Raw genomic sequence first — 57254 nt, 5'->3', positions numbered from 1 at the left:
AGGCCGGCGTTGCGCTGGCCCGGCGGCAGTGAGTTGATCCCCGAGCGCACCTGCTCGCAGACCCGGGCTGCGGTAAACGTGCCCAGGCAAAGCATGGCTGCAATGAACTGCTGCGCGAACGGGTTCATCTGCTTGATCGCCTCGCCACCGGGCAACAGCTCGGGCATGACGAAATACCAGATAAACAACTGCACCAGCAGCGGGATATTACGGAAGATCTCTACGTAGGTGGCGGCCAGGCCGGACAGCCACTTGTTGGGCACCGTGCGCAGTACGCCGAGTACGGAGCCGATGACGAGGGCGATGATCCACGACGAGAGCCCGAGTGCAATGGTGACCTTCAGGCCGGAAATCATCCAGTCCAGGTAGGTCTCGTTCTGGGCCGCTTGTTCGAGGAATACACCCCAATGCCAGCTGTAGTTCATGATGTGTCCTCAAAAAGAAACGGAAGGACATGCCTTCCGTTTCACACAACCGGAATCCCAGTATCAGTCGAGCGCCTTGTCGTTCGGCGTCTTGAACAGTGCCTTCATGTCTTCCGACAGCGGGAAGTCCAGGTTCAGGCCCTTGGGCGGGACCGGCTGCTGGAACCACTTGGTGTACAGCGTGTTGATCGAGCCATCCTTCATCATGCCCGTGATCACGGTGTCCGACAGCTTCTTGAACTGCGCATCGTCCTTGCGGATCATGCAGCCATAGGACTCGCGCGATTGCGGCTTGCCCACCACGATCCAGTCGGCCGGGTTCTTGGCCTTGGCGCGTTCGCCATACAGCAGTGCATCGTCCATCATGAAGGCAACGGCGCGGCCCGATTCCAGCGTCAGGAACGACTGGCCATGGTCCTTGGTGCTGATGATGTTCATGCCCAGCTTCTGGTCATCGTTCATCTTGCGCAGCAGGCGTTCCGAGGTGGTGCCGGCGGTCGTCACCACGTTCTTGCCCTTGAGGTCGGCCCAGTCCTTGATGCCGCCATCCTTCTTCACCATGATGCGGGTGCCGATGATGAAGATGCTGGTGGTAAACGATGCCTGCTTCTGGCGCTCGAGGTTGTTGGTGGTCGAGCCGCACTCGATGTCGATGGTGCCGTTCTGCAGCAGGGTGATGCGGTTCTGCGAGGTGATCGGGATTTCCTTGACCTGCAGGTTCGGCAGCTTCAGCTGGTCCTTGATCGCTTCCACGATCTTGACATTGATGTCGTAGGAATAACCGACCTGGCGCACGCCGCCGAGGTTGTAGTTGAACGGAATCGACGACTCACGAACGCCAAGCGTAATCACACCGGTGTCTTTGATCTTCTGCAGCGTGCCCGTCAGTTGCTCGGCAGCTTGCGCGGTACCGCACAGCACGCCAGCAGCAATCATCAGGGAAGCCAACTTGGCAACATTCATAACATCTCCTTGACCATGAAGAGAAAGGCGGGACTCTAACAAAAAACCACCCGCCGACGAAATAGTATTGCGCAGGCAAGCACTCAAGACAACGGGTTTTTCCCCTAACAGCGCCATCTAAGGCATGGTTTGCAAGGCAAACGAGGCATGCCTCCACTGCCGTAAAGCCGTTGCGCTAACGCGTCGGGCCGGCCTTGCGGCAACGCCTCGCCAGCCCGGGAGCCCCCTGGCGTGCGCTGGGCGGCGAGCGCATACGACAACGCGGCTGCCGGGAAGCCCGGCAGCCGCGTTACCAATCCTGGATAGGCTTGTTGCGCCGCAGCATCGCCAGGTAGCGACGCTGCGGCGCCAAGCCGCGTCAGGCATCAGGGATAGAGACCGCGCATTTCGCGCGCCTGAAGAATCCGCGTGCACGCCACGATGAAAGCGGCCGTGCGCAAGGTAACCTTGTTGTCCTGAGCGACCTGCCAGATCGCCCGGAATGCCTCTTGCATGATTCGTACCAGGCGCTGGTTGATTTCCTCTTCGGTCCAGAAGAAGCTGGAAAAGTCCTGTACCCATTCGAAATAGGAGACCGTAACGCCGCCGGCATTGGCGATGACGTCGGGCGCCACCAGGATATTGCGCTCGCGCAGGATGTCGTCGGCCTCGGGCGTGGTCGGGCCGTTCGCACCTTCGATGACCATGCGTGCCTTGATGTGGGGCGCGTTCTGGGCTGTGATCTGGCCTTCCAGCGCGGCCGGGATCAGGATTTCGCAATCCACCTGCCAGAATTGCTCGGCGGAGATGGTCTCGCCCTGGAAACCTTCGATGGTGCCGCTGTGCGAGGCATATTCCATCATGGCGGGCACGTCCAGGCCAGCCGGGTTGTACAGCGCGGTGCGGTGGTCCTGCACCGCCACCACCTTGGCGCCTGCCTCATGGAACAGCTTGGCGGCCACGGCGCCGACATTGCCGAAGCCCTGCACGGCAATGCGTGCGCCCTTGATCTCAAGGCCGAGGTTGCGCGCCGCCTCGGAACCCACCACGAACACGCCGCGGCCGGTTGCCTCGCGGCGACCCAGCGAGCCGCCCAGCGAGATCGGCTTGCCGGTCACCACGCCGGTGGCGGTGCTGCCGGAATTCATCGAGTAGGTGTCCATCATCCATGCCATCACCTGTTCATTGGTGTTGACGTCGGGCGCCGGGATGTCCTTGTTGGGCCCGATGATGAAGTTGATTTCGCTGGTATAGCGGCGCGTGACGCGCTCCAGCTCCGAGCGCGAGAGCGTGCGCGGATCGACGCGGATACCGCCCTTGGCGCCGCCGTACGGCACATTGACCGCGGCGTTCTTGACCGACATCCAGGCCGACAGGGCCATCACTTCCGACAGGGTCACATCCTGGTGGAAGCGCACGCCGCCCTTGCCCGGGCCGCGCGACATGTTGTGCTGCACGCGATAGCCTTCGAAGTGGGCAATGGTGCCGTTATCCATCTCGATCGGCACGTCCACCACCAGCGCGCGCTTGGGGCGCTTCAGGGTCTCGACCCAGCGGGCCAGCGAGCCCAGGTAAGGCGTGACACGATCGACCTGCTGCAGGTAGATGCCCCAGGGCCCGAGCGCATCGGCGTTCAGGTACGAAGGCAAGGTGTGGTTCTTGACGGCAGGATTGGACGGCGCTGCGGAAGACATCGTTTGGTTCCGGTGTGAAGGTGCCGCCAGCTTAGGGGAGGCGGCCCCGCCGAAGCCAATGCCGTTTGATTATCCCGTTATGCATGCTTTGCATAACCTTTGACCAAGGCCCCATGCTGCCCTGTGCCAGCCTTACCTGCTCTGTGGCGGTGTGCCCGGCGCACCCGCTGCACGCCTTCAGGGTTTCGGCTGTGCGGGCAAGGCCTGCGCTGCCAGCGAAGACCACACGCGCTCCACCAGCTGGCGCTTGTTGCGAACCTGCGCGCTGCGCCGCTCGTTGACGTGTTCACCCGGCTTCTCCCGGTAAAGCCGGATTTCCATGTCGATCGACAACGGCGCGCCGCGCGCGGCCTCCGCGCGCACCAGCCGGTGCTGGAGCAGTTCCTCGCGCACCGCGCTCTCCGGCAGAAAGGCCATGCCATGCCCGGACAGCGCCATCACCTTGAGCGCCTCGGCCATATCGGTCTCGTAGCATTTGTCGAGCTTGAGCGCGTCGGTGGTCTCAGACAGCAGCATGTCGACCATGCGGCCAAGGAAGGCATTGGGTGTATAGCTGAGGAAGGGCACCGGTTTCTTGTCCGTGCCCGGCAGCCGGTACAGAGGCTTGCCGGTGGCGTCCGGCACGCTGTATGGCGACAGCCGCTCGGTGCCCAGCACCATCATGTCGTAGTGCGCGGGATCGAGCTGGATGGCCTGGCGCGCATGGTGGTAGACCATCACTAAATCGCAGCCGCCATCGACCAGCGCCAGCACGGCGTCATGCACGTTGAGTGCACGCAGCCGGCACGGCAGCGTGCCGATCTCGCGCTCCACCGCCTTGAGCCATTCGGGGAAGAACGTCAGCGACAGCGTGTGCGGCACCGCGAATTCCAGCACCTGGGCATTGGCCGAACGCTGCCCCCGCATCAGCGCGCGGGTCTCGCTGACCTGCGCCAGCATGGCCAGGGCCTGTTCGTAGAACACCTTGCCCGCCGGCGTCAGGCTGGTGGGATAGCTGGAGCGGTCGATCAGCTCCGTGCCCACCCAGGACTCCAGCGACTGGATCCGGCGCGAGAACGCGGGCTGCGTCACATGACGCTGCTCGGCCGAGCGCGAGAAGCTGTGCGTCTCGGCCAGGCTGACGAAGTCTTCAAGCCACTTGATTTCCATGAGGCGGCATTATCCACCGGCTGCCCGCCGTTTCGCCACCGCCAGGAACAATATTCTATTTATTTGATTTTTATTAGAATGTGATTACACTCACTCCCAGATTTGCACGACAAGACGCACGTGCTTGCTACGGGACGGACGCTATGATGGTCGCAAACCAACAAGGAGCCCTTCATGGCCACCCAACAAGCCGCCGTTACCGATATTGCCAGCCACGCACGCAGCGCTGGCGTGCTTGGCACCCTCGACACGGCCGACGGCCAGCCGGATCTCTTTGCCCCGCTGTCCGACGGCATGTCGTCCGCCTTTGCCGCCAGTGCGCGCATGGTGGCGCAAGGCATCGAAGCCAGCCTGCCGGACGCCGCCACGCTGCTGGCGCTGCTGCCGGAATCGCTGCGCGAAGGCTCGGCTGAGGGCTATGTGCGCCACCTGGTGCACGCCGATCCGCTGGCGCGCTTCTCCGCCATGCTGATCGTCTGGCGGCCGGGACAGCACAGCCCGGTGCACGGACACCAGACCTGGTGCGCCTACCGGGTGCTGCGCGGCACGCTGCATGAGCGCCACTACCGCTGGGACGCGCAAGCGCGGCAGGCGCATCCGTGCGGCGAGATCACGCGCACGGTGGGCGATACCTTCAGCGTGCCGGCTGGGCTGCGCCATATCCATGCGCTCGGCAACGACAGCGACGCGGTGGCCGTGTCGCTGCATATTTATGGGGTGGACCAGGAACACATCTGCAGCGGTGTGAACCTGCTGGTGGACGCGGCCTGAGTCTTGCGGGCGGCCAGGCACCCGAACGACGCTGCGCGCCAACAGGATTTGCCATGGACCGATACGACCGCCAGATACTTGCCGCTCTCCAGGAAGACGCCACCGTGCCGGTGGCCGAGCTGGGCGAGCGGGTGGGCCTCACCTCCACGCCGTGCTGGCGGCGCGTGCAGAAGCTCGAGGAAAGCGGCGTGATACGCAAGCGGGTGGCGCTGCTGGACCCTGCGCTGCTGAATGTGGGCGTGACGGTATTCGTCTCGGTCCGCACCAGCCAGCACAGCGTCAAATGGCTCAAGACCTTTCATGACCTGGTCGCCTCGATCCCCGAGGTGACTGAGTTCTATCGGATGGCCGGGGATACCGATTACCTGCTGCGCGTGGTGGTGCCGGATATCGCGGCCTATGACCGGGTCTACAAGAAGCTGATTCAGGGGGCTGAGCTGGCGGATGTTAGTTCTAGTTTTGCTATGGAGCAGATCAAGTACACGACGGCTTTGCCTTTGGATTATGCGTGATTGGGGTTGGTTGCTGTTTCATTGAGCGGCGATGGTTTTTGCACCCACGGTGCCGTACGACATCGCCCTAGCGTGGTTGGTTTTCTTTGAACGGCGATGGCGTTTGCACCCAAGGGCCATACGACATCCCCCTGCGGGGGCTGCCGGTCACTCTTCTTTGCGTCGGCAAAGAAGACTAACGAGAAGAAAGCCGACCCTGCCGGGCGCAGAGCAATCAGGCTTATGTGGGGCGGTGGTTGCGTCGTACGGCCCGGAGTGTTGGCTGGCCTTTGCCTTACCGGCTTGAAGGACATCATAACCGCATGACCCAATGGTCACGTGGTGGTGCCCCTGATCGCTTTGCTCGGTGAGCGTTCGACCATCTGCCGTTACCGGCGCGGACCATCACGACACATCGCCCATCAATGGTTTCGTGGTGGGGCGGGCGCGGTGGTCAGAGCCTTGGGCATATCAAGCCGGTGCCACCGCGCCCACGACGGAACCGGTGCGCTTGCAACTTCGTGGCCGGCCACTGCGCGAGCGACAGACGGCTTGAAGCAAGTGATGTCTGCTATCGGGGGCCGCACCACGAATCCCGGAGGCTGGCAGATTCGTGGCCGGTCAAGCCGGTACCGGCAGATGCCCGCCAACACTCCGGGCCGTACGACGCAACCACCGGGGCCGAACAGCCTTATTGCTCTGCTCCCGGCAGGGTCGGCTTTCTTCTCGTTAGTCTTCTTTGCCGACGCAAAGAAGAGTGACCGGCAGCCCCCGCAGGGGGATGTCGTATGGCCCTTGGGCCCAAAAACCGTCACCGCTCAAAGAAACAGCCAAAGACGCAAGCCCCCCTTCATCCCCCCCGCCCCCCCTCCCCCCCTTCACCCCCGATGCGCCCACCCCGTCATCCGCCTCTCCACCACAGCAAAAAACTCATACATCACCATCGCCATCACAGCAATCACCACCAGCCCGGCAAACGCCAGCGGCATCTTCATCGCCGATCCGGCGGACACCAGCAAATAGCCGATGCCTTCATTGGCAGCACTCATCTCGGACACGGTAGTGCCGACGAAAGCCAGCGTGATCGCCACCTTGAGCGAAGCAAAGAAGTAAGGCATCGACCGCGGCAGCCCGACCTTGAGCAACACATCGGTGCGCTTTGCACCAAGTACGCGCAGCACATCCTCCAGTTCCGGCTCCAAGGTGGCCAGCCCCGTGGCGATATTGACCATGATCGGGAAGAACGAGATCAGGAAGGCGGTCAGGATCGCCGGGCCGGCACCCAGGCCGAACCACACCACCAGGATCGGCACGAAGGCTGCCTTCGGCAACGCATTGAACGCCGTCATCAGCGGATACCCGGCGGCGTACGCCAGCTTGGACGAGCCCATCAGCAAACCCAGCACCACGCCCACGATGATGGCGAGGCCAAAGCCGACCATGGTGGTCCAGAAGGTACGCCAGGCGTGGCCGGCAATCACATCCCAGTATTCGAACAGCGACGTGACGATCGCGCTGGGGCTGGGAAGGATGAAGTCCGACACATTGAACATAAGGCACGCGCCCTGCCACAGCAGCAGGAACGTGCCCAGCAACAGCCATGGCGCCACGCGCTGCACGCGGCGTTGCTGAGCCGCGTTCATCGAGGAAGAAAAAGTGCTCATGGTCAGTGCTGCCGTACGTGGCCGATCTTCTCGCGCAGCGAATGCACGAGGTCGGCAAAGGGTTCGGTATAGGTCAGGTCGAGGTCGCGCGGACGCGGCAGGTCGATCTCCTTGCGCGTGAGGATGCGCCCCGGGCGCTGGCTCATCACGTAGACCGTGTCGGCCAGGAACACGGCCTCGCGCAGGTCGTGGGTGACCAGGATCACGTTGAAGCGCTGGGCCTGCCACAGGTCGCGCAGCACGCACCACAGCTCCTCGCGGGTAAAGGCGTCGAGCGCGCCGAAGGGCTCGTCGAGCAGCAGCATGCGCGGCTCGTGGATCAGTGCGCGGCAGATCGAGGCACGCTGCTGCATGCCGCCGGAGAGCTGCCACGGGTACTTGTCCTCGTAGCCGGCCAGGCCCACGGTGCGCAGCAGCTCGCGTGCGCGCGCCGTGTACTCATCCCGCTTCTGGCGCAGCGTGGAGCGGTAGGGCTCGACGATCTCCAGCGGCAGCATGACGTTCTGCAACGTGGTGCGCCAGGGCAGCAGCGTCGGCGCCTGGAAGGCCATGCCAACCATCTTGAGCGGGCCGGCGACCTTCTCGCCGGCGATCTTGACCACGCCGCGCGTGGCCGGCTTTAGCCCGGTCGCCAGCTTCATGAAGGTGGACTTGCCGCAGCCGGAAGGTCCGACGATGGCGATGAACTCGCCCGGCTCGACCTGCAGCGAGATGTCCTCGATGGCGAACTCACCCTGGCGGGCAAGCTCGTCGTTATAGGCGAGCCAGACCCGGTTGAACTCGACGAAGGGTTGCGCCGCCGGCTCGCCCGGCAGGTCAGGAGGCAGTGCGGCCCCCGTGCGCAGGAAGGTAGTGCCCACCGTCATCGCAGCACATCCAGTTCGGCTGCGGACGGCAGGTAGGCATCGGTCCACAGGTTGTCGGGGTTGATGCGGCCCTTGGTGCCGAAGGCGTCAGCCACTTGCGAAGCCATCAGCGACAAGCGCGGCTTGTTGACGCGGCCAAAGCCCTCGGCGCGCGCGTCGGGCGACTTGACCACGCTGTCCAGCGCCATCTTCAGGCGCTTGGTCTCGAGCTTCTCGTCGATGATGCCGTCACGCGCCTTGACCGCCTTGATGCCCTCTTCCGGCTTGGCGATCACGTCCTTGGCCGATTTGGCGAAGGCGCGCAGGAAGGCCTTGACGGCCTCCGGGTTCTTCTTGAGGAAGTCCTCCGAGGCGATCACGGCGTTGCCGTACAGCTTCACGCCGTATTGCGGGTACGGCAGCACCACGATGTCCTCGTCCTTCACGCCACGCGCATTCAGGTTGAGGATGGAGGTGAACGAGAAGCCCGTGATGGCGTCGAGGTCGCCGCGCGTGAGCATGGTCTCGCGCAGGGTCGGGTCCATCGCCTGCCAGTTGAAGCTCGATGCCTGCAGGCCGTTGGCCTTGGCGAAGATCGGGAAGGCGCGGCGGCCGGCGTCGAATACCGGTGCGCCGAGCTTCTTGCCGGCCAGGTCGTGCGGGGTCTTGATGCCGGACTTCTTCAGCGCGAGCACGGCGGCTGGGGTGTTGTTGTAGACCATCATCACGGCCACCGGCTTGTTCTTGGCATCCGGGTTGTTGCCGTAGAACTCCATCACCGAGGCCAGGTCGGCAAAGCCCATGTCGTAGGTGCCGGAGGCCACGCGGTTGACCACGTTGCCCGATCCGTTGCCGGCGTCGATCGACACGTCGAGCTTCTCGGCCTTGTAGTAGCCCTTCTGCTCGCCCAGCAGGAACAGCGCCGACGGGCCTTCGAAGCGCCAGTCGAGCTGGAAACGGACCTTGGTCTGGGCGTGCGCCTCGCCGGCAAATTGTGTCGACAGCACCAGGGCGGTGCCCAGCGCCATGCCAAGCTGCAGCCAGCGGCGGCGCGCGGTGGATGCGGCAGCGCCGGACGCGGTGTGGGCGGGCTGGGCGCCGGCGTGAGCGGCAGTGGCCTCGAACGGGGTGGCGGCACGGAATAGCGGCATTGAACTCTCTCCAGTTAGTCGTCTTCCTGGATAGTTCGTCTGCAAGGCGCATGCCATGCAAACACGCACCACGATGGGGCTGATACGCCACCTATTGTCGAACCAAATTCGTGCAACCGGATGTTTCGGGACGATTTGCCGCAATAGATTGTCAACAATCCATTGCGGCCCTGGCGATTGCCGTGTCAGGCGTCCTGGGTTGCGTCGCCGGCTTCGATGGCCAGCGCGGCATCCTCCACGGGGGCCTCGCTCTGTGCCGCGCTGCGCGCCTGGATGTGCCACATCTCGGCGTAGCGGCCGTCGAGCCGCATCAGTTCGGCATGGGTGCCGCGCTCGATGATGCGGCCGCGGTCCATCACCAGGATCTGGTCGGCATGCACCACCGTAGAGAGCCGGTGCGCGATCAGCAGCGTGGTGCGGTTCTGCGCCAGGCGCATCAGCTCGGCCTGGATGGCCTGCTCGGTACGGGAATCCAGCGCCGAGGTGGCTTCATCGAAGACCAGGATCGGCGGGTTCTTCAGCAGCGTGCGGGCAATGGCGACGCGTTGCTTCTCCCCGCCCGACAGCTTGAGGCCGCGCTCGCCCACCGGCGTGTCGTAGCCCTGCGGCAGCTCGCGGATAAAGCCGTCGATCTGAGCCGCGCGCGCGGCCTCGATGACTTCGTCGCGGCTGGCGTCGGGGCGGCCGTAGGCGATGTTGTAGTAGATGCTGTCGTTGAACAGCACGGTGTCCTGCGGCACGATGCCGATGGCGCGGCGCAGGCTGTCCTGCGTGATCGTACGGATATCCTGGCCGTCGATCTCGATGCCGCCGCTGCTCACGTCATAGAAGCGGAACAACAGCCGCGCCAGCGTGGACTTGCCCGAGCCGCTGTGGCCTACCACCGCGGTAGTAGTGCCGGCGGCGATGGCGAAGTCCACCTCGTCCAGGATCACGCGATTGCTCTCGTAGCCAAAGCCGACATGGTTGAAACGCACCGCCGCGCCCTGCACGCGCAAGGCCGCTGCGTCCGGCGCATCGGCCACTTCGCGGTTGGTGCCCAGCAGCACGAACATGCGGTCCATGTCGGTGGTGGCCTGCTTGATCTCGCGGTAGATCACGCCGAGGAAGTTCAGCGGAATGTACAGCTGGATCATCAGCGTATTGACCAGCACCAGGTCGCCCAGCGTGAGCTTGCCCGCCGCCACGCCCACCGTGGCGCGCCACAGGATCAGGATCAGGCCGGTGGCGATGATGGCCTGCTGGCCGAAGTTGAGGAACGACAGCGAATTTTGCGAGCGGATCGCCGCAGTGCGGTACTTGCGCAGGTTCTCGTCATAGCGGCCGGCCTCGTACTCCTCGTTGCCGAAGTACTTGACGGTCTCGAAGTTGAGCAGGGAATCGATCGCCTTCTGGTTGGCGCGCGAATCCAGCTCGTTCATCTTGCGCCGGAAGTGCGTGCGCCACTCGGTCACCACGATGGTGAACACGATGTAGCTCACCAGCGCGCAGCCCGTGATGGCAGCGAACCAGATGTCGTAGTGCAGGATGAAGAAGCCCATCACCAGCCCCATCTCGACCAGGGTCGGCAGGATGCTGTAGAGCGAGTAGGAGATCAGCGACTGGATGCCGCGCGTGCCGCGCTCGATGTCGCGGCTCATGCCGCCGGTCTGGCGGTCCAGGTGAAAGCGCAGCGACAGCGCGTGCAGGTGGCGAAACACCTGCAGCGCGATCTCGCGCACCGCGCTCTGCGTGACCTTGGAGAACAGGATCTCGCGCAACTCGGTAAACAGCGTGCCGGACAAGCGCAGTATCCCGTAGGCGACGATCAGCCCCACCGGCACCACCAGCAGCGCGCTCGCGCTGCCGGCGGGAACATTCATGTTGTCCACCAGCTTCTTCATCAGGACCGGCACGCCCAGGTTGGCCACCTTGGCCGCCACCAGGCACACCAGCGCCAGGATCACTCGCCACTTGTAATGCCAGACGTAGGGCAACAGGTTGCGCACGGTCTGCCAATCGCTGCGGGGAACGTTGGATTTGCCGAAGAGGGAGGAAGGCTGGGCGGGGGACGGCTCGGCCGACGTAGAGTAGCGTCGCATACGTTAGAATTCGGGCGAATATGCGATTGTGGCAGAGATCGACATAATTAGCCGGCGCCACGCCGCTTATCCCCGTCACGGAACCGCCTCGACGCCCGGACCGCACGCCGGCAAGGTCACTCCGGCATGCGCACCGGCGCGCCAGCACCCCACCGCAGCCCTTGCTACCCCGCCCCAACCCTATCCAGCCTCATCAAGCAGCCATCATGAATCAACCCAACGTCCTCCCCTGCCTGCCCCCTGGCAAGAATCCCGCACTGCGCGTGGTCCCCATGCCGGCGGATGCCAATGTGCATGGCGACGTCTTCGGAGGCTGGATCATGGCCCAGGTGGACATCGCCGGCTCGATTCCGGCGGTAGAGCGTGCCCAAGGCCGCGTGGCCACCGTGGCGGTGAACTCCTTCCTGTTCAAGCATCCGGTCTTTGTCGGCGACCTGGTGAGTTTCTACGCCGATATCGAGAAGACGGGCCGCACCTCGATCACCGTATCGGTGGAGGTCTATGCGCAACGCATGCGCCACAGCAACGAGATCGTCAAGGTGACCGAAGCCACCCTGACCTATGTGGCGACGGACGATACAAGGCAACCGCGGGTGTTGCCAGCGATATAAGCAGCCGCCTGAAGCCGGCTCCCCTGTCAGGCATTCCTGGCGGGGCACCGGCGCGAGGAAAATCGGAAATTTCCGCAAGCACATGCAGCCGTTTCTGATTGCTCCACCTCGCCCCACAACCTTAAATGCTAATGATTATCATTTTCATTTAAGGAGAATTGCATGCGTTCGTACATCAGGTCTGCCGCGCTGCCGCCACGGCGCCCTCTCGCTTCCGTCGTCCTGGCCGCGGCCTGCGCCACACCAGTCCTGGCAGACGATCTGCAACGGCAAGGCAAACCCATCGAACTGGCGCCAGTCACGGTTACGGGAACGCAAGCACCCAGCTCCAAGGTTGAAGCCTCCGGCTCGGCCAAATACGCGGCACCGCTGCTCGATACGCCCCAGACCATCACGGTGGTACCACAGCATGTGCTGGAGGAGCAGAACGCCTTGAGCTTGCGGCAGGCGCTTTCCAACGTTTCGGGCATCACCTTCAACGCCGGCGAGGGCGGCGGCGGCTCCGGCGACAGCATCAATATCCGCGGCTTCAGCGCCAACGCGAACATGCAGATCGACGGCTTGCGCGACAGCGGGCAGAACAACCGCTCCGACCTCTTCAATCTCGAAGCGGTCGAGGTGATCAAGGGACCGAATTCGGTCTTCGGCGGCGCCGGCACCACCGGTGGCAGCATCAACATGATCAGCAAGCAACCCAAGGCGGACAGGTTCACGCACGTCGGCGGCGGGCTCGGCACGGCCAGCTTCCACCGCCTGACCCTGGATACCAACCAGCCGCTGCCGTGGGACGGGCACGCAGCGGTCGTCCGCCTGAACCTGATGGCGCACGGCAACGACGTGCCGGGGCGCGACGCTCTTGAACGCCGCCGCTGGGGCATCGCGCCGTCGATCACCTTCGGCATGCAATCGCCGACGCGCCTGACGCTGAGCTATTTCCACCAGCGCGACGACAACCTGCCCGACTACGGCGTGCCAGCGTTGAACGGCCAGCGGCTCGCCGGCGTCAGCCGGCACGGCTACTTCGGTTGGCGCAACGTGGACCGGGAGAACATCACCACCGACGCGGCCACCGTCAAGTTCGAACACGAGTTCAACGACAACCTCAAGCTACAGAACCTGACCCGCTATTCGCACCTGCACCGCGACACCGTGATCTCGGCCTCGCACGTGAACCAAAGGGGGCTACCGCTAGGCCGCTACCTGCCGGCGGGACCGCAGGGCTATGGCCGCGACTCGGCCACCGAGCTGTGGATCAACCAGACCAACCTGACCAGCCGCTTCGACACCTTGGGGTTGGGGCACATCCTGGTCAGTGGCTTCGAGATCTCACGCGAGACCTACGACCGGACCACCTATTCCTACAATCTCTCCAAATACTATCCCGCCAACGGTTTCGATCTCTCCAGCCCGCCAGGCTACTGGAGCGCGCCCACCGACCGGCGCGACAGCGCGCGCAACAAGACATGGCTTGACGTCAAGGCGCTGTACGCGCTTGACACCATCGCCCTGGGCAAGCACTGGGACCTGAACCTCGGCCTGCGCTACGACTGGATAGATGGCAGCGCCGAGAGCACGCCGCTGGGCAAGGCGACCGACCGCGCGGACAGCACTACCAACCAGCTCAGCAGCCGGGCGGGCCTGGTGTTCAAGCCCACGGACAATGGCAGGATCTATTTCGCCTACGGCACCTCCTTCAACCCGTCTGCCGAGTTCCTGGTCAGCACCGGCTCGGGCGTGAACAAAGCCACGGGGGGACTGGCGCCCGAGAAAAACAAGACCTATGAGCTCGGCAGCAAATGGGAGTTCATGGCGCGGCGCCTGGGGCTGAACGCGGCGCTGTTCCAGGTCGACAAGGACAACACGCGCGAACGCCTCTCCGATGGCAGCTATGCGCTGGCCGGCGAGCAGCGCGTGCGCGGCGTCGAGCTGGGCGCGGCTGGCAAGGTGACGCCGAACTGGGACGTTTTCGCCAACTACACTTACCTGAACAGCAAGACACTCAAGTCACTGTCGCTGCCCGAGCGCGAAGGCAAGGCGCTGGCCAACACTCCGGCGCACTCCTTCAGCCTGTGGACCACCTACCAGCTGCCCGCGGGCTGGACGCTGGGCTACGGCGCGCGCTTCATCGGCAGGCGCAACGTGACGTCGGTGGGGGACGGCACGCTTGGTGCCTACCTGGTGCACAACGCCATGCTCGGCTATGCGCCAAGCAAGAACCTCAAGTTCCAGCTCAACGTCGACAACCTGTTCAACAAGGCCTATGTGGAGCGGGTGCGCCAGACGCTGGGCAGCGCATCGCGCTCGTCCGCGATCGAGTACGGCGATGGCCGCTCCGCGGTGCTGTCGGCCGTCTACTCCTTCTAACGCCACGCGCCGGGGTCAGCCAAATGATGATTCACATACCCGGCGTGCTGACGCCGGAACAGGTGCGGGAAAGCGTAAGCCTGCTGACGCAGGCCGACTGGGCCGACGGCAAGGCGACCGCGGGATTCCAGTCCTCGCTCGCCAAGGACAACCTGCAATTGCCGCACGACTCCCCGCAGGGCAAGCACATCGCCGCGATGATCGAGCAGGCCTTGCGGCGCCATCCGCTGTTCTTCTCGGCGGCGCTGCCGGCCAGGATCTACCCCAAGCTGTTCAACGCCTATGCGGGCGGGCAATCGTTCGGCACCCATGTCGACAATGCCATCCGCTACCTTCCCGACGGCTCGGACAGCATCCGCACGGATATCTCGGCCACGCTCTTCCTGTGCGAGCCCGACGACTACGACGGCGGCGAACTGATCATCGAGGACACCTATGGGACGCACGAGGTCAAGCTACCCGCCGGCGACATGATCCTGTATCCGGCTTCCAGCCTGCACCGTGTCAGCCCGGTGACCCGGGGCACGCGGCTTTGCGCGTTCTTCTGGATCCAGAGCCTGCTGCGGGACGCCCGCCAGCGCGCCCTCCTGTTCGACCTGGATACCGCTATCCAGGAAATCGGGCATGCGCTTGGCCATGGACACGCCACCGTGGTGCGCCTCACCGGCGTCTACCACAACCTGCTGCGCGAATGGGCGACGCCCTGACCTTGGCCTCGCCTCGATGTCGCGCAAATGGCGGCAGCGGCGGGGGCGGCCCATCCGCCGTATCGGCCAGGGATGCCCGCAGGCTCAGCTGAAGCGCGAGAAGTCCGGGCGGCGCTTCTCGAAGAACGCCTTGAACGCCTCCTTGGCTTCCGGCGCCTGCAGCATGCGCCGGAACACTTCTCCCTCCTCCGCCATCCTGGCCTGCACGGCCGCCTTATCGCCGCCCTTCATCAGGCGCTTGGTTTCCCTGAGCGACGAAGCCGGCAGCGCTGCCAGCTTGCGCGCCTGCTGCAGCACGAACTCATTGAGCTCCGCCACCGGCAGCACGCGCGTGGCCAGGCCGATCTGTAGCGCTTCCTGCGCGCTGAAGGCCTCACCCAACATCAGTTTCTCGGCAGCGCGCTGGTGACCCAGCAGGCGCGGCAACAGCATGCTCGATGCCGCCTCCGGGCACAGGCCCAGTTGCACGAACGGCAGCGACAGCTTGGCCGTCTCGGAAACGTAGACCAGGTCGCAATGCAGCAGCATGGTGGTGCCCACGCCCACCGCCGGGCCGCTCACCGCCGCCACCAGCGGCTTGCTGGCCTGGCTGATCTGCTGCAGGAACTGGAATACCGGTGCCGGCTGGTCACCCTCGCCCGCGGTGGGCGGACGCTGCATGAAGTCTTCCAGGTCATTGCCCGCGGTAAATACTTCCGGCTTGCCGCGGATCACGATCACGCGCACGGCGGGATCGGCATCGGCGGCGCGCAGCGCATCGGCCATGGCCTGGTACATCGCCGCCGTGATGGCGTTCTTCTTGTCGAGGCGATCGAACTCGAGGGTCAGGATGCCTTGCTCGATGGTGGTCAGGATGCTCATGAAATCGTGTTCTCCTCACTGCTTGGTTGACTTGTCCGCCATGCCGAAACACGTTCACTCGAACGCCGGCGGATTCTCGCAAAGATAGCTCATCCCGAACGCCTTTGCGCCGACGTTGAGCGCCACCGTCAGGCTCATCGGCGCCAGCATCAGCTCCACGTCATGCTGCTGCGCGGTGCGCGCGAGCGACTGATAGGCTGGCAACACTTGAATCGCCCCGGGTGGCCCGGCATAGCTCAGCGCTACCGCCGGGCTCAGCAAGCGGCCGCTGCGGATGCACTGCTGCGCATGCGCCATCACGCGGCGCATGCCTTCGTCCGCGCCGCGCGCCTTGGCCACCGGCTCGGTCTGGCCGCGATGCATATGCACGACGGGGCGGATATTGAACGCGCTGCCGAGCATGTAGCGGCCCCAGGTGATGCTGTTCTCGCCCTTGTGCCTGGCCCGCGTGTACATGTAGAGCAACTCGTCGGGCACCAGGAACATATGCGCGGCATCGCGCAGGCGTGTCTCCACGGCCTGCACCACCGTTTGCGCGCTGGCGCCGCCGCCCAGCAGGCGCGCCGCCTCGCGCACGATCAGCGCCTGGCCCGGGCCGATCGCGCCGGTATCGATCACCGTCAGCTCGAACAAACCCGTGCGCCCCGCATCCTTGCGTGCCTTGAAGCTCTTGGCCACGGTGCCAACCACGGCGCCCGAGGCGTGCGCATACAGTTTGCTGCGGCTGCTGGCGATGGTGAGCAGCAGCGCGCGGTCGCATGAGGTCACCACATGCTTGAGCAGGTGGTCTTCGATCTCGCGCTCTAGCAAGGGGATGGATTCGGCGTAGTGGTCCTGCTTGCCGACCAGATACTGCTCGTAAAGCGACGGCAAGGCCGGCTCGTCGCGCACGTCGGCCACAAAGCGGTCGCCCGCGCGAATGCGGAACGGCACCGTGCGCACGCCAAGTTCGGCCATCAGCGCGCGCGGCATGTCACACGCGGCGTCGGCCAGGATGAGTGTCTCCTGCATCTTGTTGTTTCCTCCCGGTCAGGTGAGCCGCGTCGAGGCGGCAGCTGTCTCCTTGTTATGGCACTGCTTTCTTCACCTGATAGAGAGTCGGGGAGATGGATCACGCTGCGCACGCTGCCGTGCGCGATCCATCTCCCCAGTGGCGCGTTCAAACGCGCTCGAAGATACCTGCCGCGCCCATGCCCGTGCCGACACACATGGTGACCATGCCGTACTTCAGGTTGTGACGGCGCAGCGCGTGCACCACGGTGGCCGAACGGATCGCGCCGGTGGCGCCCAGCGGGTGGCCCAGTGCAATCGCGCCGCCCATCTGGTTGACCTTGGCCGGGTCCAACTGCAGGTCGCGCATCACCGCCAGCGACTGCGCGGCGAAGGCTTCGTTCAGCTCGATCCAGTCCATCTGGTCCTGCGTGAGGCCGGCTGCCTTGAGCGCCGCGGGAATCGCTTCCTTGGGGCCGATGCCCATGATCTCGGGCGGCACGCCGCGCACCGCGAACGACACGAAGCGCGCCAGCGGCACCAGGTTGAACTGCTTGAGGATCTTTTCCGAAACCAGGATCAGCGCGCCAGCGCCATCCGAAGTCTGCGAGCTGTTGCCGGCGGTGACGCTACCCTTGTTGGCAAACACCGGGCGCAGCTTGCCCAGGCCTTCGACCGAGGTCTCCGGACGAGGGCCTTCGTCCAGCGAGATGGTGCGTGTCTTCACGTCGACCTGGCCGCTGGCCAGGTTGGGGAATTTCTCGACGATCTCGATCGGGGTGATTTCGTCCTTGAAGTCGCCGGCCTGCTGGGCACGGATCGCCTTCTGGTGCGAAGCGAGCGAGAAAGCATCCTGGTCTTCGCGGCTGACCTGCCATTTCTGCGCGACCTTCTCGGCGGTCAGGCCCATGCCGTAGGCGATGCCGATGTTCTCGTCGCGCTCGAAGATCGCCGGCGACATCGACGGCGAATTGCCCATCATCGGCACCATGCTCATCGATTCCACGCCGGCGGCGATCATCACGTCGGACTCGCCCACGCGGATGCGGTCGGCGGCCATCGCCACGGCCGACAGGCCGGAGGCGCAGAAGCGGTTGACGGTGATGCCGCCCACGGTGTTCGGCAGGCCCGACAGCAGCGCACCGATGCGCGCGACGTTCAGGCCCTGCTGCGCCTCGGGGATGGCGCAGCCAACGATGGCGTCTTCGATCAGCCTGGGATCGAGGTTAGGCACCTGCGCCACGGCCGCGCGCAGGATGGTGGCCAGCAGGTCGTCCGGGCGGGTGTTCTTGAACGCGCCCTTGGGAGCCTTGCCGATCGGCGTGCGGGTCGCGGCAACGATGTATGCGTCTTGCAGTTGTTTCATGATGTCGGTTCCTCGCTTGCCTTAGTTGCGCACCGGCTTGCCGGTCTGCAGCATGCCCATGATGCGTTCCTGGGTCTTGCCCGTGCCGAGCAGGTCGACAAAGGCCTTGCGTTCCAGCGCCAGCAGCCATTCCTCGCTGACCAGCGAGCCGGCTTCCACGTCGCCGCCGCACACCGCCTCGGCAATGCGGCTGGCAATCAGGAAGTCGTGCGCGGAGATGAAGCCGCCGTCGCGCATATTGGCCAGCGACGCCTTGATGGTGGCAATGCCGGAGCGGCCCGCCACCGGCACCAGCGTGCCCGGTACCGGGGCGCGGTAGCCAGCGTTGGACAGCGCGCGCACTTCGTTCTGCGCCACGTAGAGCAGCTCGTGCACGTTGAACACGATGGTGTCCGACGGCTGCAGGTAGCCCATCTTCTGCGCGTCCAGCGCCGAGGAGGAGACCTTGGCCATGGCCGCTGCCTGGAAGCGGTTGGTGAGGAACTGCAGGTAGTTGGTGCTACCGGCGGCTTGCGCAGCACGTGCGGCAGCCAGCGCAGCCTCCTTCAGGCCGCCACCGGCCGGCACCAGGCCCACGCCCACTTCCACCAGGCCGATATAGGTTTCCAGCGCGGCCACGCGCTTGGCCGAATGCAGCATCAGCTCGCAGCCGCCGCCCAGCGCGATGCCGGACGCCGCCGACACCACCGGCACGGCGGAATACTTCACCCGCATCATGCCGTCCTGGAATTTCTTGACGAAGGGCTCGATGCCCTTGGCGCCGCCCATCATGAAGGCCGGCATCGCGGCTTCCAGGTTGGCGCCCGCGGAGAACGGGCCGCCCGGCGCGCCCAGTTGCAGCGACGTCGGCTGCCACACCACCAGGCCCTTGTACTCGGCTTCGGCCAAGTCGATGGCGCGCGTCAGGCCATCGATCACGTCCGGGCCGATGGTGTTCATCTTGCTCTTGAACGAAACCACCAGCACATCGTCCTGGCCCTCGCTCACCCAGATGCGTACCGCATCGTTTTCTTCCACGGTGCGGCCAGCCTTGCGCGGATCCGTTGCGGCGGTGCCCTTGACCGCGGCGCGGAACACCTGGCGCTCGTACACCGGCAACGCATTGCGCTGCACGAAGGCTTGCGCGGCGGGCGACCACGAACCCCGCGCGCCATGCACGCCCTGGTTGTCAGCGACGGGGCCTTCGAACACCCACGACGGCAGCGCCGCGCTGGACAAGCCCTTGCCCGCGTCGATGTCTTCCTTCACCCACTCGGCTACCTGCTTCCAGCCGGCCGATTGCCAGTCCTCGAAGGGGCCGGAGTTCCAGCCGAAGCCCCAGCGGATCGCCAGGTCGATATCGGCGGCGGAGCCGGCGATCTGCTCCAGGTAGACGCCGATGTAGTGGAACACGTCGCGGAACACGGCCCACAAGAACTGCGCCTGCGGGTTGCTGGATTCGCGCAGCAGCTTGATGCGCTCGGCCGGTTCCTTCTTCAGCATGCGCACCACGATCTCGTCGGCCTTCTTGCCCGAGTCGACATATTGGCCCGTCTTGGGGTCCAGCACCTTGATGGTCTTGCCTTCCTTCTTGTAGAAGCCAGCGCCGGTCTTCTGGCCCAATGCGCCCGCATCCACCAGCCCCTTGAGCACGGCGGGCGTCCTGTACACCGGCGCAAACGGATCGTCCAGCAGGGTGTCCTGCATGGTCTTGATCACGTGGGCCATGGTGTCCAGGCCCACCACGTCGGCAGTGCGGAAGGTGGCGGACTTGGCGCGGCCCAGCTTGGCGCCGGTCAGGTCGTCGACCACGTCGAAGGGGATGCCGTACTTCTCAGCCTCGGCGAACACCGCCAGGATCGAGAAGATGCCAACGCGGTTGGCAATGAAGTTCGGTGTGTCCTTGGCGCGCACCACGCCCTTGCCGAGCGTGGAGGTCAGGAAGGTTTCCAGGCGGTCCAGGATCGCGGGCTGCGTGGTCGCGGTCGGGATCAGCTCCACCAGGTGCATGTAGCGCGGCGGGTTGAAGAAGTGCACGCCGCAGAAGCGCGACTTCAGATCCGCGTCGAAACCATCGGACAGCGCGGTGATCGACAGGCCCGAGGTATTGGTAGCGAAGATGGTGTGCGATGCCAGGTGTGGCGCGACCTTCTTGTACAGGTCGTGCTTCCAGTCCATGCGCTCGGCGATGGCCTCGATCACCACGTCGCACTCCTTGAGCAGCGCGAGGTCGTCCTCGTAGTTGGCGGGCTGGATCAGGCCGGCTTCGTCCTTGATGCCGAGCGGCGCCGGCGAGAGTTTCTTCAGGTTCTCGATGGCGCGCAGCGAGATGCCGTTCTTGGGGCCTTCCTTGGCCGGAAGGTCGAACAGCACCACGGGCACGCGGGCATTGACGAGATGGGCGGCGATCTGCGCCCCCATGACGCCGGCACCCAGCACGGCGACCCTCTTGACGATGAAATTGGACATGCGCGCTCCTAGGAAAGTGAGCGTTGAGATGAGGTGGGCTGGCTGCGCGTGGCGCCGGCGTTGATGCTGGTGGTGACGCTGGTGGTGACGCTGGTGGTGACGCTGGTGTTGCCGCTGGTGTGCTCCCCTCTCCCGCTTGCGGGAGGGGTCGGGGGAGAGGGTGGGCGGTCGATCAAGCGGTATCGCTCGTTGAACCGCCGGCCCTCTCCCCCGTCCCCTCTTCCATTTCATGGGAGAGGGGAGCACACCATTGGCATCGACACCGTCAGAGCCAGTAGCCTGCGCCCGCGCTAAGACAACCGCATGAATTCAGGATAAACAATCCGATCAGAACAGATCCGCGTCCAGCGCCATCAGCGTGGCCGAACCAGCGCGTGCCATGCGGATCTGCGATGCCGTCTCCGGCAGCAGCTTGGCAAAGTAGAAGCGTGCGGTCGCCAGCTTGGTGGTGTAGAACTTGTCGCCGCTGGCTTGCTTCTCCAGCGCGATCTTGGCCATGCGGGCCCAGAAGTACGAGAACACCAGGTGGCCCACCACGCGCAGGTAAGGCACGGCAGCAGCGCCGACTTCGTCGGGGTTGCCCATGGCCTTCATGCCGATTTCCATGGTGAGCTTCTGCACCTTGTCGCCCAGGTCGGCCAGCGGGTTGACGAACTCCTGCATGGCTTCGTTGGTGCCTTCTTCCTCGACGAACGCCTGCACGATCTTGCCGAAGGCCTTCATCTTGGCGCCCATGTCGCCCAGGATCTTGCGGCCCAGCAGGTCCAGCGCCTGGATGGTGTTGGTGCCTTCGTAGATCATGTTGATGCGCGCGTCGCGCACATACTGCTCCATGCCCCACTCGGCGATGTAGCCGTGGCCGCCGAACACCTGCATGCCTTCGTTGGTGGCGGTGAACGCGTTATCGGTCAGGAAGGCCTTGATCACGGGCGTGAGCAACGCAACCAGGTCGCCCGCTTCCTTGCGCACGGACTCGTCCGGGTGCGACAGTTCGCGGTCGATCTGCAGCGCGGTCCAGTAGCTGAACGCGCGGCCGCCTTCGGCAAAGGCCTTCTGCGTCAGCAGCATGCGGCGCACATCCGGGTGCACGATGATCGGGTCGGCCGGCTTGTCCGGAGCCTTGGGACCGGTCAGCGCGCGCATCTGCAGGCGGTCCTTGGCATACGCCAGCGAGTTCTGGTAGGCCACTTCGGTCAGCCCGAGGCCCTGCATGCCCACGCCCAGGCGGGCGGCGTTCATCATCACGAACATGGCGTTCAGGCCCTTGTTGGGCTCGCCCACCAGCCAGCCGCGCGCGCCGTCCAGGTTCATCACGCAGGTGGCGTTGCCGTGGATGCCCATCTTGTGCTCGATCGAGCCGCACTTGATGCCGTTGCGCTCGCCCGGGTTGCCGCTGGCATCGGGGACGAACTTCGGCACCACGAACAGCGAGATGCCCTTGGTGCCCTGCGGTGCATCCGGCAGCCGTGCCAGCACCAGGTGGATGATGTTGGCGGAGAGATCGTGCTCGCCGGCCGAAATAAAGATCTTGGTGCCGGTAATGGTGTAGGAGCCATCGGCCTGCGGCTCGGCCTTGCTGCGCAGGATGCCCAGGTCGGTGCCGCAGTGCGGCTCGGTCAGGCACATGGTGCCGGTCCATTCGCCGGAGACCAGCTTGGGCAGGTAGACCTTCTGCAGCTCGGGCGTGCCGTGCGCGTGCAGCGCTTCGTATGCGCCGTGCGACAGGCCGGGGTACATGGTCCACGCCTGGTTGGCCGAGTTCAGCATCTCGTACAAGGCATTGTTGACCAGGATAGGCAGGCCCTGGCCGCCGTATTCGGGGTCGCAGCCCAGTGCCGGCCAGCCGGCTTCCACGTATTGCTTGTACGCTTCCTTGAAGCCCTTGGGCGCCGTCACCACGCCATCGCCGACGTAGGTACAGCCTTCGCGGTCGCCGCTCTGGTTGAGCGGGAACACGACCTCGGAGCAGAACTTGCCGGCTTCCTCAAGCACCTGGTTGATGGTGTCCGCGTCAACGTCGGCGTGCTTCGGCAACGCCTTGAGTTCGGCTTCCACGCCGAGCAATTCATGGAGCACGAACTGCATGTCGCGCAACGGTGCGGTGTACTGGCCCATCAAAGACTCCTTGGAGGTTTGCAAAGCCGCTACGCCGCCCGTGCACGATCCGGCACGGGACGCCGCGGCGGCGTCAGGTACGGTAGGACTGAATCAGTTTATTGAGCGCGACCATGGCAAGCTCGGCACTCGCGGGCAAGCGCAGGAAGCGGGCGTCATGATGCAAGCCTAGTTCAAGGCTGTACATTTCGAACAGCATCAGGCGCGGATCGCAATCCGCGCGCAGGTGCCCCTCTTCCCGTGCCTGGTCGATGGCGCGCGTCAGCGCGGCGCGCCAGATGGTGACGCTCTTGACGAGTTCGTCACGCACCGGGCTTTCCGCGCGGTCGTCGTACTCCACCGCCCCGCTGATGTAGATGCATCCCGTGGTCACTTCCTGGATGCGTTTTTCCATCCAGCGGCGCACCATGGACTGCAGGCGCGGCAGCCCACGCGGCTCGTGCAGCGAGGGATAGAAAACCTCCTGCTCGAACCGGCGGTGATACTCGCGCACCACCTCCACCTGCAAGTCCTCGCGCGAACCGAAATGCGCGAACACGCCGCTTTTGCTCATCTGCATGCGTTCCGCCAACAAGCCGATGGTCAAGCCTTCGAGCCCGTCGCGGGACGACAGCTCCAGCGCGGCATCCAGAATCGCCACGCGCGTCATTTCCCCCTTGCGCATGGGCGCGGGGGACGCGGAAGTGGCGGATTCGAGACGAGCTGACTGGTGTCGCATGATTTTTTCTCCGTTCTTCGCGGCGCGAAACGGATCGCGCCGCCTATGACCCTGACGTAATGCATATTTATTTCGCTGCCCGGCTGGCTGCTTCACCGCCTGGCAGACCCGAATGCACGCAGTCTAAGGCAAAAAAGAACGACCGTTCAGATTATTGTGATCGCGCCCGCTGGCAGCAAGCTTTTAATTAGATCGGGGTTTCTAAACGCGGCGGCCGCGCTCGTGCGCCGCAACATGCCGCGACGCGGCGAGATAACGATCATTGTTGCCGCGAGTGATGCACAGCAGCATCGCCCCACCGGGTATTGTCCCGCGATCAGTAGCGCCCTGTCACGCCAGCGATGATCACGCCGACACGCAGCACCATATAGGCGGCCCAGTTCGCCATCCGGCGCACCGCCGAACGGCGCGCATGCGTGGCGGCCTTGACCTCGATGCTGCGCGAGGCAATGGCGTGCTCCAGCTCCTGGCGCAGCTCGGCACAGAACGCGCCGTCATAGACCGCGACATTGGCCTCGCGGGCCAGCAGCAGGCTGAACGGGTCCATGTTGCTGGAGCCCACCGTGGCCCAGGCATCGTCGACCACAGCCACCTTGGCGTGCAGGAAACTATCGGCGTATTCGAAGATTTCCACGCCGGCGCCGAGCAAGGTCGCGTAAAGCGAATGGGTTGCATAGTGCTGCAAACGGTACTCCACCCTGCCCTGGAGCAACAGCCGCACGCGCACGCCGCGCTTGCGGCATGCCAGCAGGGCGCGGCGCATCTTGTGCCCAGGCAGGAAGTAGGCGTTGGCAATGATCACTTCCCGCCGCGCGCCGCCCAACGCCTGCAGGTACTGGCGTTCGATGGCGCGGCGGTTGCGCAGGTTGTCGCGCAGCAGCAGCACGGCGCGCATGCCGCCGGCCTGGTCCTGGCGCGGCAGCGGCAGGTCGGTGATCAGCGGAAAATCCGCCGCCACCCCCGCCAGGCCAACGCTGCGCATTTCGCCACGCAGCGATAGCTGCCACCACAGGCGTTCGGCGGTCAGCGCGATCTGGTTGACCAGCGGGCCCCGCACCTCCACCGCGAAGTCGTAGCGGGGGCCGAGCCCGGCGCTCTCGAAGGGCCCATGGTTGTAGTCGTCGATGATGTTGATGCCGCCAACAAAGCCGATCTGCTGGTCGATCACGGCCAGCTTGCGGTGCAGCCGGCGCAGGTTGCGCCGTGCCAGGCTGAAGCGGCGCAGCGGACGGAAGATCTTGAGGCAAGCCCCGCCCTCGCGCAGCCGCTCGGCAAGCCCGGCCGGCATGTCGCCAGCGCCGAAACCGTCCACCACCAGGTGCACGGCCACGCCCCGTGCGGCGGCACGGATCAGCGCATCGCTCACCGCTGCGCCGACCGCATCATCGGCGTAAATGTAGGTCTCGAGCGAAACCGAGAATACAGCCTGGTCGATCGCGGCAACCAAGGCCGGGAAGAACTCATTGCCGCCGCGCAGCAAACGGACCGCGTTGCCGCCCAGAGGCCTGCCGCGGCGCCATTCGGAGCGCAGTGGGCCGGCATGCCGCGGCGCGCGTGCGGGGGCATCGTCGCGGCTTGCGGTAAGCGCGGGAGGCGGCGCGCGGGGCGGGCGTGGGGGCGGAATCGATGACATGAGCCACATTATCAGGCACGCCGATGTCCTGTGCGTGCGCCAGGCGACGCGCGCGGCGCACACAGCGTGTGGGGCCATGCGCGCCGCGGCGGCCGTTCTCTGCTATCGTCGCCGCTTCATCCCCTCGCAACCCCCGACATCGTGAAGGTTTTCGGCATCTCCGGTGCGTCCGGCAGCGGCAAGACCACGTTGCTGGATCAAGTGATCCCGCGCTTCGCCGCCGCCGGCCTGCGCGTGGCCGGCGTCAAGCACACCCACCATGGCTTTGACCCGGATACCCCGGGCAAGGACTCCTGGCGTATGCGCCAGGCCGGCTGCGCCAACGTCGTGCTGGTGGGTGCGCGGCACCTCACGCTGATGCGCCACTATCCCGAAGCCGAGGCCTCGCCTGAGCTGGCCGATGCGCTGGCCGTGCTGCCCGCCGACACGGACCTGGTGCTGGTGGAAGGTTACAAGCGCAGCGATTTCCCCAAGCTGGAAGTGTTCCGCCCTGACCTGGGCAGGCCGCCGCTATGGCCGGAAGTGCCGAGCATCATGGCCGTCGCCAGCGACCAGCCGCAGGCTGTGGCCGCGCTCACCGCCTTGCCCGTGCTGGACCTGGCGGACCTTGACGCGATCTGCCAGATCATCCGCGACAGCGCGCTCGAACTCACGCCCGCGCTAGCCGCCGCCTTGGCGCAGCCTCACCAGACCCGATAGACATGCCCGCTGCGCGGCCCTTCCACGCTGCGCTGGAAGGCCAGCGCGACGCGCGCCGCCGGCACCGGCTCAAAGCCGGGGAAGTAATCGCCATACGCGGGCCATGACTCCTGCACTACCGTGGGGCTGACCACATTGATGCGCAGGCCGCGCTCCAGCTCGGGCGCCGCGCTACGCACGAACCCCTCCAGCGCCGCATTGACGCTGCCGGCATTGGCGCCCATGCGGATCGGCTCGCTGCCGACAATGCCGCTGGTGAGCGTGATCGAGCCGCCATCGTTCAGGAAATGCTGGCCAACCAGCGCCAGCCGCACCTGCCCGAGCAACTTGTCCTGCAGCCCGATTTCGAAGTCCTCGGCCCGCATCAGCGCGAGCGGCCCGAAAAACAGGCTTCCGGTCGTGGCGACGATGGCGTCCACCCGGCCGGTCGCATCGAACAAGGCCTGCACGGATTCCGGCCGGGTCAGGTCGACCCGATGTTCGCCGCGCGACTTGCCGACCCGCACCACGTCGTGGCGAGCCGACAGGTTCTCTACTACCGCCTGGCCGAGCGTTCCGCTGGCTCCGATCACAACAATCTTCATCGCATTCCCCATGGTTCTGGTTGTCTAGGAAGACGGCATTCCTTCCACCGCCATCAGGAATGCATTGTGAAAGTGGATTCGGGATGGATAAATGGGCTAGGATTTTGCATATCCCTAATTTTTAATTAGCAATCCATGGACAAGCTGCGCAGCATGGAAGTGTTTGCCGCCGCTGCCGAAGCCGGCAGCTTCAGCGCCTGCGCCGATGCACTGGGCCTGTCGGCGGTGATGGTAGGCAAGCATGTCGTCCAGCTGGAACGGCATCTGGGCGTGCGTCTGCTGCAACGCAGCACGCGCCGCCAAAGCCTGACCGAAGCCGGCCACCTGTTCCTGGAGGAATGCCGGCAGATCCTGGAGCGCGTGCGCAAAGCGGAGACCGTGGCAGAACGTCTGCACAGCCAGCCACGCGGCCGCCTGCGCGTGACCGCGCCGGTGACGTTGGGGGAGACGGCGGTCGCCGAAGCGGTATCGGCCTACCTGCTGCGCTACCCGGAAGTCACGGTGGAACTGGTGCTCGACGACGCTTTCACCGACCTGATTGCCGATGGTTTCGACGCCGCCGTGCGCATCGGCACGCTGGCCAGCTCCGACCATCTGGTGGCGCGGTCGTTGCGGCCGTATCGCATGGCGATCTGCGCGGCGCCGGCCTACCTCGCGCAAGCGGGCCATCCGCGCACGCTCGCGGAGCTGGCCGGGCACCGCTGCCTGAACCATCTGTTGTGGCCGCCAGGCATGGGGTGGCCGGCCCCCGAGGATGACGGGGCGCCCAAGGCATCGGCGCCGCTGGCGGCCAACAACGGCCAGGCGCTGCGGCGCGCGGCACTGGCTGGCTGTGGCGTGGTGATGCAGCCGGAAGTGCTGCTGGCGGCGGACATCGCCGCCGGGCTGCTGGTCCCGTTGCTGGAAGACGCCATGCCAGCGCCAAGGCCGGTCCACCTGCTCTATCCGCGCGACCCGCGGCCGCTGCCCAAGCAGGCCTGCTTTGTTGACGTCATGCTGGAGAAAATGGGGGCCTGAGGATGGGCCTCAGGAAGTCGTGCCTGCCTTGGCCTTGTGGACAACCGGCCGCTCCGGCACGGCAATGCGGGCAAGCTCCGCCATCAATGGCACATGGTCCGAGCGCTGGGCCCAGTCGCGGCCGGTCAGCGCGCTGGCGTGCTCGATCTCGAAGCCCCGCACATAGATGCGGTCGAGTTGCCACCAGGGCATGTGGCTGGGAAAGGTGTGCAGCCGCGCGCCACCGGCGGAGGACACCTCCGTCGCGCCAAGCGTGGTGCAGATCAGGTTGTCGAGCCGGTGGTTCCAGTCGTTGAAATCCCCCGCGATCAACAGCGGCGCCTCGGCTGGCACCACGTCCTGCACGCGCTTGACCAGCGCCTCCGCCTGGCGCGCGCGGCTGCGCGCGAACAAGCCGAAATGCACGCAGATCAGGTGGGCCTCGACCCCGTTCATATCCGCTACCGCGTGCAGCAGGCCGCGCTGCTCGAAGCGATGGTCAGAGATGTCGAGGTTTTCCGACATCAGGATCGGATGGCGCGACAGGATGGCATTGCCGTGGTGCCCATGGTCGTACACCGCATTGCGGCCGTAGACCGAATGCGGATACGCGTCGGTCGCCAAATAGTTGAGCTGGGTGTAATCCGGGTCGAACAAGGCCGCCGCCACCAGGCGGTCATTGCGATCCTGCACCTCCTGCAGGAAGACGATGTCGGCATTCACCACGTGCAGGCCATCGCGCACGTTATGGATACGCGACTTGCCCTTGATGCCGGTCACGCCCTTGTGAATGTTGTAGGTGACGACGCGCAGCCTCATAGGTCCGCTCCGCAAGCCGCACGCTGCCCCCGCACCCGCCAGCCCAACTGCAGCACCGCCTCGGCGTTGCTGGTCGAGAAGCAGAGCGCGGCGGCCTCCCGCCACGGCAGCCACTGATACTGCAAGTGCTCGCGCGGCGCCAGCGTCACCGGCAGCGGCTGCGCGACACGCAGGCCAAACCAGTGCTCGGTGTTGCGCGTCACGCCCGGCGCGTAGCGGTGGCGCCACTGCGGGTAGATTTCGTACTCGATAGTGTGGTTCCAGTCGTCCAGCCGGTGCTCGGCGGCGACCAGGCCGGTTTCCTCGGCCACCTCGCGCGCGGCTGTCAGCGCCAGCGGCTCGTCGGGCGTGTCCAGGCTGCCGGTGACCGACTGCCAGTAGCCCGGCCGGTCGGCGCGCTCGATCAACAGCACTTGCAGGTCTGGCGTGTGGATCACAACCAGGACGGATTCAGGGATTTTGTAGGGCATGGGGATAGGACAAACGGCGTCCCCAAGCTTACCGCAGATGCGCCCGGGCACCATGGGAAACATGGCGGAAATGACGGATGCGGCGGCCTTGCCGCCCAGGCCCCTTCATGCTGCGTGGACGCTGGACTGAGCCGGCGTTTCTCGCAACCAGGTCTCGAATACGCCAGGCGAGTCGCCGTGGCCCCACGCAGCGCGTAGTTGCTGCATCAACGGCGTCAGCGCGCGTGTGTACTCGCGCGAAGCCACCTGCGCATGGGCGGCCAGGCGGTCCGCGCATTGCTGGACCTGCGCCTGCAGCTGCGCGCGCTCGTGCGCGATCTCTTTTTCGCGCACGCCCAGCGTGTTGTACTTCTGGATCAGGAAGCGCTGGTAGTCACCGGCTTCGACACCTTGGGCGGCCTGTGCGTTGACCTGCTCGAAGCGCATCACGATGCTGCCAGTCTCCTGCTCGATATGCATGGCCTCCGCGGCCAGCGCCTGCAAGCCGTCCTGCAGCCGCAGCGCTTCGCGACGCTCGTCGCGCAGCTTCACGACGTACTCATCGAAGCTGCGCTGGGCCGTCAGGTAAGACTGCACCACCGGCTGCGGCGCCACCACCAGCAACGGATCCGCGCCGCCCGCGCGGCTGCCCTGCAGCAAAGCGTCATCGGGCAGCCTCAGGTTGCCAAGGTCCTCCAGCCAGCGCCCACGCGCCATGACGGTGCCCACCGTATCCAGCGCCACCCGGCGCAGGGCTTCGGCGCGCTGCATCTCCACCGGCTCCAGCATTGGCACGCCCCCACCGCCGGTCTTCGCAGCATGCGCGATATCCGGCACACAAGCCGCCACCGTGGTGGCCACGGACTCCGACATGGCCACCGCCGAGCGGCGCACCGCGCGCCGCAGCTCGAAACGCGCCAGCAGCATCATCACCAGCCCGGCCGCCAGCCAGGTGAGGATGGTCTCGGCATGGGCCAGTAAAAACTGGCGAATCAGTTCTACATCCAGGTGCACGGCAAATTCCTCCCGCGCGGCCGTCGTGCCTTCGAATTGGGCTTGCGGCTTGGCGCTATAAAGGGAGAAGACTGGACGGGAGGGGGCTTCGTTCCGCGATGTAACAATTGGAAACCAGGGATTGGGTGCCGGCTGTGGCACTTGGCATGCATCGCGGCCGCCAATGCAAAAAGGCCGCGCTGTCGCGCGGCCTTTTCAAGCAGTCCGAACCCCGGCTCAGGCCGTCTTCGGCTCCGCAGCACGCAGGCGGATATGCAGCTCGCGCAGTTGCTTCTCATCGACCGAGCTCGGCGCTTGCGTGAGCAAGTCTTGCGCGCGCTGGGTCTTGGGGAAGGCGATCACGTCGCGGATCGAATCGGCGCCGGCCATCATGGTGACGATGCGATCCAGGCCGAAGGCCAGGCCGCCGTGCGGGGGCGCGCCATATTGCAGCGCGTCCAGCAGGTAGCCGAACTTGGCACGGGCTTCTTCCTCGCCGATCTTCAGGGCGCGGAACACCTTGCTTTGCACGTCCTCGCGGAAGATCCGCACCGAGCCACCGCCCATTTCCCAGCCGTTCAGGACCATGTCGTAGGCCTTGGCGATGCACTTGCCCGGATCGGTTTCCAGGTATTGCAGGTGCTCGTCCTTGGGGCTGGTGAACGGGTGGTGCATGGCGACCCAGCGGGCATCTTCCTCGTCGTACTCGAACATCGGGAAGTCGATCACCCACAGCGGCTTCCACACGTCCTCGAACAGGCCGTGGGTCTTGCCGAACTCGGAGTGGCCAATCTTCAGGCGCAGGCCGCCGATGGCGTCGTTGACGACCTTGGCCTTGTCCGCGCCGAAGAAGATGATGTCGCCGTCCTTGGCGCCGGTGCGCTTCAGGATCTCGGCGATGGCTGCGTCGTGCAGGTTCTTGACGATCGGCGATTGCAGGCCGTCGCGGCCCTTGGCCACTTCGTTGACCTTGATCCAGGCCAGGCCCTTGGCGCCATAGATGGCGACGAACTGGGTGTAGGCATCGATCTCGCTGCGCGAGATGGCGGCGCCGCCCGGCACGCACAGGCCGACCACGCGGCCGTTCTCGCTGTTGGCGGGGCCGGAGAACACCTTGAAGTCGACGTCCTTCATGGCGTCGGTCAGTTCGGTGAACTCGAGCTTGACGCGCAGGTCAGGCTTGTCCGAACCGAAGCGGGCCATGGCCTCGCGGAATTCCATCACGGGGAAGCTGGCGTCCAGGTCGACGTCGATGGCGTTCTTGAACACCGTGCGCATCATGTCCTCGAACAGGTCGCGGATTTCCTGCTCGTTCAGGAACGAGGTCTCGCAGTCGATCTGCGTGAACTCGGGCTGGCGGTCGGCACGCAGGTCCTCGTCGCGGAAGCACTTGGTGATCTGGTAGTAGCGGTCGAAGCCCGACACCATCAGCATCTGCTTGAAGATCTGCGGCGATTGCGGCAGCGCGAAGAAGTGGCCCGGGTTGGTCCGCGACGGCACCAGGTAGTCCCGCGCGCCTTCGGGCGTGCTCTTGCCCAGCATCGGGGTCTCGATGTCGATGAAGCCTTGCGCGTCCAGGTACTTGCGCACTTCCATGGCCACCTTGTAGCGCAGGCGCAGGTTGTACTGCATCTGCGGGCGGCGCAGGTCCAGCACGCGGTGCGTCAGGCGGGTGGTCTCGGACAGGTTGTCGTCATCGAGCTGGAACGGGGGTGTGACCGACGGGTTGAGCACGGTCAGCTCATGGCACAGCACCTCGATCTTGCCGGAGGTCAGGTTGGCGTTCTCGGTGCCCGCCGGACGCGGGCGCACCTTGCCGGTGATGCGCACGCAGAACTCGTTGCGGATCTCTTCGGCAGCCTTGAACATCTCGGGACGATCGGGGTCGCACACCACCTGCACCAGGCCTTCGCGGTCGCGCAGGTCGATGAAGATCACGCCACCGTGATCGCGGCGACGCTGCACCCAGCCGGTGAGAGCCACTTCTTGGCCCGACAGTTGTTCGGTCACGAGACCGCAATAGTGAGTACGCATGGAGGACATAAGGGAATTCCCGGAATAACGCGGCCGCCGATGCGGCCGGCGATCAATTTGAATGCGATGAGCCGGTGGACTCGGCGAGGGCTTCTGCCTCCGCCTCGCCGGCGCGCACGGAGCCGCTCTTGCGCGGCAGCTCGGTCGGCGCCACCACGCCCATCGAGACGATGTACTTCAGCGCGGCGTCGACGGTCATGTCGAGTTCGATGGTATCGGCCTTGGGCATCATCAGGAAGAAGCCCGAGGTCGGATTCGGCGTGGTCGGCACGTAGACGCTGACATACTCGCCCTGCAGATGATTCTGCACATCGCCGCCGGGACGGCCGGTGAGGAATGCGATGGTCCACGAACCCTCACGCGGGTACTGCACCAGCAGCGCCTTGCGAAAGGCATTGCCGGACGAGGAGAGCAGCGTATCCGAGACCTGCTTGACGCTGGTGTAGATCGGCCCGACCACCGGGATATGGCGCAGCAGCGCTTCCCACCAGCGCACCAGGCGCTGGCCGATGAAGTTGTGGGTCAGCAGGCCGACCAGCAGGATGAACACCACCGTCAGGATGGCGCCCAGGCCCGGGATGCGCACCTTGAACAGCTGGACCGGCTGCCAGGCTTCAGGCAGCAGCGCCAGGCTCTGGTCCATGGTGCTGATGACCAGGTTCAACACCCACAGCGTGATGCCCAGCGGCACCAGCACCAATAGCCCGGTGAGGAACCAGGTCTTGAGGGCGGAAGTCTTCTTCGCCGGCACGATGCGTTCTGCCTTCAATGGCTGGCGACGGCACTGCCGGAACCGCCGGCAGTACTGGTCGGCGCCGTGCTGACGGTGCTGGAGGATTCCGTGGCTGCGCCGGACGAGGCCGGTGCCGCTGCTTCGCTCTTGCCCTCGGTGGCGCTGCCGGCGGCCGCCGTGGCGGGCGCAGCGGACGTGGCACTGTTGCCACCGCGGAAATCGGTGACGTACCAGCCCGACCCCTTGAGCTGGAAGCCCGCGGCGGTCAGTTGTTTCTTGAACGTGCCCTTCGCGCCGCAGGATGTGCAGTCGGTGAGCGGGGCATCGCTCATTTTCTGCAGCACATCGCGCCCGTGGCCGCAGGCGTCGCAACGATAGGCATAGATCGGCATAGTGGATCTCCGCAAGGAGTCTGGAACGGAAATTGGTGGAACCGCGAGGCCGCGCTGAGCGGGAAGTTGCCACTCCCGTGCGCGCACCTTGCGGTGCAAAGCCTTGAATTATAAACCGTTCTGAGAACGCCGGGCCGGCGGAAAAAGAGGCCGGGGTGCCTTCGAAGCCACGCGTGACCCGCCGGATGCCCGCAACGCTCAGGCCAGATGGACTTCCTTGACACGCGGATGGTCGTTGATCCACTGCGGCAGCAGCGAGCCGAACACCATGCCGCCGATGGAGACCAGCAGGCCGACCATCTGCGGCGGCACCGCCGCGTCGGCGAAGGCGATTTCGCAGCACAGCCAGGAAACCAACCCGAGGATGATCGCGGCAAGGCCGCCCTGGCGCGTGGCCGGCTTCCAGAACATGCCAAAGGCCAGCGGGACGAATGACGAGACCAAAGTGACCTTATATGCATTTTCCACCATATGGAAAATGGACAGATGCGAGTTCAGCGCGAACAGCGTCACCAGCACGGCGAACACCAGCACCACAGCCTGCATCACGCGCAGGAAGCGGCGGTCGTCGAGATGGCGGAAATAGGGCCGCAGGATATTCTCGGCAAAGGTGACCGACGGTGCCAGCAGCGTCGCCGAGGCACAGCTCTTGATGGCGGACAGCAGCGCGCCGAAGAACATCACCTGGGCGAACATGGGCGCGTGCGTCAGGATCAGCTTGGGCAGGATCAGCTGCGAATCGGTGTTGATGTACTTCTGCACCATCTCCGGGTCGATCATGGTGGCCGAATAGGCCAGGAACATCGGGATGAAGGCAAAGCAGAAGTAAAGCACGCCGCCCAGCACCGAAGCGCGCCCGGCAATCTTCTCGGTGCGCGACGAGGTCACGCGCTGGAACACATCCTGCTGCGGGATCGATCCCAGCATCATGGTGAACAGCGCGGCCGCGAAGCCGATGATCTGGATCAGGTCCAGCGAGGGCAGGAATTCGAACTTGCCGGCCGCCGCCGCATGCGACACCACCGCGGCCACGCCGCCGGCCTGGCCGCTGACTTCATAGCCGATATACAGCATCCCGATCACGATGATGATCATCTGGATGAAGTCGGTCACCGCCACGGCCCACATGCCGCCGAACAGGGTGTACACCAGCACGCTGGCGGCTCCGATCATCATGCCGGTTTCCTGCGACAGCGCGCCGTCCGAGACGGTGAAGAACACCAGCCCGAGCGCCTTGATCTGCGCGGCAACCCAGCCCAGGTAGGACATCACGATACACAGCGTGGTCAGCACCTCGGCCAGCCGCCCGTAGCGATTGTGATAGTAATCGCCGATGGTGAGCAGGTTCATCCGGTACAGCGGGCGCGCGAAGAACAGGCCGACCAGGATCAGGCAAAGCGAGGAACCGAAAGGATCGGACACCACCCCGGACAAGCCTTCCTTGAGGAAAACCGCGGGGATGCCCAGCACCGTCTCCGAGCCGAACCATGTCGCGAACACGGTGGCGGTGACGATGTAGAACGGCAGGCTGCGGCCGGCGACCGCGAAGTCGGTGGCGTTGCGCACGCGCAGCGCGGCCCACAGGCCAATGCCGACGGAGATTACCCAATAGATGATGACGAACCAGATCAGCATGCTGCTGCCCTATCCCAAAGTGCCCTTGCGGCGAGAAACCGGTTGCCGGTGAGGCGGGATTTGCGGCCAGCCTTGCCCGGAGTCCAATTCATCGGTCGGGGCCGCATGGGTGGCTGAGCTAGCCTGCGGTCGTAGCCGAATCAAAACGCGGATTATAGCGACGCCTGCCGCGCGGCGAGAAAAAAACCCGCCACCACGCGGAAATTGCCCGGGACGGTGCAGCCCCGGCGCCACAGGTGACGTGGACTGCGCCGTGGATGCCCGCCACGGCCGCGGCGCCCCGCCGTGGTGCGCAAGGCTTGCGGCTTACGCGTGGGCTTACGCGCGGTTACACAGCTTACAAACCCTGCGTCAGCGCGCCGTGCCCGGCGCGCATTAAGGAAGCCAAGGCAGCAACATCGGGCGCCGCGCCCACGAGCCACGCTGCCGCACACGGCCCAATGAGGAAAAGGAGAACACCATGTCGAACCGCCAAACCAAGATGCTCAAGACCCTGATGATTGCCGCAGGCCTGCTCGGCGCCGGCCTGGCTAGCGCCCAGACTGCGGCGGTCTCGCAGGATGTGCAGCGCAACGTCAACCAGGAACAGCGCATCGAGAACGGCCTGAAATCCGGCAGCCTGAGCACGCGCGAAGCGGCCAGCCTGGAAAAGCAGACCGCCCGCGTGGACCACATGGAAGCGCACGCCCTGGCCAACGGCTCGGTCTCGCCGCGCGAGCAGGCGTCCATCCAGCGTGCCGAGAACAACGTGAGCCGCGACATCGCGCATGACACGCACAACGGCATCACCGGCAACCCCGCCAGCGCCTCATCGCAGCGCATGCAGGCCGACGTGCAGCGCAATATCAACCAAGAGCAGCGCATCAAGAACGGCGTGGCCAATGGCTCGCTCACCAACCGCGAGGCCGGCAGCCTCGAACGCGGCCAGGCTCACGTGGATCGGCGCGAAGCGCGCGCCGGCGCCAACGGCCATGTTGGTGCGGGCGCGCAGCGTGGAATCCAGCGTGCCGAAAACCGCGACAGCCGGGCGATCTACCACGACAAGCACAACGCCCGCGTGCGCGGCTGACGCAAAGGCTGGCGCCTGCGGCTGAACGCTGAATCCTGAAACCTAAGCCCTGCGGCGCCAGACCTGCCACTGCTCGCGGCCGGCAAATATCGGCAGCGAGCCAGTGGCGGCCCGCGCCTCCACCAGCTCGAAGGCCGGCTCAAGCAGCGCGCGCAGTTCTGCCTCGGGGATGGCAAAAGGCGGCCCGCCGCGCGTCTCGTCCAGGAAGAAGTAGCCGGCCAGCAGCCCGCCCGGCGGCAGCAGTTGCGCCACACGAGCGGCGTAGCCGGCCCGCATGGCTGGCGGCAAGGCGCACAGGAAAGCCCGCTCGTAGATCCACTGGCAGGCAGGCTCGGGCGCGAAGGCAAAGAAATCCGCTTCGTGCACGACAGCCCCGGCCGGCCCCAGCGCGCGGCGCGCGCTGGCTACGGCCTCGGGTGAGAAATCGATGGCGGTCACCGGCCAGCCGCGCGCATGGAGCCACCCCGCTTCCCAGCCGTTGCCACAGCCAGGGATTAGCGTTGGGCACGGTGCCATCGCGCTGGCGAAGGCCTCGAAATCGGCCGGCACGCCGCCCAGGTCCCAGGGCATGAAGCCCTTCTCGAAGCGCTCATCCCAGAAAGCCGGGTCCCCCGCGTTGCGCGTGGCAAAGACTGGCGGGGCTGCGGCCTTGATCGGCGCGTTATCGGATTTGGTCAAGCTGGCCTCCACTGCATTGCATTTCATCAACTTTGCACTCGCCACCCAGGCGATTCGGGGCACGATCCCGTGCGCTACCAGTAGCCAACCCAGGCCAGCAGCTCGGTCAGCACCACCCCGGCGATGAATCCGCCAACCAGCAACAAGGCCGTGCCGACCAGGCGGTTGGTGCGGCGCTGCTCGGCGACCAGGGCGGCCAGCAGCTTCTCCTGCTGGCCATTGTCGACCAGGGCGCGGCGCTCGAGGAACTGGTGCGCCAGGCGCGGGAAGTCGGGCAGCATCTTGGCCCATTGCGGGGCCTCCACCTGGATGCGCTCCCAGGCACCCTTCCAGCCGACCTGCTCGTGCATCCATTTCTCGAGGAAGGGCTTGGCGGTCTTCCACAGGTCCAGGTCCGGATCGAGCTGGCGCCCCAGCCCTTCGATATTGAGCAAGGTCTTCTGCAACAGGACCAGTTGCGGCTGGATCTCGACATTGAAGCGGCGCGAGGTCTGGAACAGGCGCATCAGCACCATGCCCAGCGAGATCTCCTTGAGCGGCTTGTCGAAATAGGGCTCGCAGCACGCCCGTACCGCGCTCTCCAGTTCCTCCACCCGCGTATGGGCCGGCACCCAGCCCGACTCCACGTGCAGCAGCGCCACGCGATGGTAGTCGCGGCGGAAGAAGGCGATGAAGTTCTGCGCCAGGTAGTTCTTGTCGAACTCGGACAGCGCGCCGACGATGCCGAAGTCCAACGCGATGTAGCGCCCAAAACTCTGCGGCGCCACCGACACCAGGATGTTGCCCGGGTGCATGTCGGCATGGAAGAACCCGTCGCGGAACACCTGCGTGAAGAAGATCTCCACGCCCTCCTCCGCCAGCAGGTGCATGTCGACGCCAGCCGCCCTGAGCGACTCGGTGCGCGAGATGGGGATCCCATGCATGCGCTCCATCACGAAGACCTCGCTGCTGCACCAGTCCCAGAACACCTCTGGCACCAGCAGCAGCTTGGTGTCGGCAAAGTTGCGGCGCAGCTGGCTGGCGTTGGCGGCCTCGATCATCAGGTCGAGTTCGTCGTGCAGGTATTTGTCGAACTCGGCGACGACCTCGCGCGGCTTCAGGCGCTTGCCGTCAGCCCAGAAACGCTCAAGCCAGGCGGCGAGGTCCCGCATCAGCGCCAGGTCGCTGTCGATGACCGGCAGCATGCCCGGGCGCAGGACCTTCACGGCGACTTCGCGGCCGTGGTTGGGACCGCCCTTCAGGATGGCGAAGTGAACCTGGGCGATGGACGCGCTGGCCACCGGCTTGTGGTCGAAGCTCTCGAACAGCGTCGCCAGCTTCCGGCCCAGCGAGCGCTCGATGATCTTGACCGCCACGACTGAATCGAACGGCGGCACCTGGTCCTGCAGCTTGGCGAGCTCGTCGGCGATGTCCTCGGGCATCAGGTCGCGCCGGGTGGAGAGCACCTGGCCAAACTTGACGAAGATCGGCCCCAGGCGCGTCAGCGCCAGGCGCAGGCGTTCGCCCCGGGGCATGTCGAGCTTGCGGCCAATGGTAATGACACGCACCAGGAATCGGATGCGGCGGCTCTTGAAACCAGACAGCACGAGCTCGTCGAGGCCGTAGTAGAGGATGACGAAAACGATCTTGCAAAGGCGCAGGAAGCGGGTCATGCAGGTTCTTCAGTGTTGGGGCCGTGCTGCTTGGCCGGTCTGGCAATGGATAAAGCCGTGGATGCGCAATTGAGCAGGGGTCTGGCGGCGGCAGGCCGCGGGCGATCAGCGATGGGCGGACGGCAGCGTGCCGGCGCCACGCTCGGAGCGGGTGCGCTGCTCCAGCTTTTCCAGCCGCTTTTCCAGCCGGGCGAGGTCGTCGCGCAGCGCGCTCACACCGGCGCCGAACTCGTCGAGCGCCGCGTGGCGCACCAGGGTCGGCTGCTCGTCGAGCAGGTATTCGGTCACGTTATCGACCAGCGCGCGGCCCACCCGCGTGGCCTGGGCATGCACCTGCTGCACGCCGTCCACCACCCGTTGCGCCACGCTGTCGCTCACCGGGCCGCCCAGGATGCCGCGCAATGCGCGCGACAGGTCCTCGGCCGCATCCCAGCGCAGGTTGCGGGCCAGCGTGGAGACCGTGTTGGCCAGCTCGGCATCTCCCTCGATGCGCACATGCCTCATCGCCGCCGCCTGGCCGCCGCCCGCCACATCCGAAGCCACCAGCGGCCACAGCTGCAGCGGCACGGTCAGCGTGACCGCCGGGGTTTCATCCACCGCGGCCAGCTCCGTCAGGCCCTGTCCCGTCACCTTCAAGGCGAGCGTGAACGCGGCCGCGTCAAAGCGGATGATGCGCCCGGCGAAGGGCTGGAGCATGGTGGTTGCCCAGGGCTCCTGTTCCAGCAGGTGGTTCAGGGCGGTGATCGGGGGGGTGGCCAGGGGGGTGGGGAGGGTGGTCATGATTGGGTGGGGCTGGGGGCGGGCCTTTCAGGGGAGTGGGTTGGTCGGTTCTAAAGTCAAAATCAACTTCAACGGCTTAACATCAAAAGCAACTGCAGTTTCACCACCCCTGCGGGGCGGCGACCTACTTTCTTGGCGAGACAAGAAAGTAGGTCGCCCCCCGCAGGGGGGTGAAACCGCCTTTGACTTTGACTTTAACTTCCAAGTCAAACAACAGAATCCCCCCACCCCACAAACAAAAAAAGCCCACGTTTTCACGTGGGCCTCCATTCTATGCCACCTGCCGGCCTTGGACCTGCCGGCGAGGCACTCCCTGCACTCAGGAAGTTTGTTGGATCCCTGCCAGCAGCCAGCCGCCGGGGCCGCTTACCGGCTTCGCCAGGTTCCAGACTTCAGCGAAAGGCTGTGCCGGATCGCCGGCCTTTTCGCGGATCATGCCGGAGAAGCGCACGCTGGCCAGATGCTGGGCCGGGCTGTCTTCGATGCCGAGCAGTTCGGCTTCCAGCGTGACCACGTCGGTCTTGTTGACCTCGGCGCCGCGTTCGGACAGGTCCATCTTGATCTCGGCGAACATTTCCGGCGTGGTGAACTCGCGGATGTCTTCAAGATTGCCGGCGTCCCAGGCTGCCTGCAGGCGGACGTAGTAGATCTTGGCATTGCGCAGGAAGGCTTGGGTGTCGAAGTCGGCCGGCACGCCCCAGGGCTGGGCCGCGCCTGCGGCTGCACCAACGGCGGCGCCAGCCATCACCGGTGCGGCGGACTGCATCGAGGCGACGGAACCGGGCGCAGGCATCACCGGGTTGGGTGCGCCGACCGGCACTTGCTGGCGCAGGACCGGTTCGTTGCTGCCACCAAATCCGTTACCCGAGCCGCTGCCGGCACCGGCTGCCGCACCTGCATAGGCCGGTTGCTGCGGCGCCTTGGCGCCGCCGCGGAACTTGCGGATCAGCCAGATTGCGGCGAATGCCACCAGGGCGATCAGGATCAGGTTGGACAGGAAGCCCATGGCGGCGCCGCCCAGGCCGAAGTGCGACAGCAGCCAGCCAATGCCCAGGCCGGCGGCGATGCCGCCGAGCATGCCACCCCAGTTACGCTTGGGCGCCGCAGCAGCAGCTGCGCCGGCGCCTGCTGCTGCGGGCGCGGCTTGCTGGGCCGGCGCCTGCTGCGCGGGCGTCTGGTTCGGCGATTGCTGTGCCGGTGCTTGCTGGCGTTGCGTCACGCCGGACGATTGCTTGCCGATGCTGCGCGACCCGCCGAGGCGTTTGGCATTGGCGTCGAGCGCCATGCCGAGGGCAAGCGTGCCAATCAGCACACCCGCCATGAATTTTGCGCGAAATAGCGACATATCAGTGCTTCCCCTGTTAAGTTCGCTCATTTTTCTTTGAGCCTATATCAGTCTAGTACTTTCGCCCGACGTGGAGTGCCACCACTCCCGCCGTCAGGTTGAAGTATTCGACATTCTCCAGGCCCGCATGTTCCATAAGACGTACAAGTGAAGCCTGGTCTGGATGCATTCTGATCGATTCGGCCAGATAGCGATAGCTATCGGAATCCTGTACCACGCGCTGCCCCAGCCACGGCAGGAACTTCAGCGAATACATGTCGTAGGCCTTTTCCAGCGGCTTCCACACCTTGGAGAACTCCAGCACCATGACTTTGCCGCCCGGCTTGATCACCCGGCGCATCTCGGACAATGCCACCTCCTTGTGCGTCATGTTGCGCAGCCCGAAGGACACGGTGACCAGGTCGAAGTGGTTGTCCGGGAACGGAATCCGCTCGGCATCACAGAGACAGGTGGGGACGACGATGCCTTTATTCAACAAGCGGTCCCGTCCAACCCGGAGCATCGACTCATTGATATCGGTCAGCCAGACCTCGCCGGTGGGCCCGGCCTGGCGTGCGAAGGCCTTGGCCAGGTCGCCGGTGCCGCCGGCGATGTCGAGCACCTTGAAGCCAGGCCGCACGCCGGCCTGCGCGATGGTGAACATCTTCCACAGCCGGTGCATGCCGCCGGACATCAGGTCGTTCATGACGTCGTACTTGTTGGCCACCGAATGGAAGACTTCGGCTACCTTGCCGGCCTTCTCTTCTTCCTTGACCTTCTCGAACCCGAAGTGGGTCTCGCTCATAACTCGCTCCAGAACTCAGTAATGGCCCGCGGGGGCACGCAATCTCAATGGCTGCCGCAGGCATGGCCGCCGGGGGCCACCATGGGGGCGTCGCGATCGACGCCGGCCGCTTCCAGCCGCTCCAGGTAGGACTGCCAGATGGCGTCCTGCTGGGCGCCCAAGCGGTAAAGCAGTTCCCAGGAATAGATGCCGGTATCGTGGCCGTCGGAAAAACGGATCAGGATGGCGTAGTTGCCGACCGGCTCCACCGCGGCGATGGTGACGTCGCGCTTGCCGGTCTGCAGCACTTCCTGGCCCGGACCGTGGCCCTGCACTTCGGCCGAGGGTGAGTTCACCCTCAGGTATTCGAACGGCAGCCGGAAGCTGGAACCGTTGTCAAAACCCACCTCCAGCACGCGCGACTGGGTGTGCACGGTAAGGGCGGTGGGATGGGGAGTATCTTTTTCAAGGCCTGCCATGATGGGTGGCGCGCGGCTGTGGGCGAGCCGCAGGTTGCGGCCACACCGGCCTTTACGCTTCGTGTACGACCCGATAGCTTACCGCAGCCGCCTCGCCTTGCCCATTGTGCTCCGCCTCCCAGTGCGCTCCGTCGGCCGCGACATAGCGCAGGCGCTTGCCATGGAAGGCGGCAACCGTGCTGCGGTGGGCGATGCTGATGATCGCCGCGCCGGGCAGGGAGTCCACCATCAGGCGGTACATCGCGCTTTCCGTTTCCTCGTCGAGCGCGCTGGTGGCCTCGTCCAGGAACAGGTAATCGGGCTTTTGCAGCAGGGCGCGCGCAAAGGCCAGGCGTTGCTGCTCGCCCGGCGACAGCCGCAGCGACCAGTTATCGAACACGTCGAGCTGCTCGGCCAGGGCGCCGAGCCGGGCTTCGCGCAGCACCTTCTGCAAGGCTTCACGGCTATGCACGGTGCCGGCGTCGGGATAAGCCAGCGCATCAGCCAGCGAGCCGATCGGCAGGTAGCTGCGTTGTGGCAGGAACAGCATGCGAGCCGCGCCGGGCATGGCCACCGTGCCGCTGCCGTAGGGCCAGATCCCGGCCAGTGCGCGGAACAGCACGCTCTTGCCGCAACCCGAGGGGCCGCTGACCAGCCAGCGATCGCCGGGTGCGATCCGCAGCGAGAACGGCGCCACCAGCGGCCGCTGCTGGATCTCGCCGCCGTTGCCGGTGCGCACCGGCAGCGCCAGCGCGAGGGTGTCGATGCGGATGCCGCCGGAATCGGTACCGGTGCCAGCCTGGACCACCTCGATGTCGCGCACGCCGGTGTGCTCCTGGTCCTGGCGCTCCGCCACCCGGATGGCATCGCGGAAGTCGATCAGCCGGTTGGCTGCAGCCTTCCAGCCGACCAGCGTGGAATAGTTGTCAACGAACCACGACAGCGCACCTTGCACCTGGCCGAAGGCCTGGCTCACCTGCATCAGCCCGCCCAGCGTCATCTTGCCGGCGAAGTAGCGCGGCGCGGCCACGAGCAGCGGAAAGATGATGGCGAACTGGCCGTAGCCGGAACTGACAAAGGTCAGGCGACGCGTATAGCGCATCAACTGTTTCCAGTTGGCGCGAATGCGGTCAAAACGCGAGCGCAGGCCCGCCTGCTCGGTAGGCTCGCCCCGGTAAAGCGCCACCGGCTCGCTGTTCTCGCGCAAGCGCACCAGCATGAAACGGAAATCCGCCTCGTACTGCTCTTGCTGGAAACTCAAGCCGATCAGCGGCCGGCCCACCACGTGGGCAATCAGCGAACCGATCACGGCATAGCCCACCGCGAACCACACCATATAGCCCGGAATCGTGATCTCGGTGCCGCCCAGCATGAAGCTGATCGGCCCCGAAACGGCCCACAGGATGCCGACGAAAGACACCAGCGTCACCACCGAATTGAGCAGCCCGAGCGAGAGAGACAGCGCGCCATCGGTAAACGAGCGCAGATCGTCCGCAAGCCGCTGGTCGGGGTTGTCCGTGGCGTGCGTCTGTTCTATGCGGTAGTAAGCCTGGTGGCTGAGCCAGTGGTCCATGAAGCGGTCGGTCATCCAGGTACGCCAGCGCATCTGCAGCATCATGGTGTAGTACTGCCGGGATATGGCCGCCACGATAAAGAAGCCGGCGATCCAGGAGAAACGGATCAGCAGCGCCTTGAAGGAGGTGTAGTCATGCTGCTCCAGCGCGTTGTAGAACACGCGATTCCATTCGTTGAGCAGCACGTTGATATAAACGATGCCGAGATTGAGCGCGACCACGAAGGCCAGCAGCCCGAGGCCGGCCTTGCGGTCCTCGGATTTCCAGTAAGGCTTGATCAGGTCCCACGTCTCAGCCACCCGCAGGCGGCTCTGGATCTTGAGGGCACGGGCCGGCACGGCCGGGCCTGGAACAGTAACGGAAGTCGGTGTGGACATGGCACCTTTCGCGCAAGCGGGCCATGGCAGATCCACCGGCCCCGCTCTTGTGGGAATGAAGACAACGGGTATTAGAAGACGGCGCTGCCCGGCTGGTTCCGGAAATTCAAAAAAACCGACAGCAATGCCAACACGGCACGGGCACGGCTACGCCAGGCGTCAGCCTGCTTCGTCCAGTTTCGCCAGGGCCGCACGCAATGCCGGCAGGCGCTGCGCAAGGCCCGCCAGGCGCACGGCATCAGGCTCGCGCTGCGCAGCCGCCCAGACGGCTTCGGGAAAATGGGTATCCCAGCGGTAGCGTGGAATGATATGCCAGTGCAGGTGCGGCACCATATTGCCGAAAGCGGCCAGGTTGACCTTGTCGGGCACCATGGTCTCGCGCACCGCGCGCTCCACCCGCGCCACCAGCCGCATCAGCCAGGCCTGGTCGTCCTCGGGCAGGTCGGTCTGCTCGGCAACGTGGCCATTCCACACCACCCGACAGAAGCCGGGAAAGCGCTCATGCTCGACCAGGATGACCCGGGCGCGCTCACCACGCCAGACCAGTTCGCCGCCGTCGGTCTCGCACAGCGGGCAGTTGGGGACGAGGTTCATGCGGGCGCTCCCGGGACTCCGAGGGCGTCAGTCAAATACCCAGGGTTGGCTCCCCTCTCTCCCGCAAGCGGGAGAAGGGAGAAAACCAGTGGCACCGCCCCCGCCTCCCCCATCACACCAGCACCCGCTCGATGCCGCCCGAGTTGGCCTTGGCCACGTAGTCCGGCATCCAGTTCTCGCCCAGCAGGTGCTTGGCCATCTCCACCACGATGTAGTCCGCCGTGACCGTGGCGTCTTCCTTGTAGCGCGACAAACCCTGCAGGCAGGACGGGCAGCTGGTCAGGATCTTGACGTCGCCCACAAAGCCGTCGGTGCGCAGCTTGTCCGCGCCCTTGGTCATTTCCTCTTCCTTACGGAAGCGGATCTGGGTGGAAACGTCGGGGCGCGACACCGCGAGCGTGCCGGACTCGCCGCAGCAACGCTCGTTCTTCTCGATCTTGCCGCCGCCTTCATTGCCGCCCATCAGCTCGTTGACGAGCTTGGTCGGGTCCATGGTCTTGATCGGGGTGTGGCAGGGGTCGTGGTACATATAGCGCGTACCGGTCACGCCCTCCAGCTTGACGCCCTTCTCCAGCAGGTATTCGTGGATGTCGATGATGCGGCAGCCCGGGAAGATCTTGTCGAATTCATACCCGGCAAGCTGGTCGTAGCAGGTCCCGCAGCTCACCACCACGGTCTTGATATCGAGGTAGTTGAGCGTGTTGGCGACCCGGTGGAACAACACCCGGTTGTCGGTGACCATCTTCTCGGCCTTGTCGAACTGGCCGTTGCCGCGTTGCGGATAGCCGCAGCACAGGTAGCCCGGCGGCAGCACGGTCTGCACGCCCACATGCCACAGCATGGCTTGCGTGGCGAGGCCCACCTGCGAGAACAACCGCTCCGAGCCGCAGCCCGGGAAGTAGAACACCGCCTCGGTCTCGGGCGAAGTCCGCTTCGGGTCGCGGATGATCGGCACGATCTCGTTGTCTTCGATGTCTAGCAGCGCGCGCGCGGTCTTCTTGGGCAGGTTGCCCGGCATCTTCTTGTTGATGAAGTGGATCACCTGCTCTTGCACCGGCGCGCGGCCCACCGTGGCGGGCGGATGCGCGGTCTGCTTCCTGGCGAACTTCTTGAGTACGTCGTTGCCCAGGCGCTGCGCCTTGTAGCCCCAGTCGATCATGACCTTGCGGGTCATGTTGATGGTCTGCGGGTTGGTGGCGTTGAGGAAGAACATCGACGCGGCAGTGCCGGGATTGAACTTCTTCTGCCCCATCTTGCGCAGCAGGTTGCGCATGTTCATCGACACGTCGCCGAAGTCGATCTTGACCGGGCACGGCGTCACGCACTTGTGGCAGACCGTGCAATGGTCGGCCACGTCGGAGAACTCGTCCCAGTGCTTGATCGAGATGCCGCGGCGGGTCTGCTCCTCGTACAGGAAGGCCTCCACCAGCAGCGAGGTCGCCAGGATCTTGTTGCGCGGGCTGTACAGCAGGTTGGCGCGCGGCACGTGGGTGGCGCACACCGGCTTGCACTTGCCGCAGCGCAGGCAGTCCTTGACGCTGTCGGCAATGGCACCGATATCGCTCTGCTGCATGATGATGGACTCATGCCCCATCAGCCCGAACGACGGCGTATAGGCATTGCGCAGGTCAGCGCCTGGCAACAGCTTGCCCTTGTTGAAGCGGCCCTGCGGATCCACGCGCTGCTTGTACTCGCGGAATTCGCCGATCTCGTCCTCGGTCAGGAACTCCAGCTTGGTGATGCCGATGCCGTGCTCGCCGGAAATCACGCCGTCCAGCGAGCGCGCCAGCGCCATGATGCGGGCCACCGCGCGGTGGGCGTCCTGCAGCATGTCGTAGTCGTCGGAGTTGACCGGGAGATTGGTGTGCACGTTGCCGTCGCCGGCGTGCATGTGCAGCGCCACGAAGACGCGGCCGCGCAGCACCTGCTTGTGGATCTTCTGCGCTTCGTCGAGGATGGGCTTGAACTCGCCGCCGTTGAAGATATTGCGCAGCTCGGCGCGCACTTCGCTCTTCCAGGACACGCGGATGGTGCGGTCCTGCAGCAGGTGGAACACGGTGGCATCCGGCTGCTGCTCGAGGCGCGCCTCGAAAGCCTGGCCGAGCAGGCCCAGGCCGTGGCCGATCAGCGACGCGCGCGCGGTGGCCAGCGGCGTATCCAGGTGGTCCTGCAGGTAGGTCCAGCGCGAGCGGATCTCGCGCAGCAGCTGCAGCGCGTGCTGCACGCGGTCTTCCAGCAGCTCGGCGCTGGGGATCTCGTTAGCGTCGTCGCTGCGGCCCAGCGGCAGGTTGCCGCGCGCGAAGAAGGCTTCCAGCGCATCGGTCAGCTGGAGCTTGTTCTTGATCGACAGCTCGATATTGATGCGCTCGATGCCGTCGGTATACTCGCCCATGCGCGGCAGCGGGATCACCACGTCTTCATTGATCTTGAAGGCGTTGGTGTGCTTGGCGATGGCGGCGGTGCGCGAGCGGTCCAGCCAGAACTTCTTGCGGGCTTCCGGGCTGACCGCGACGAAGCCTTCGCCGCTCTTGCCGTTGGCCATGCGGATGACTTCCGAGGTGGCGCGGGCGACCGCGTCCTGGTCGTCGCCGACGATGTCGCCGATCAGCACCATCTTCGGGAAGGCGTTGCGCTTGCTCTTGGTGGCGTATCCCACCGCACGCAGGTAGCGCTCGTCCAGGTGCTCCAGGCCGGCCAGGATGGCGCCGCCAGGGGTGCGCGATTCGGCGTCGAGGTAATCCTTGATTTCCACGATGCTCGGAATGGCGTCGCGCGCCTGGCCGAAAAACTCCAGGCAGACGGTGCGCACATGCGCCGGCATGCGGTGCAGGATCCAGCGCGCGCTGGTGATGATGCCGTCGCAGCCTTCCTTCTGGATGCCGGGCAGACCCGCCAGGAACTTGTCGGTGACGTCCTTGCCCAGGCCTTCCTTGCGGAACTTGCGCCCTTCGATGGCCAGGGTTTCCGTACGCAGCGGCTTTTCGCCGGGCGCGCGGTTGCCGTCCGACCACTTGAGCTCGAAGGTGGCGACCGCCACGTCATGGATCTTGCCCAGGTTGTGGTCCAGGCGCGTGACTTCCAGCCAGTTGCCTTCCGGATCCACCATGCGCCACCAGGCCAGGTTATCCAGCGCGGTGCCCCACAGCACGGCCTTCTTGCCGCCGGCGTTCATGGCCACGTTGCCACCGATGCAGGAGGCATCGATCGAGGTCGGGTCGACCGCGAACACCAGCCCGGCCTTGTCCGCCGCATCCGCCACGCGGCGCGTCACCACGCCAGCGCCGGAGAAAATGGTGCCGACCTTGTGCGACACGCCCGGCAGGTCGGTCTGCTCGACCGGCCCGAGTTGTTCCAGCTTCTCGGTGTTGATGACCGCGCTCATCGGCGTCAGCGGCACGGCGCCGCCGGTATAGCCGGTGCCGCCTCCGCGCGGGATGATGGTCAGGCCCAGCTCGAAGCAGCCCTTGACCATGCCGGCGATCTCTTCCTCGGTGTCCGGGGTGAGGACCACGAAGGGATATTCCACGCGCCAGTCGGTCGCGTCGGTCACATGCGAGACGCGGGACAGGCCGTCGAACTTGATGTTGTCCTTCTGCGTGATGCGGCCCAGCACGCGCTGGGTGCGCTTGCGCAGGTCATAGGCGTTGGCGAACTCCTGCTTGAAGTCCTCGATGGCCTGCTTGGCAAAGCTGACCAGCTGCTCGACCCGGTGGGAGCGGTCCTCGGCGGCCGGCTCGGCGTGCTCGGCACGGTCGGCGGCACGGCGTTTTTCCACCTCGGAGAGCCGGTGGTGCAGTGCCGTAACCAGCATCTGGCGACGCTTGGGGTTCTCCAGCAGGTCATCCTGCAGGTAGGGATTGCGGCGCACCACCCAGATATCGCCCAGCACTTCGTACAGCATGCGGGCGGAGCGGCCGGTGCGGCGTTCGCCGCGCAGCTCGGCCAGGATACGCCAGGCTTCTTCGCCTAGCAGCCGGATGACAATCTCGCGATCCGAGAATGACGTGTAGTTATAAGGGATCTCTCGCAGGCGCGCAGGCGCATCCTGCGCGGCGAGTTTGGCATCGAGCACGAGTGGGGCGTTCATGGGGAGGGGACCGCTTCCTGTAGCGCACGGGGACGGTGCGCCGGATCGTCTTTAAAGGGCAATTGTACTTCAAGGCCTGCTTTCGCCGCACCGCAACATGGCAGAACCTTGCTTGGGCAAGGGTTGCCTTACCCTTGCCGTGCCGTGAGAGGCGCTAGCTAGAACAGGCTTTTGAGGCTGGCTGCGATGCCGTGCCAGAAACTATCCGGGATCCAGAGCAGGGCAATCGTCATGGCAAGGTAGCGCAGAAACTTGCCAATCGCCATGTAAACCAGGCTCGGCCAGAATGACAACCGGAGCCAGCCGGCTAAAGTGCACAAAGGATCACCAATTCCGGGGAGCCACGATACCAGCAGGGTCGGCGGCCCCAGCCGGCGCATCCACCGGAAGTAGCGCGCATCCAGCGACGGCTTGCGCGGCTGGCGGGGATGGCGGCGGTGTTCGGCGTGCTCCTCCTCGTGCACGCGCTGCTGGCGCCGCTTGCGCAAGCGCACCACGGCCAGCTTGGCCGCGTAGCCAAGCCACCAGTCGATGGCGCCGCCCGCGGTATTGCCGAGCGTGGCGACGACGATGGCCGGCCAGAACAGATGCGGATTGAGCTTGATATACGCGAAGACCGCCGGCTCCGAGCCCAGGGGCAGCAAGGTGGCCGACACCAGGCTGACCACGAAGATAGCCGGCAAGCCCACCTTGGGCAGGGCAACGGTTTCGAACAGCCAGTCGATAAAGCCTTCCATATTGAGAGATCTGGTGCCGGAGCGAGGTGAATGCGGTGTGGCGGCCGGACGGCGGGCCATTCTAGCAGCGCCATCCTGCACGCCCGCGCCCGACGCCGTCCGCACCCTCTGGCAGCGCCAGGTGGCGAAGGGGCAACCCGCATGGCATGCGCCGGAGATTTGTGATTAACTGTTAGAGCATGTCGTGGCCAAACGTTCGTGGCCTGACATTGCCAGGCCATTGTCAGGCATTGACGGGCAGCACCGCAGCACCGCAGTACCAACATCACGAAATAGCCGTACCCAACAAACGGCAGTAACGCGTCGTGGCCAGTCCCGCGCAGTTTTTTCGGGATTCAGGGATTGGTCGTGCACGTGTCCACCCACATGGAGACAAGCATGGCGATTCCTATCCGCCTGACCGTCAACGGCCGCGCCGTCGACGCGCAGGTAGAACCCCACACCCTTCTCGTCCAGTTCCTGCGCGAACAACTCCGCCTGACCGGCACCCATGTCGGCTGCGACACCGCCCAGTGCGGCGCCTGCACCGTGCACATGGACGGCCGCGCGGTCAAGTCGTGCAACATGCTGGCGCTGCAGGCGGATGGCGCCAGCATTACCACCATCGAAGGGCTCGCCCCGGAGGGCCAGCTCCACCCCATGCAGGAAGCCTTCCGCAACTGCCACGGCCTGCAGTGCGGCTTCTGCACGCCCGGCATGGTGATGAGCGCCATCGCCCTGGTCACGCAGCAGCCCAATGCCGACGCCGCCGCCATCCGCGAGCAGCTCGACGGCAACCTGTGCCGCTGTACCGGCTACCACAACATCGTGCGCGCGGTGCAGGAAGGCCAGTCCGCGATGCATGGCGTCAGCGCTGAATAAGGGGACCGCCATGAACGCACCTGACAACCAGCACAACCAACACCTGATCGGCGCCTCGGTCAAGCGCAAGGAAGACTACCGCTTTCTCACCGGCAACGGCCAATACACCGACGACATCGTGCTGCCGCAGCAAAGCTACGGCTACTTCCTGCGCTCGCCGCACGCGCACGCCCGCATCGTCTCCATCGACAAGACCGAAGCACTCGCCTCGCCCGGCGTGGTCGCCATCTTCACCGGCGACGACGTGGCGGCCGACAAGGTCGGCGGCCTGCCCTGCGGCTGGCTGATCCACAGCATCGACGGCAGCCCGATGAAGGAGCCGCCGCACCCCGTGCTGGCGCAGGGCAAGGCCCGCCACGTGGGCGACCAGGTCGCGCTGGTCATCGCCGAAACGCTGCAGCAAGCCAAGGACGCCGCCGAGAAGATCGACGTGCAATACGATGAGCTGCCCGCCGTGGTGAACACCGCCCACGCTGCCTCGGCCACCTCGCTGGTGCATGACGACGTGCCCGAGAACACCAGCTATGTCTGGGGCCACGGCGACCGCGCCGCCACCGACGCCGCCTTTGCCAAGGCCGCCCACGTGACCACGCTGGAGATCATCAACAACCGGCTGATCCCCAATGCCATCGAGCCGCGCGCCGTCAATGCCAGCTACACCCGGCAGGACGACAGCTACACGGTCTATGTATCGAACCAGAACCCCCACGTGGAGCGCCTGCTGATGGGCGCCTTCGTGCTTGGCCTGCCGGAGTCGCGCCTGCGCATCATCGCGCCGGATGTGGGCGGCGGCTTCGGCTCCAAGATCTTCCTGTACGCGGAAGACGTAGCGCTGACCTGGGCCTCGAAGAAGATCAAGCGCCCGATCAAGTGGACCGCCGAACGCTCGGAGTCCTTCCTGACCGATGCGCACGGCCGCGACCATGTCACCAAGGCCGAGCTGGCGATGGACGCCGACGGCAAGTTCCTGGCCATGCGGGTGCACACCACCGCCAATATGGGCGCCTACCTGTCGACCTTCGCGTCCAGCGTGCCGACCATCCTGTACGCCACGCTGCTCGCCGGGCAGTACACCACGCCGGCGATCTATGCCGAAGTGCGCGCCGTGTTCACCAACACCGCGCCGGTGGATGCTTACCGCGGCGCGGGCCGCCCGGAAGCCACCTATGTGGTGGAACGGCTGGTGGAAGCCGCGGCGCGCGAAATGAAGATGGACCCGGCGGAAATCCGCCGCAAGAACTTCATCCACGACTTCCCCTACGCCACCCCGGTCGGCCTGACTTACGACACCGGCGACTACGAACCGTGCCTGGCACGCGCGCAGGAACTCGCTGACGTCAAAGGCTTTCCCGCGCGTCGTGAAGAAGCGAAGCAGCGCGGCAAGCTGCGCGGCCTGGGCTACTCCTGCTACATCGAGGCATGCGGGCTGGCGCCGTCGAATATCGCCGGCGCGCTGGGCGCGCGCGCGGGACTGTTCGAAGTCGGCGAGATCCGTGTCCACCCGACCGGCACCGTGACCGTCTTCACCGGCTCGCACAGCCATGGCCAGGGGCATGAAACCACCTTCGCGCAGATCGTGGCGGACCGGCTCGGCATTGCACTGGATGCCGTGGAAGTGGTGCACGGCGACACCGGCCGCGTGCCGTTCGGCATGGGCACCTATGGCTCGCGCTCGCTGTCGGTAGGCGGCTCGGCCATCATGAAGGCGCTCGACAAGATCGAAGCCAAGGCCAAGAAGATCGCGGCCCACTTGCTGGAGGCCTCGGACGCCGACATCGAGTTCAAGAACGGCACGTTCAGCGTGGCCGGCACAGACCGCAGCAAGACCTTCGGCGAGGTGGCGCTCACCGCCTACGTGCCGCACAACTACCCGCTCGACAAGCTGGAGCCGGGCCTGAACGAAAACGCCTTCTACGACCCGACCAACTTCACCTATCCGTCGGGCGCCTACATCTGCGAGGTGGAAGTCGATCCGGACACCGGCGAGAGCAAGGTGATCAAGTTCACCGCGGTGGACGATTTCGGCAACATCATCAACCCGATGATCGTCGAAGGCCAGGTACACGGCGGCATCGGCCAGGGCCTCGGCCAAGCCATGCTGGAGCAGTGCGTGTACGACGACGACAGTGGGCAGTTGCTGACCGGCTCCTACATGGACTACGCCATGGCGCGCGCCAGCGACCTGCCGGACTTCACGGTTGAGACCGCCAAGGGCACGCCCTGCACGCACAACCCGCTTGGGGTGAAGGGCTGCGGCGAAGCCGGCGCGATCGGCTCGCCGCCGGCCTTCATCAATGCGCTGGTGGATGCGCTCTCGCCGCTTGGCGTGCACGACATCCAGATGCCCGCCACGCCGCATCGCGTGTGGCAGGCCATCCGCCACGCGCAGGCCCCTAACTGAGATCGGAGGCACATCATGTACGCATTCAATTTCGAACGCGCCGCCGATACCAAGGCGGCCGTGGACAAACTCAAGGCGGACCCCGACGCCAAGTACCTCGGCGGCGGCCAGAGCCTGCTGGCCGCGATGAAGCTACGCCTGGCCGCGCCATCCGCGCTGATCGACGTAGCCCGCATTCCCGGCATGGCGGATATCCGTGTCGAGAACGATGAGCTAGTGATCGGCGCGGCGGCACGCCATGCCGACGTGGCGGCCAACGCCGACGTGCGCAAGCGCATTCCCGCGCTGGCCGCGCTGGCCGACGGCATCGGCGATCGCCAGGTACGCGCGATGGGCACGCTGGGCGGCTCGCTCGCCAACGACGATCCGGCCGCCTGCTACCCAGCGGCCGTGCTCGCGCTCAACGCCACGGTGGTCACCGACCGCCGCAATATCGCCGCAGATAGCTTCTTCAAGAGCCTCTACGAAACCGCGCTGGAACCCGATGAGCTGATCACCGCCGTGCGCTTCCCCACGCCGGACAAGGCCGCCTACATCAAGTTTCGCAACCCGGCATCGCGCTTCGCGCTGGTGGGCGTGATGGTGGCGCAGTTCGGCAAGGTCGTGCGGGTCGCGGTCACCGGCGCGGCCGACAGCGTGTTCCGCAGCGCACCGCTGGAGCAGGCGCTGGCAGCCAGCTTCACGCCGGCGGCAGCACGCGCGGTGGTGGTGGATGCAAGCAAGCTGAACACCGACTTGCATGCTTCCGCCGAGTACCGTGCGCACCTGATCCCGGTGCTGGCGGCGCGCGCGGTGGAGCAGGCGTTGAAGGGATAAGGGAGAAAGCCGGAGCGAAAGCGCCGGCACTCGCCAAGCCGGGCGTGTTCACTTCGAGCGCACGCCCGCCCTCTCCCCCAGCCCCTCTCCCACGTGGTGGGAGAGGGGAGCCAACCGGCTAGCACCCATGCTTCCCCAGTCCATCGATCAAACCGCTGCCCTGCTGGAGGCACAGCAGTACTTCGCCGATCGCGAAACCGCCACCGTGCTGTACCTGGCACTGCGCATGCAGCGCCCGCTGTTCCTCGAAGGCGAGCCCGGCGTGGGCAAGACCGCGCTGGCGCGGGCCATGGCCGACGCGCTCGGCACGCGCTTGCTGCGCCTGCAATGCTACGAGGGGCTCGACGCCTCCAGCGCGCTGTACGAATGGGATTACCCGCGCCAGATCATGGCGCTGCGCCTGGCGGAAGCGCGCGGCGAGCGGCCCGACACGCAATCGCTGTATCACGACGATTTCCTGCTCAAGCGCCCCTTGCTGGAATCCCTGCTGCCCGACCCGGCCGCGCCCGGCATCCCGCGCGTGCTGCTGATCGACGAGATCGACCGCGCCGACGAGCCCTTCGAAGCCTTCCTGCTGGAGGTGCTGTCCGAGTTCCAGGTGTCGATCCCCGAAATCGGCGTGATCCGGGCCGAGCAGCCGCCGCTCATCATCGTCACCTCCAACCGGACCCGCGAGGTGCATGACGCACTCAAGCGCCGCTGCCTGTACCAATGGATGGGCTATCCCCAGCGCGAGCGCGAACTGCAGATCGTGGCCGCGCGCGCCCCCGAGGCCGCCGCCGCGCTGCAGCACCAGGCCATCGACTTCATCCACCGGCTGCGCGGCATCGACCTGTTCAAGTCGCCCGGCATCGCCGAGGCCATCGACTGGTGCCGCGCGCTGGCCGCGCTGGGCGTCTGTGAGCTCGATCCGCAATCGGTGCGTGACACGCTGGGCGTGCTGCTCAAGTACCAGGACGACCTGGCCCGGGTCGATGGCCCCACCGTGGCCGAGTTGCTCGCCAGCCGGGCGCCGGGAGCCTGAGCCATGCCCCGGCTCCATCCGGACGCTCCGCTGGCCACCGTGCCACCCGCCGGCACGCTGCCCATGCTGGCGCGCAACGTCACGCATTTCGTGCGGCTGCTGCGCGATGCCGGCTTTGCGCTGTCGCCCGCACAGGCTGTGGATACGCTGCTAGCGCTGCAATACGTGGACATCGGCAGGCGCGATGAGGTGCGCGCAGCCATGGCGGCCCTGATGGTGAGCGGGCCCGATCAGCGCCTGTTGTTCGACGCCGCCTTCGACCTGTTCTGGCGCGACCCGGACTGGGAGGGCAAGCTGCGCGCCCTGCTGCTGCCGCGCGTGGATGCCGGCGCACCGCCGCCGCCGCGCAACAACCGGCTGGCCGACGCGCTCGCCGCCCAGCGCCCGCCCGAGTCCGGCCGACGTGGCGAGGACCATGTCGAACGCTTTACCGCGCCGCTCACCTTCTCCGCGCAGGAGCGCCTGGCGCAGCGCGACTTTGAAACCCTGGGCGCGGAAGAATGGCGCGCGCTGCAGCACATGATCCGCGCGCGCCACGCGCGCCTTGCCACCGAGCGCACGCGCCGCCTGCGCGCCGCCGCCAGCGGGCCGTACGCCGACCTGCGCGCCAGCGCGCGGCTGGCGGTACGCCAGCAAGGCGAATGGCTGCGCTGGAAATACCGCCGCCGCGCCGAGCGCCGCCCGCCGCTGGTGCTGCTGCTCGACATCTCCGGCTCGATGAGCCAGTACTCGCGCGCGGTGCTGTACTTCTGCCATGCGCTGATGCAATCGCGCGAGCGGCTGTCTGTGTTCCTGTTCGGCACCCGGCTGACCAACATCACCCGCTGGCTGCGCGAGCGCGACCCGGACGAAGCGGTTGGCGCCATCACGGGCCAGGTGCGAGACTGGGCCGGCGGCACCCGCATCGGTGCCGCGCTGGCCACCTTCAACCGCCAGTGGGCGCGCCGCACGCTGTCCGGACGCGCCACGGTGCTGCTGGTCACCGACGGGCTCGACCATGAAGACATCGACCTGCTAGACGCCGAAATGGCACGCTTGCGCCGCTTCGCCCATCGCATCGTCTGGCTCAACCCGCTGCTGCGCTATGCCGGCTTCGTGCCGCAGGCACGTGGCGTGCAAGCCATCCTGCCGCATGTGGACGCCCTGCGCTCGGCGCACAACCTGGACAGCCTTTTCGCGCTCGAATCCCTGCTGGCCGCGCGCGACACCCTGGCCATGCCCGCGTTTCCCGCGGCGCCGAGGCCCGCAGACATTAAAAACATGAAGGACACCAAGGAGACGCCCCAACCATGGAAATGACACAGACGCGGCAACTGCCGGTAGCGCAGCAAACCGCCTGGGAAGCCCTGAACGACACGGCGCTGCTCAAGCAATGCATCCCAGGATGTGAGAGCATCGAGCCTGACGGCGACAACGCCTACCTGGTGGCGCTGACCGCCGCGGTGGGCCCGGTCAAGGCGCGCTTCAAGGGGCGCATGGCCCTGCAGGACATCCAGGCGCCCGACAGCTACACCATCCAGTTCGACGGACAAGGCGGGGTCGCCGGTTTCGGCAAAGGCACCGCGGCCGTCACGCTGGCCCCCGAAGGCGACGCGACGGTGCTGACCTACACGGTCAACGCCCAGGTTGGCGGCAAGATCGCGCAGATCGGCTCGCGCCTGGTCGACGCTGCCGCGCGCAAGATGGCCGATACCTTCTTCGACCGCTTCACGGCGGCGGTGAGCGGGTCCGGCGCGCAGGGTGACGAGCCAGGCACGGATGACAATGTCGCCAAGGACGGAGCGGCGGCCGGCGAAGGCAGCGCGCCCGATGAACAAAACGGTGAAACGAAGCGGAAACGATCATGGACAGCGTGGATCTCGAAGTCCTGAAAAGCAGTGTGAAGTGGCAGGCCGAAGGCCATCGCACGCTATTGGTAACGGTAGTCAGAACCTGGGGCTCGTCGCCCCGGCCGGAAGGCGCCATGCTGGCCGTGCGCGACGACGGCCTGGTGGTCGGCTCGGTCTCGGGCGGCTGCATCGAAGATGACATCATCGACCGGGTACGGCGCGAAGGCATTGCCGGCGCGCATCCCGAGGCCGTCAAGTACGGCATCAGCGCCGAGGAAGCGCACCGTTTCGGCCTGCCCTGCGGCGGCACCATCGAACTGGTGACCGAGCCGCTCGGCGCCGATAGCCACCTGGACGAACTGCTGGCCGCCGTGGAAGGCGGCAAGCTGGTAGCCCGCACGCTCGACATGGCAACTGGCCGCGCCACCCTGGGCCCGGCCGAGGCCACCGACGGCCTTGCCTTCGACGGCGCCACCCTGCTCACCATTCACGGGCCGCGCTACCGCATGCTGGTGATTGGCGCGGGACAGCTGTCGAAGTACCTGAGCCAGATCGCTGTTGGCCTGGGCTTCCAGGTCACCGTGTGCGATCCGCGCGAGGAATACACCGAGACCTGGGACATCCCCGGCGTCACCATGGTGCGCACCATGCCGGACGACACCGTGACCGACATGAAGCTCGACGAGCGCTGCGCGGTGATCGCCGTCACGCACGACCCCAAGCTCGACGACCTGGCCCTGATGGAAGCCTTGCGCACGCGCGCCTTCTATGTCGGCGCCCTCGGCTCGCGCCGCAACAACCAGGCGCGCCGCGAGCGGCTCAAGGAGTTCGACCTCAACGACCTGCAGCTCGCGCGGCTGCACGGCCCGGTCGGCATCTACATCGGCAGCCGCACGCCCCCCGAGATCGCCATCTCGATCCTGGCCGAAGTCGTCGCCGCCAAGAACCACGTCTCGCTGCCCGACATCCTCCAGGTAGAAGGCGCCAAGGCCGCGCGCGAACTGGCCGCCAACGAAGGCAGCACCTGCAGCCCCACCCCGTGACCAGCCCGCTGACGGGCCCCATCAACGGCGCCATCCACACTGCCGAGCCCCCCACCGGCATCCTGCTGGCAGCCGGCTACGGCCGCCGCTTCGACCCCGCCGGCCAGCGCAACAAACTCCTGGCCACGCTGCCCGACGGCCACACCGTAGCCGCCCGCAGCGCCCGCACGCTGGTCTCCGTGCTGCCCGGCACGCTAGCCGTGATCCGCCCGGGCAATGCCGCGCTGGCAGCCGAATTGCAAGCTGCCGGCTGCCGGGTACTGGAGACAGCAGCAGCCGAGGCCGGCATGGGCGCCGCGCTGGCTGCGGCAGTGGCCGCCACGCCCGGCGCCAGTGGCTGGGTAGTGGCGCTGGCCGACATGCCGTGGCTGCCGGCCGAGCTGGTGCGCGCGGTGGCGTTGACGATCACGACACGTGACGCGATTGCCGCACCGTGGCGCGACGGACGGCGTGGGCATCCGGTTGGATTCGGGTCCGCGTGGCGGGATGCCCTGCTGAAGCTTGATGGGGATGAAGGCGCGCGGGAATTGTTGAAGACGCAGCCGGTGATGAGGATTCTGACTGAGGATGAGGGGGCGTTTCGGGATGTGGATACTTTGGGGGATTTAGGGGGGGTATAGGGGGTGGTGTTGGGGTGTTTTCTGGCGGTGTTGGTTTTTGGGCCCAAGAGCCGGACGACATCGCCCTGCGGCGTTGGTCGCTGTTTATTTCAGCGGCGATGGTTATTGCACCCAAGGGCCATACGACATCCCCCTGCGGGGGCTGCCGGTCACTTTTCTTTGACCGGCAAAGAGGGTGAGGACAAA

At 65.7% G+C, this 57254-nt stretch carries 50 protein-coding genes (1 of these 50 running past the window's edge); 16 read left to right on the top strand and 34 right to left on the bottom strand.

What is annotated here, in order from left to right:
* The 4 genes from AC1RQK_RS32850 to AC1RQK_RS32835 form a co-directional block, all read right to left on the bottom strand.
* Positions 1 to 425, bottom strand: the 5' portion of a protein-coding gene (locus tag AC1RQK_RS32850) for an amino acid ABC transporter permease (RefSeq protein ID WP_441640555.1). It extends 304 nt beyond the left edge of the window; only the first 425 of its 729 coding nucleotides appear in the window; it begins with the start codon at positions 423 to 425; its stop codon lies off the left edge, out of view.
* Positions 426 to 488: 63 nt separating this feature from the next.
* Positions 489 to 1388, bottom strand: a complete 900-nt coding sequence (locus AC1RQK_RS32845) for a glutamate/aspartate ABC transporter substrate-binding protein (RefSeq protein WP_150987958.1) — start codon at positions 1386 to 1388, stop codon at positions 489 to 491.
* Between the two features lie 365 nt (positions 1389 to 1753).
* The gene (locus AC1RQK_RS32840) at positions 1754 to 3061 is read right to left on the bottom strand and encodes a Glu/Leu/Phe/Val family dehydrogenase (RefSeq protein WP_043343639.1); all 1308 of its coding nucleotides are present in this window, start codon (positions 3059 to 3061) and stop codon (positions 1754 to 1756) included.
* Positions 3062 to 3238: 177 nt separating this feature from the next.
* Positions 3239 to 4210, bottom strand: coding sequence for a LysR family transcriptional regulator (locus tag AC1RQK_RS32835; protein ID WP_492375711.1), 972 nt, complete (start codon positions 4208 to 4210; stop codon positions 3239 to 3241).
* Positions 4211 to 4384: 174 nt separating this feature from the next.
* On the opposite strand from AC1RQK_RS32835, the gene AC1RQK_RS32830 reads away from it, so the two are divergent.
* A complete protein-coding gene (locus tag AC1RQK_RS32830; RefSeq protein WP_492813566.1) occupies positions 4385 to 4981 on the top strand; it encodes a cysteine dioxygenase family protein in 597 nt (198 codons plus the stop codon).
* Positions 4982 to 5034: 53 nt separating this feature from the next.
* Positions 5035 to 5493 carry an Lrp/AsnC family transcriptional regulator gene (locus tag AC1RQK_RS32825; protein ID WP_043343633.1) on the top strand — a complete coding sequence of 153 codons (459 nt, stop codon included), beginning with the start codon at positions 5035 to 5037 and terminating at the stop codon, positions 5491 to 5493.
* 857 nt (positions 5494 to 6350) lie between these two features.
* Here the strand turns inward: AC1RQK_RS32825 and AC1RQK_RS32820 are convergent.
* The 4 genes from AC1RQK_RS32820 to AC1RQK_RS32805 form a co-directional block, all read right to left on the bottom strand.
* Positions 6351 to 7136 (bottom strand): ABC transporter permease, encoded by a 786-nt coding sequence (locus tag AC1RQK_RS32820; protein WP_492813564.1) that lies wholly within the window; start codon positions 7134 to 7136, stop codon positions 6351 to 6353.
* 2 nt (positions 7137 to 7138) lie between these two features.
* The gene (locus AC1RQK_RS32815) at positions 7139 to 8002 is read right to left on the bottom strand and encodes an ABC transporter ATP-binding protein (RefSeq protein ID WP_492813562.1); all 864 of its coding nucleotides are present in this window, start codon (positions 8000 to 8002) and stop codon (positions 7139 to 7141) included.
* Positions 7999 to 9132 carry an ABC transporter substrate-binding protein gene (locus tag AC1RQK_RS32810; RefSeq protein ID WP_492813560.1) on the bottom strand — a complete coding sequence of 378 codons (1134 nt, stop codon included), beginning with the start codon at positions 9130 to 9132 and terminating at the stop codon, positions 7999 to 8001. The genes AC1RQK_RS32815 and AC1RQK_RS32810 overlap by 4 nt, the downstream gene beginning before the upstream one ends.
* Positions 9133 to 9317: 185 nt before the next feature.
* Complete coding sequence (locus AC1RQK_RS32805) at positions 9318 to 11213, bottom strand: ABCB family ABC transporter ATP-binding protein/permease (protein ID WP_492813558.1); 1896 nt, start codon at positions 11211 to 11213, stop codon at positions 9318 to 9320.
* Between the two features lie 206 nt (positions 11214 to 11419).
* Here AC1RQK_RS32805 and AC1RQK_RS32800 point away from each other — a divergent pair, with 206 nt between their 5' ends.
* The 3 genes from AC1RQK_RS32800 (at position 11420) to AC1RQK_RS32790 (ending at position 14895) form a co-directional block, all read left to right on the top strand.
* Positions 11420 to 11824 (top strand): acyl-CoA thioesterase, encoded by a 405-nt coding sequence (locus AC1RQK_RS32800; protein WP_150987934.1) that lies wholly within the window; start codon positions 11420 to 11422, stop codon positions 11822 to 11824.
* A 162-nt stretch (positions 11825 to 11986) separates the two neighbouring features.
* Positions 11987 to 14188: a TonB-dependent receptor gene (locus AC1RQK_RS32795; protein WP_492813555.1), complete on the top strand. Its 2202-nt coding sequence runs from the start codon at positions 11987 to 11989 to the stop codon at positions 14186 to 14188.
* A gap of 23 nt (positions 14189 to 14211) precedes the next feature.
* The gene (locus AC1RQK_RS32790) at positions 14212 to 14895 is read left to right on the top strand and encodes a Fe2+-dependent dioxygenase (RefSeq protein WP_492376508.1); all 684 of its coding nucleotides are present in this window, start codon (positions 14212 to 14214) and stop codon (positions 14893 to 14895) included.
* An 84-nt stretch (positions 14896 to 14979) separates the two neighbouring features.
* Here AC1RQK_RS32790 and AC1RQK_RS32785 read toward each other — a convergent pair whose 3' ends face one another.
* The 8 genes from AC1RQK_RS32785 to clsB form a co-directional block, all read right to left on the bottom strand.
* Positions 14980 to 15756 (bottom strand): enoyl-CoA hydratase, encoded by a 777-nt coding sequence (locus tag AC1RQK_RS32785; protein ID WP_492376509.1) that lies wholly within the window; start codon positions 15754 to 15756, stop codon positions 14980 to 14982.
* A gap of 54 nt (positions 15757 to 15810) precedes the next feature.
* Entirely contained in the window at positions 15811 to 16767 is a 957-nt protein-coding gene (locus AC1RQK_RS32780) for a DegV family protein (RefSeq protein ID WP_492813552.1), read from the bottom strand.
* A 148-nt stretch (positions 16768 to 16915) separates the two neighbouring features.
* Complete coding sequence (locus AC1RQK_RS32775; protein ID WP_492376513.1) at positions 16916 to 18115, bottom strand: acetyl-CoA C-acyltransferase; 1200 nt, start codon at positions 18113 to 18115, stop codon at positions 16916 to 16918.
* A gap of 18 nt (positions 18116 to 18133) precedes the next feature.
* Positions 18134 to 20560: a 3-hydroxyacyl-CoA dehydrogenase/enoyl-CoA hydratase family protein gene (locus AC1RQK_RS32770; protein ID WP_492813550.1), complete on the bottom strand. Its 2427-nt coding sequence runs from the start codon at positions 20558 to 20560 to the stop codon at positions 18134 to 18136.
* 8 nt (positions 20561 to 20568) lie between these two features.
* A complete protein-coding gene (locus AC1RQK_RS32765; protein WP_492813548.1) occupies positions 20569 to 20736 on the bottom strand; it encodes a hypothetical protein in 168 nt (55 codons plus the stop codon).
* Between the two features lie 151 nt (positions 20737 to 20887).
* Positions 20888 to 22675: an acyl-CoA dehydrogenase C-terminal domain-containing protein gene (locus AC1RQK_RS32760; RefSeq protein ID WP_492376810.1), complete on the bottom strand. Its 1788-nt coding sequence runs from the start codon at positions 22673 to 22675 to the stop codon at positions 20888 to 20890.
* Positions 22676 to 22748: 73 nt separating this feature from the next.
* Positions 22749 to 23339 (bottom strand): TetR/AcrR family transcriptional regulator, encoded by a 591-nt coding sequence (locus AC1RQK_RS32755; protein ID WP_043343612.1) that lies wholly within the window; start codon positions 23337 to 23339, stop codon positions 22749 to 22751.
* A gap of 370 nt (positions 23340 to 23709) precedes the next feature.
* Positions 23710 to 25026: a cardiolipin synthase ClsB gene (gene clsB, locus AC1RQK_RS32750; protein ID WP_492387281.1), complete on the bottom strand. Its 1317-nt coding sequence runs from the start codon at positions 25024 to 25026 to the stop codon at positions 23710 to 23712.
* Between the two features lie 141 nt (positions 25027 to 25167).
* Between clsB and mobB the strand changes: the two genes are divergently transcribed.
* Positions 25168 to 25725, top strand: a complete 558-nt coding sequence (mobB, locus tag AC1RQK_RS32745; protein WP_416047582.1) for a molybdopterin-guanine dinucleotide biosynthesis protein B — start codon at positions 25168 to 25170, stop codon at positions 25723 to 25725.
* Here mobB and AC1RQK_RS32740 read toward each other — a convergent pair.
* The gene (locus tag AC1RQK_RS32740; RefSeq protein ID WP_492376557.1) at positions 25710 to 26309 is read right to left on the bottom strand and encodes a short chain dehydrogenase; all 600 of its coding nucleotides are present in this window, start codon (positions 26307 to 26309) and stop codon (positions 25710 to 25712) included. The genes mobB and AC1RQK_RS32740 overlap by 16 nt on opposite strands.
* Before the next feature lie 135 nt (positions 26310 to 26444).
* Between AC1RQK_RS32740 and AC1RQK_RS32735 the strand changes: the two genes are divergently transcribed.
* Positions 26445 to 27326 carry a LysR family transcriptional regulator gene (locus tag AC1RQK_RS32735; RefSeq protein ID WP_492813545.1) on the top strand — a complete coding sequence of 294 codons (882 nt, stop codon included), beginning with the start codon at positions 26445 to 26447 and terminating at the stop codon, positions 27324 to 27326.
* Positions 27327 to 27335: 9 nt separating this feature from the next.
* Here the strand turns inward: AC1RQK_RS32735 and AC1RQK_RS32730 are convergent, their stop codons facing one another.
* From AC1RQK_RS32730 to AC1RQK_RS32700, 7 genes are all read right to left on the bottom strand, one after another.
* On the bottom strand, positions 27336 to 28124 hold the full coding sequence (locus AC1RQK_RS32730) for an endonuclease/exonuclease/phosphatase family protein (protein ID WP_492376555.1): 789 nt from the start codon (positions 28122 to 28124) through the stop codon (positions 27336 to 27338).
* Positions 28121 to 28594 (bottom strand): dihydroneopterin triphosphate diphosphatase, encoded by a 474-nt coding sequence (gene nudB / locus AC1RQK_RS32725; RefSeq protein ID WP_492376554.1) that lies wholly within the window; start codon positions 28592 to 28594, stop codon positions 28121 to 28123. The genes AC1RQK_RS32730 and nudB overlap by 4 nt, the downstream gene beginning before the upstream one ends.
* Positions 28595 to 28699: 105 nt before the next feature.
* Complete coding sequence (locus AC1RQK_RS32720) at positions 28700 to 29587, bottom strand: hypothetical protein (RefSeq protein ID WP_492376553.1); 888 nt, start codon at positions 29585 to 29587, stop codon at positions 28700 to 28702.
* Between the two features lie 216 nt (positions 29588 to 29803).
* The gene (gene aspS / locus AC1RQK_RS32715) at positions 29804 to 31609 is read right to left on the bottom strand and encodes an aspartate--tRNA ligase (protein WP_043343591.1); all 1806 of its coding nucleotides are present in this window, start codon (positions 31607 to 31609) and stop codon (positions 29804 to 29806) included.
* A gap of 43 nt (positions 31610 to 31652) precedes the next feature.
* Positions 31653 to 32351 carry a DUF502 domain-containing protein gene (locus AC1RQK_RS32710; RefSeq protein ID WP_492376558.1) on the bottom strand — a complete coding sequence of 233 codons (699 nt, stop codon included), beginning with the start codon at positions 32349 to 32351 and terminating at the stop codon, positions 31653 to 31655.
* Positions 32352 to 32365: 14 nt separating this feature from the next.
* Entirely contained in the window at positions 32366 to 32725 is a 360-nt protein-coding gene (locus AC1RQK_RS32705) for an FmdB family zinc ribbon protein (RefSeq protein WP_492376552.1), read from the bottom strand.
* Positions 32726 to 32923: 198 nt separating this feature from the next.
* Positions 32924 to 34360, bottom strand: coding sequence for a high affinity choline transporter 1 (locus AC1RQK_RS32700; protein WP_253933021.1), 1437 nt, complete (start codon positions 34358 to 34360; stop codon positions 32924 to 32926).
* 460 nt (positions 34361 to 34820) lie between these two features.
* Here AC1RQK_RS32700 and AC1RQK_RS32695 point away from each other — a divergent pair, with 460 nt between their 5' ends.
* Positions 34821 to 35429, top strand: a complete 609-nt coding sequence (locus AC1RQK_RS32695; RefSeq protein ID WP_492376551.1) for a hypothetical protein — start codon at positions 34821 to 34823, stop codon at positions 35427 to 35429.
* A gap of 42 nt (positions 35430 to 35471) precedes the next feature.
* Here AC1RQK_RS32695 and AC1RQK_RS32690 read toward each other — a convergent pair whose 3' ends face one another.
* From AC1RQK_RS32690 to AC1RQK_RS32645, 10 genes are all read right to left on the bottom strand, one after another.
* On the bottom strand, positions 35472 to 36134 hold the full coding sequence (locus AC1RQK_RS32690) for a methyltransferase domain-containing protein (protein ID WP_492376550.1): 663 nt from the start codon (positions 36132 to 36134) through the stop codon (positions 35472 to 35474).
* Between the two features lie 47 nt (positions 36135 to 36181).
* The gene (gene ubiB, locus AC1RQK_RS32685) at positions 36182 to 37759 is read right to left on the bottom strand and encodes a ubiquinone biosynthesis regulatory protein kinase UbiB (RefSeq protein ID WP_416047571.1); all 1578 of its coding nucleotides are present in this window, start codon (positions 37757 to 37759) and stop codon (positions 36182 to 36184) included.
* A 105-nt stretch (positions 37760 to 37864) separates the two neighbouring features.
* On the bottom strand, positions 37865 to 38539 hold the full coding sequence (locus AC1RQK_RS32680; protein ID WP_492387280.1) for a ubiquinone biosynthesis accessory factor UbiJ: 675 nt from the start codon (positions 38537 to 38539) through the stop codon (positions 37865 to 37867).
* A gap of 319 nt (positions 38540 to 38858) precedes the next feature.
* Positions 38859 to 39884: a Tim44 domain-containing protein gene (locus AC1RQK_RS32675; RefSeq protein WP_492813540.1), complete on the bottom strand. Its 1026-nt coding sequence runs from the start codon at positions 39882 to 39884 to the stop codon at positions 38859 to 38861.
* A 52-nt stretch (positions 39885 to 39936) separates the two neighbouring features.
* Entirely contained in the window at positions 39937 to 40668 is a 732-nt protein-coding gene (gene ubiE / locus AC1RQK_RS32670) for a bifunctional demethylmenaquinone methyltransferase/2-methoxy-6-polyprenyl-1,4-benzoquinol methylase UbiE (protein ID WP_492376396.1), read from the bottom strand.
* A gap of 44 nt (positions 40669 to 40712) precedes the next feature.
* Entirely contained in the window at positions 40713 to 41126 is a 414-nt protein-coding gene (locus AC1RQK_RS32665; RefSeq protein ID WP_492813538.1) for a gamma-butyrobetaine hydroxylase family protein, read from the bottom strand.
* Positions 41127 to 41178: 52 nt separating this feature from the next.
* On the bottom strand, positions 41179 to 43056 hold the full coding sequence (locus AC1RQK_RS32660; RefSeq protein WP_492813536.1) for an ABC transporter ATP-binding protein/permease: 1878 nt from the start codon (positions 43054 to 43056) through the stop codon (positions 41179 to 41181).
* Positions 43057 to 43215: 159 nt separating this feature from the next.
* Complete coding sequence (locus tag AC1RQK_RS32655) at positions 43216 to 43650, bottom strand: HIT family protein (protein ID WP_492813534.1); 435 nt, start codon at positions 43648 to 43650, stop codon at positions 43216 to 43218.
* A 112-nt stretch (positions 43651 to 43762) separates the two neighbouring features.
* Positions 43763 to 47737, bottom strand: coding sequence for a DUF3683 domain-containing protein (locus tag AC1RQK_RS32650; protein WP_492813532.1), 3975 nt, complete (start codon positions 47735 to 47737; stop codon positions 43763 to 43765).
* 158 nt (positions 47738 to 47895) lie between these two features.
* Positions 47896 to 48474, bottom strand: coding sequence for a YqaA family protein (locus tag AC1RQK_RS32645; protein WP_492376392.1), 579 nt, complete (start codon positions 48472 to 48474; stop codon positions 47896 to 47898).
* A gap of 378 nt (positions 48475 to 48852) precedes the next feature.
* Between AC1RQK_RS32645 and AC1RQK_RS32640 the strand changes: the two genes are divergently transcribed.
* The 8 genes from AC1RQK_RS32640 to AC1RQK_RS32605 all read left to right on the top strand — a co-directional run bounded on the left by AC1RQK_RS32640 (position 48853) and on the right by AC1RQK_RS32605 (position 57068).
* On the top strand, positions 48853 to 49335 hold the full coding sequence (locus tag AC1RQK_RS32640; RefSeq protein WP_416047565.1) for a (2Fe-2S)-binding protein: 483 nt from the start codon (positions 48853 to 48855) through the stop codon (positions 49333 to 49335).
* 10 nt (positions 49336 to 49345) lie between these two features.
* Entirely contained in the window at positions 49346 to 51736 is a 2391-nt protein-coding gene (locus tag AC1RQK_RS32635; RefSeq protein WP_492376390.1) for a xanthine dehydrogenase family protein molybdopterin-binding subunit, read from the top strand.
* A 15-nt stretch (positions 51737 to 51751) separates the two neighbouring features.
* Positions 51752 to 52552 (top strand): FAD binding domain-containing protein, encoded by an 801-nt coding sequence (locus tag AC1RQK_RS32630; protein WP_492376389.1) that lies wholly within the window; start codon positions 51752 to 51754, stop codon positions 52550 to 52552.
* 127 nt (positions 52553 to 52679) lie between these two features.
* Positions 52680 to 53576 (top strand): AAA family ATPase, encoded by an 897-nt coding sequence (locus AC1RQK_RS32625; RefSeq protein ID WP_150987835.1) that lies wholly within the window; start codon positions 52680 to 52682, stop codon positions 53574 to 53576.
* A gap of 3 nt (positions 53577 to 53579) precedes the next feature.
* Complete coding sequence (locus AC1RQK_RS32620; protein WP_492813529.1) at positions 53580 to 54875, top strand: vWA domain-containing protein; 1296 nt, start codon at positions 53580 to 53582, stop codon at positions 54873 to 54875.
* Positions 54866 to 55447: an SRPBCC family protein gene (locus tag AC1RQK_RS32615; protein ID WP_183032719.1), complete on the top strand. Its 582-nt coding sequence runs from the start codon at positions 54866 to 54868 to the stop codon at positions 55445 to 55447. Before AC1RQK_RS32620 ends, AC1RQK_RS32615 begins: the two co-directional genes overlap by 10 nt.
* On the top strand, positions 55420 to 56448 hold the full coding sequence (locus AC1RQK_RS32610; protein ID WP_492376387.1) for an XdhC family protein: 1029 nt from the start codon (positions 55420 to 55422) through the stop codon (positions 56446 to 56448). The genes AC1RQK_RS32615 and AC1RQK_RS32610 overlap by 28 nt, the downstream gene beginning before the upstream one ends.
* Positions 56445 to 57068 carry a nucleotidyltransferase family protein gene (locus AC1RQK_RS32605; RefSeq protein ID WP_492813526.1) on the top strand — a complete coding sequence of 208 codons (624 nt, stop codon included), beginning with the start codon at positions 56445 to 56447 and terminating at the stop codon, positions 57066 to 57068. Before AC1RQK_RS32610 ends, AC1RQK_RS32605 begins: the two co-directional genes overlap by 4 nt.
* The last annotated feature ends 186 nt before the right edge of the window (positions 57069 to 57254 follow it).

Source organism: Cupriavidus sp. GW822-FHT02D05 (assembly GCF_058802485.1).
This window is presented reverse-complemented; position numbering and strand designations above follow the sequence as displayed.

Excerpts from the sequence above, each read along its gene's own strand:
- AC1RQK_RS32800 (WP_150987934.1), top strand. The coding sequence starts at position 11,420 with ATGAATCAACCCAACGTCCTCCCCTGCCTGCCCCCTGGCAAGAATCCC.
- AC1RQK_RS32690 (WP_492376550.1), bottom strand. The coding sequence starts at position 36,134 with ATGAAATGCAATGCAGTGGAGGCCAGCTTGACCAAATCCGATAACGCG.
- AC1RQK_RS32655 (WP_492813534.1), bottom strand. The coding sequence starts at position 43,650 with ATGAACCTCGTCCCCAACTGCCCGCTGTGCGAGACCGACGGCGGCGAA.
- AC1RQK_RS32830 (WP_492813566.1), top strand. The coding sequence starts at position 4,385 with ATGGCCACCCAACAAGCCGCCGTTACCGATATTGCCAGCCACGCACGC.
- AC1RQK_RS32695 (WP_492376551.1), top strand. The coding sequence starts at position 34,821 with ATGTCGAACCGCCAAACCAAGATGCTCAAGACCCTGATGATTGCCGCA.
- AC1RQK_RS32785 (WP_492376509.1), bottom strand. The coding sequence starts at position 15,756 with ATGAGCATCCTGACCACCATCGAGCAAGGCATCCTGACCCTCGAGTTC.
- clsB (WP_492387281.1), bottom strand. The coding sequence starts at position 25,026 with ATGTCATCGATTCCGCCCCCACGCCCGCCCCGCGCGCCGCCTCCCGCG.
- AC1RQK_RS32675 (WP_492813540.1), bottom strand. The coding sequence starts at position 39,884 with ATGTCGCTATTTCGCGCAAAATTCATGGCGGGTGTGCTGATTGGCACG.
- AC1RQK_RS32840 (WP_043343639.1), bottom strand. The coding sequence starts at position 3,061 with ATGTCTTCCGCAGCGCCGTCCAATCCTGCCGTCAAGAACCACACCTTG.
- AC1RQK_RS32705 (WP_492376552.1), bottom strand. The coding sequence starts at position 32,725 with ATGCCGATCTATGCCTATCGTTGCGACGCCTGCGGCCACGGGCGCGAT.
- AC1RQK_RS32645 (WP_492376392.1), bottom strand. The coding sequence starts at position 48,474 with ATGGAAGGCTTTATCGACTGGCTGTTCGAAACCGTTGCCCTGCCCAAG.
- AC1RQK_RS32810 (WP_492813560.1), bottom strand. The coding sequence starts at position 9,132 with ATGCCGCTATTCCGTGCCGCCACCCCGTTCGAGGCCACTGCCGCTCAC.
- AC1RQK_RS32770 (WP_492813550.1), bottom strand. The coding sequence starts at position 20,560 with ATGTCCAATTTCATCGTCAAGAGGGTCGCCGTGCTGGGTGCCGGCGTC.
- AC1RQK_RS32805 (WP_492813558.1), bottom strand. The coding sequence starts at position 11,213 with ATGCGACGCTACTCTACGTCGGCCGAGCCGTCCCCCGCCCAGCCTTCC.
- AC1RQK_RS32640 (WP_416047565.1), top strand. The coding sequence starts at position 48,853 with ATGGCGATTCCTATCCGCCTGACCGTCAACGGCCGCGCCGTCGACGCG.
- ubiB (WP_416047571.1), bottom strand. The coding sequence starts at position 37,759 with ATGACCCGCTTCCTGCGCCTTTGCAAGATCGTTTTCGTCATCCTCTAC.
- AC1RQK_RS32660 (WP_492813536.1), bottom strand. The coding sequence starts at position 43,056 with ATGTCCACACCGACTTCCGTTACTGTTCCAGGCCCGGCCGTGCCGGCC.
- AC1RQK_RS32625 (WP_150987835.1), top strand. The coding sequence starts at position 52,680 with ATGCTTCCCCAGTCCATCGATCAAACCGCTGCCCTGCTGGAGGCACAG.
- AC1RQK_RS32630 (WP_492376389.1), top strand. The coding sequence starts at position 51,752 with ATGTACGCATTCAATTTCGAACGCGCCGCCGATACCAAGGCGGCCGTG.
- AC1RQK_RS32665 (WP_492813538.1), bottom strand. The coding sequence starts at position 41,126 with ATGGCAGGCCTTGAAAAAGATACTCCCCATCCCACCGCCCTTACCGTG.
- AC1RQK_RS32815 (WP_492813562.1), bottom strand. The coding sequence starts at position 8,002 with ATGACGGTGGGCACTACCTTCCTGCGCACGGGGGCCGCACTGCCTCCT.
- AC1RQK_RS32755 (WP_043343612.1), bottom strand. The coding sequence starts at position 23,339 with ATGCGCAAGGGGGAAATGACGCGCGTGGCGATTCTGGATGCCGCGCTG.
- AC1RQK_RS32620 (WP_492813529.1), top strand. The coding sequence starts at position 53,580 with ATGCCCCGGCTCCATCCGGACGCTCCGCTGGCCACCGTGCCACCCGCC.
- AC1RQK_RS32635 (WP_492376390.1), top strand. The coding sequence starts at position 49,346 with ATGAACGCACCTGACAACCAGCACAACCAACACCTGATCGGCGCCTCG.
- AC1RQK_RS32740 (WP_492376557.1), bottom strand. The coding sequence starts at position 26,309 with ATGAAGATTGTTGTGATCGGAGCCAGCGGAACGCTCGGCCAGGCGGTA.
- AC1RQK_RS32700 (WP_253933021.1), bottom strand. The coding sequence starts at position 34,360 with ATGCTGATCTGGTTCGTCATCATCTATTGGGTAATCTCCGTCGGCATT.
- AC1RQK_RS32650 (WP_492813532.1), bottom strand. The coding sequence starts at position 47,737 with ATGAACGCCCCACTCGTGCTCGATGCCAAACTCGCCGCGCAGGATGCG.
- AC1RQK_RS32610 (WP_492376387.1), top strand. The coding sequence starts at position 55,420 with ATGGACAGCGTGGATCTCGAAGTCCTGAAAAGCAGTGTGAAGTGGCAG.
- AC1RQK_RS32760 (WP_492376810.1), bottom strand. The coding sequence starts at position 22,675 with ATGGGCCAGTACACCGCACCGTTGCGCGACATGCAGTTCGTGCTCCAT.
- AC1RQK_RS32790 (WP_492376508.1), top strand. The coding sequence starts at position 14,212 with ATGATGATTCACATACCCGGCGTGCTGACGCCGGAACAGGTGCGGGAA.
- AC1RQK_RS32845 (WP_150987958.1), bottom strand. The coding sequence starts at position 1,388 with ATGAATGTTGCCAAGTTGGCTTCCCTGATGATTGCTGCTGGCGTGCTG.
- AC1RQK_RS32825 (WP_043343633.1), top strand. The coding sequence starts at position 5,035 with ATGGACCGATACGACCGCCAGATACTTGCCGCTCTCCAGGAAGACGCC.
- AC1RQK_RS32795 (WP_492813555.1), top strand. The coding sequence starts at position 11,987 with ATGCGTTCGTACATCAGGTCTGCCGCGCTGCCGCCACGGCGCCCTCTC.
- AC1RQK_RS32820 (WP_492813564.1), bottom strand. The coding sequence starts at position 7,136 with ATGAGCACTTTTTCTTCCTCGATGAACGCGGCTCAGCAACGCCGCGTG.
- nudB (WP_492376554.1), bottom strand. The coding sequence starts at position 28,594 with ATGCCCTACAAAATCCCTGAATCCGTCCTGGTTGTGATCCACACGCCA.
- AC1RQK_RS32835 (WP_492375711.1), bottom strand. The coding sequence starts at position 4,210 with ATGGAAATCAAGTGGCTTGAAGACTTCGTCAGCCTGGCCGAGACGCAC.
- aspS (WP_043343591.1), bottom strand. The coding sequence starts at position 31,609 with ATGTCCTCCATGCGTACTCACTATTGCGGTCTCGTGACCGAACAACTG.
- AC1RQK_RS32730 (WP_492376555.1), bottom strand. The coding sequence starts at position 28,124 with ATGAGGCTGCGCGTCGTCACCTACAACATTCACAAGGGCGTGACCGGC.
- AC1RQK_RS32780 (WP_492813552.1), bottom strand. The coding sequence starts at position 16,767 with ATGCAGGAGACACTCATCCTGGCCGACGCCGCGTGTGACATGCCGCGC.
- AC1RQK_RS32735 (WP_492813545.1), top strand. The coding sequence starts at position 26,445 with ATGGACAAGCTGCGCAGCATGGAAGTGTTTGCCGCCGCTGCCGAAGCC.
- AC1RQK_RS32680 (WP_492387280.1), bottom strand. The coding sequence starts at position 38,539 with ATGACCACCCTCCCCACCCCCCTGGCCACCCCCCCGATCACCGCCCTG.
- AC1RQK_RS32615 (WP_183032719.1), top strand. The coding sequence starts at position 54,866 with ATGGAAATGACACAGACGCGGCAACTGCCGGTAGCGCAGCAAACCGCC.
- ubiE (WP_492376396.1), bottom strand. The coding sequence starts at position 40,668 with ATGAGCGAGACCCACTTCGGGTTCGAGAAGGTCAAGGAAGAAGAGAAG.